The organism is Streptomyces varsoviensis, from assembly GCF_000718635.1.
GTDB lineage: Bacteria > Actinomycetota > Actinomycetes > Streptomycetales > Streptomycetaceae > Streptomyces > Streptomyces varsoviensis.
Genome location: NZ_JOBF01000025.1, coordinates 57,369 through 100,571, shown reverse-complemented (window position 1 = coordinate 100,571; position 43,203 = coordinate 57,369). Strand labels below are relative to the sequence as shown.

Below are 43,203 nucleotides of genomic sequence, written 5' to 3'. Positions count from 1 at the left end.
TGACCGCGTTCTTGAACCCGGCGTCAACCGCCCCTTCGTCACGGACGGGTGTCCGCGGCGACCTGGTCCACCAGCGCGATCCCGATGTGTCGTCGCGCGCTGAGTTCACATTCACCCCGGTGACAGCCAAGTGGTGGTGCGGCAACGCGCCCACACGCTCCGACCACCGTGCGGTGCAAGGCCCCATTGCCCCGCGGCGCTCTCCCGACGCCAGCCGAGTGGCGGCAGAGCCCCCGCACAATCCAACCCCCGTGCCGCGGTGCCTTCCCCGGCCGGCCCCGCCGTGCCAAAACCCTCTACCGCAGCCAAGCGCCCCGCACAACCCGACCGCTGTGGGGCGGCCCCCCTCTAACCCCGCCGCCACCAAAGTCCCCGGCGGCAGCCGAGGGGCCAAGTGGCCGCCGAGACCCACGGAGCCCGCCCCGTGCGGCGAGTGGCGCCCTCTCTGGCCCCACCACCCCGAAACCCCCGGCCGCAGTAGATCGGGCACACCCCAGGACAACCCGACCGCCGCACAGCGGAGCCCGCCCCCCTCTGGCCCCAGCCCCAAAGCCCCCGGCGGCAGCCGAGCGACATCCCCCTCACAGAGCCCGATCCGTCACGCGCCGGGGCGCACCCCCGGGCGGCCTCCGCGGCCGCCCCACCCCCCGGCGGCAGCCGTGCGGCGGCAGCCGAGTGGTGGGGACGTTCGGCCCGCCCCCCGCGCGGGCCGGTGCGTGGCCAGGGCCACCACTCGGGATGCCGCCAGCCCCCTTCCCCCCAATGCGCCCGAGGTGGCTGGGGTCTCGCTCTTCGGCTGACCGAGCCGCGTGGGCGGCGAAGGCCCCCCAGGGCGGAGCCCTTGGGGCGCCGGCCCCGCCGCGGCGGGCGGCCGTCGGCGGCGGGCGTGTCGTCGGAAGCGGGCGTGTCGTCGGAAGCCGGCGTGTCATCGGAGGCGGCTCCGTTCCGGGGCGAAGGGGATGCCGGTGGTGCGGGCGCGGCGGCCTACGACGAGGGCTTCGCCCAGGAAGCCGACGCCGATGGAGAGTTGGACCGGGCGGGCGTCGGCGTGCATGCCGGCCTTTTGGGCGAGGAGCCCGAATACGGCCATGACCAGCAGCGACCCGACGATGACGAGGAACGTGCGGCCGGTGTAGCGCTGCCAGAGCACGCCCTCCTTGGCGAAGACGCGGACGGTCGTACCGCGTACCGCGCCGAGCGCCGTGCCGAGGACTGCGCCGCCGACGACCCAGCCGATGTCGCCGGCGGCCAGGTCGTCCGTATCGCAGAGGATCCATATGCCGATGCCGCTGAAGATGGCGGCGGGCGCGAGCAGATCGCTCACGGCGAGCGGTTCACCGAGCAGCCGTCTGACCACCACGGCGATCAGCCCCGCGACGACAAGTCCCGCGACCAGCCAGCCGTTCATTCCCGTTCCCCCTTTTTAGCTCAACCTTGCCAAAAAGAATTTAGCCTGCTCGTGCTATAAAGGCAACATGCCGAAGATCGTCGATCCCGAAGCCCGCCGCCAAGAAGTGGCCGAGGCCGTCTTCCGCGTCGTCGGCAGGGACGGCCTGGAACACGCCTCGCTGCGCAACGTCGCCGACGAGGCCGGGCTCGCCATCGGGTCGGTACGCCACTACTTCGCCGACCACGCGGAGCTGATGATCTTCGCCATGGACGAGCTGAGCCGCCGCACCGACCGCCGCGTACGCGCGCACGCCGACGAAATCCTCGACCCGGCCTCCCCCATCGACCGCGCGGTCGGCACCGAGGAACTCCTCGCCGAACTGCTCCCGCTCGACGAGGCACGCCACGCGGAAGCCGTGCTCTGGCTCGCCTTCACCAGCGCCGCCCGCACCCGCCCCGAACTACAGCCACGCTCCCAGGAGATGCACGACTCCAAGCGGTCGCTGATGGCGCACGTACTGAGCGAAGCCGACCGCCTCGGCGGCCTGCCGCCCGGCACCGACATCGAGGTGGAGAGCCTGCGCCTGACCGCCCTCCTCGACGGCCTCGCCTTCCAGCTCGTCCTCCACCCCGGCCACACCACCCCGGACGCCGCCCGGCACGTACTCCGCCGCCACCTGCGCGGCCTCCAGCAGGGAAATTAGGCGCGGCACCGGCCACCAACCCTTGATACCGCCGGGATGCCCCACCCCGGAAGCAGCGCCCTGACTGCCCCCATACGTCCCAGAATCCGCGTCGCCGCCTACGTGATCCGCCTGCGCGCCGTCCCCGAACTCCTGGTCTTCGACCACATCGGCGCGCCCGACGCCGGCACCCAGGTCCCGGCCGGCGGCGTCGCCCCCGGCGAGACTCCCGAGGCAGCCGCCCTCCGCGAAGTCGCCGAGGAGACCGGGCTGCTGACCGCCACCGTGCTCCGACGCCTCGCGGTGGAGGACAAGCCCCACCCCGACACCGGGCAGCCCCGCCGCACCACCTTCCTCCACCTCCAGGCCGCACCGGACACCGCCCCACGAGACGCCTGGGTCCATCAGGTCAGCGGCGGCGGCGGCGACCACGGCCTCGCCTTCGCCTGCCGGTTCGTCCCGCTGCCGCTCGTAGCGCCCCTGGCCGACGGGCAGGACGCCTGGCTCGGACGGATCGATCCGCGCTGGGCCGTTACGGGCGAGGGCTGCGGACAGTAGCCCACGGCCGCCGCCCGTACGAGGCCCCCGGCGCGCGTACGAGGCCCCGCCGCCCGTACGAGGACCCGCCGCCCGTACGAGGCACCCCGCCCCCACACACCCCCGCCCCTACGAGCGGCACGAGCGCTACGAGCGCGGGTACCGCTCCAGCCACGCCGGCGTCGAGCCCGCCGGGCCGTGCAGCGCCGCGCCCTGCGTCATCTCCATGGCGAAGTCGTCGGCCAGTTCCAGCACCGTGGCCCGCCCCTCCAGCTCCGCGAGCCAGCCCGGCGGCAGCGCCGTCTCCCCGTGCATCGCGCCCAGCAGATTGCCGCAGATGGAGCCGGTGGAGTCCGAGTCTCCGCTGTGGTTCACGGCGAGCAGCAGCCCATGGCGTACGTCCTCGGCGACCAGCGCGCAGTAGAGGCCCATCGACAGCGCCTCCTCGGCCGTCCACCCCTCGCCCAGCGACTCGACGCGTTCCGCCGAGGGGAGCCCCTGCCGTACGGCCCCGAGCGCCTGCTTGAGCGCGTCCGCCGTCTCCTCGTGGCCGGGGCGCGCCGCGAGCAGCGCGAGCGCCCGCTGCACCGAACCGTCCAACGACTCGCCGCGCGCCAGACCGTGCATGATGACGGCGAAAGCGCCCGCCGCCAGGTAGCCGGTGGGGTGGCCGTGCGTCTGCGCGCCGCATTCCACGGCGAGCTGGAAGACCAGCTCCGGCTCCCACCCGACCAGCAGCCCGAACGGCGCGGATCGCATCACGGCCCCGCACCCCTTCGAGTCCGGGTTCTTCGGCCGTTCCACCGTCCCCATCGTCTCGTCGCCGAGCCCCGACAGACAGGCCCGGCCGGGCGCGCGCCGCGCGTACAGCCATTCCTCGCGGGCGAGCCAGCCGGCGTCCGGCTTACGCTCGTCCGGCCCCCAGTCCCGCTGGGTGGCCGCCCACCGCAGGTACGCGCGGTGCACGTCGGTCGGCGGGTGCCAGGCCCCGGTGTCGCGCCGCACCTGGGCGCGGATCAGGCCGTCCACCGTGAAGAGCGTCATCTGCGTGTCGTCCGTGACCGCGCCGCGCCGCCCGTACGCCGGTACGTAGTCGGTGACGCCCTCCGCGCCGTGCTTCGCGCGGATGTCCGCGAGGGAGTTGAACTCGATGCCCGCGCCGAGCGCGTCCCCGATCGCGCCGCCGAGCAGCGCGCCGCGCACCCGGCTGCGGAAGTCCTGCTGCTCGACGCGGTCCCATATGGCAGTCGCTGCGTTCGCGCTCACGCCTTCGCCTCCTTGCGTCGGCTGGTTCACTGTCCCGGCCCCGTGCCCAGCTCAGCCCTGGATCTGCGACCGTCCCCGTCGGCCATGGTCAGCCGTACGACGTACGCCCAGGACTTGTCAGGTACCGGACCGACTCAGCACTTTAATAGACCGCCATCGATCACTTCCGGCCGATCCGCGCTACGGGCGGTTGCGGATGGCTACGGGCGTCAGCGCGCCCCACGCGATCAGCGGGCCGCCTTGTGGGCATGCTCTTGCCATGTCCGACTCGTTCGAGAGTGACCGCATCACCATGGCCGTGATCGCCTGCGCCCTGGCGGACGACAGCGACGGCGCGGTGGAGCTCCTGAAGCCGCTGGACGCCCGGGATGTCTCCCGTATCGCCGTCCGGCTGGCCGCCATGGCCGCCGACGCCCTCATCTCGGCCGCCGAGGAGGGCGGCGGGAATCGCGACGAGGCCCTGGCGCACTGGCAGCAGTGCATCCTGCAACACGAAGCGGACCACGACGGGGGATAGCGGACGGCAGACACCGGAGACCGCGAAGCCGGTAGCGGGCAGCGGTCAGCGGGCAGCACGAAACCGGTAGCGGACGGCGGACAGCCCGAAGCTGGTGGCAGGCAGAGGGCAGCGGGCAGCGGAGACGCCGGGCTTACGGGCCGGCCGCCGCCCGCTACTGGGGCAGGGACCGGCGTTCGCGCATGGCCTCACGAATGCCGTCCGCCTGCCTGCGCACGTAGGCGGAGACCCGCGACATGGCCTCCTCGTTGAGGGCGTCAGGGTCTGTGGACGCCCGGTTCACAAGGAATTCGTCCGGCAGGGCGGCCACCAAGTGCGAGGCGATCTTGATCGTCGGGGCCTTGCCGGTGGCCGCTTTCCTCGTAGCCGCTCTACCCGTGGCCGCCCCACCCGCGATGGCCCCGCCCGCAGTCGCCGTACGCCCAGTCGCCCCACCCCCGGTCGCCCTGCCCGGACCGGCCTTACCACGCGGGACGGCCGCGCCGCCCGCCACCGCCCAGCCGCTCGGAGCCGCACGGCCGCCCTTCACCACGGGAACACCCGCGAAAGTGCCGACGGGATCGCTCGCGGCGGACCCGGCCCGTACCGGCGGAGCAGCGCCCTCCACTCCCCCGTAACAGCCGTCGCACACCCCGCCCTTCAGCGCTTTCGCGGGGCCGGGCGTCCGGCAGACGACACACTCAAGGAGCAGTGGCGTGCGCCGGGGCGCTTCCCGTACGGGTGGCATCTTCATCTCGATGCGCTTCTCCACGAACCGTTTGGGCGCGCCCACTTCAGGGGGCAGCCCCGAGACCATCTGCGTCGTGAAGTGCAGCCCGGACAGATCGCGTTTGAGCCACTCCTCTACGAGCGGCTGGAGCGCCCGGCATTCGGCGGCGGAGAGCGTCAGCCGGTGGTCGTGGTCGGCGAGCCGCCGCAGCAGCGCGTACGCCCGCTCCGCCCGTGGCACGGTCTCCACGACCGCCTCGGGGACCGGCACGCTCTCCGCCTCCGGTACGAACTCGGGCCGGGGCTGCGGCTCCTGCCAGCGGTCCATGTCCTGCCCGCGCTGGTACGCCGCCCACCACGCGTCGCTGCGCGGCGCCCGCGAGAAATACGTCCGGGTGACGTGCTTCCCGGCCTCCAGCCGCTCCGTGAACCGCCTCAGGTGCCCCTCCGTCGCCAGCCGCCGCAGCGCCGTGCCGAGGGCGCACTGCCCGTAGTCGAGCTGTTCCGCCAGTGCCTTGATGGAGATGCAGGTGCCGTCGGGCAGCCGGTCGATGTAGGAGGCGATGGACGCCTCCCGCCTGGGGAGATGCGCGAAATCGTCGGCCCGCCGGGGGCCTTGGCCGGAAATGGCGCGCTTGCCGAAACCGACCGACGCCATGCGGGGGCGGAGGTCCGCCTCGGAGTCGTGGGAGCTAAAATTGGCTGGAGCCATAGGGGATCATTGGCCGATCTCTAGTGGTTAGGCCCCCGCTAGGCGCGTCTACGCCTTCGGGGGTCGCTTCATGAGCGGCACCGTACACGCTCCCAGCCCACCGTGGCGACTCGATCACAAAAAGTCATATCCCCTGGTCCGCCGCCCACTTGGGTTGGGTAGGAGGGTTGTGTTTCCCTCACCGTTCCAATGGGATCGCTCGGATACCGGGCACCGAATCCTGCGCCTTGAGCTCCGGGCCCGAGCAGGGGATACGGCGGTGAATGTGCGCGTCACCCGTTCCGGGGCGGCCGTCCCGGAACGGGTGACGGCGGTCAGGGGGTCGTCGGGCGGACCGTGTTCATGATCTTGGTGATCTGGTCATTGGTGAGGGCATTGGGAACGCCCTGGTCCGCATAAATCACCCAGCCGTGCATGGTGCCGTCGGGCAGCTTCTGGGCGATGCTGTGGACGACGGCGGTGGCCGGTACGCACGTGCTGGCGCGGTTGGCGACGGTGACCTCGGCGGTGGCGGTGTAGCCGTCGATGCCGTTGTGCTTCCAGGGCTTCGCCGGGCCCACCTTCACCTTCGGCTTGTTGCCGGGGCCGCCGTACGCGGCGAAGCCCCAGTTGCCCGCCCAGTTACGGGCGTTCTCGGTGAGCGAGCCCTCCTTGCCGCCGCCCGTGGTGCCGACGGTGGCGAGCTGGCCCTTGCCCGCCTCGCCGAACGCCTTGGGGTTCGCGGACGAGGCGCAGCCGCCCTCGCGGTAGTTGGCGGTGCCGGTCATCACGACGATCGGCTTGCCCTGGTCGTCCGTGTAGGAGAGGGCCTGGGCCGGCGCGAACGTCTGCCACTTCTCGGCCTTGCCGGGCACGTCGTAGCGGAAGTGATGCTCCTCGTGGGCCTGCGTCTGCCAGCCCGCCACCAGCGGCTTGCCGCCGGACTCCCCGGCCTCCCCGGACTCCCCGGGCGCCCCCGCCCCGCCCGGCGCGTCCGACGCGCCCTTGCCGCCGCCGGCCGGAGCCTGCGAGGCGGAGGCGGACGACTTCGGCTTGTCCCCGGCCTCGGCCGCCTTCTTGTCGTCGCCGCCGCTGGTCAGCAGGAACACCCCGCCGCCGATCACCGCGAGCGCCACCACCGCGCCCACCGCCGCGATCAGCCCCTTCTTGCCCTTACGGCCGGGCGGCTGGGCCCCGGGCCCTGGCCCACCGGCACCCGGGCCGGGCGCGGCAAAGCCGGGGCCGCCCGGCCCGGGAACATGGCCCGGAGGACCGTACGCCGGGCCGCCGGGAACGTGACCACCAGGACCGCCAGGGCCACCGGGGCCGCCAGGGCCACCGGGGCCGCCAGGGCCCGGAACGCCGGAGCCCTGCGCGCCGTACGCCGCCGCACCACCGGGACCCGGAACGCCAGTCCCCGGAGGAGTCCCGGGAGCAGCGGCGCCCGGAGCGCCAGTCCCCGGCCCCCACGCCGGCGGCGGGCCGAAACCCTGCGGCGGTTTCGGAGCCTGCTGCGGCTGCTGCGGCTGCGGAGCCTGCTGCGGCTGCGGAGGCTGCTGCTGTGAAGACTGCGGCGGCTGCTGCGCCTGTGTCGGCTGATGCGAGAGGGGCACAGGTTGCGCGGGCTGCGCAGCTTGCGGAGGGCTCGGGGGTTGCGACGGTTGCTGTGGGGTCTGTTGGGGCTGCTGAGGCTGGTCGGGCTGTTGGGGGTTCTGCGAATTTTGCGGCCAAGACATCCGCACACCTTATGCACCCGTCGGTTTCCAGCCAGTTCGCGGTCCGCAACGGAACCGTAACCGCCGCCGGCCCCCGCCCGTACCGCGCCTGGCCAGCCCCCGCCAGTCCCCAGTCCCTTTCCCTAGTCCCCCACCACCGGCAGCAGCTCCGGCAGGTGCCCGTCCGAGGCGAGCGCCGCCGCCTGCCGCTCCTCCGGCACCTCGCCGTAGGTCGTCGTACGGACGCGGGACGGGCGGCCCGCGGCGTCGGCGATGGCGACGAGGTCCCGGATCGAGCGGTACGAGCCGTAGGAGGAACCGGCCATCCGGGAGATGGTCTCCTCCATCAGCGTGCCGCCGAGGTCGTTCGCGCCGGAGCGGAGCATCTCGGCGGCGCCCTCCGTGCCGAGCTTGACCCAGCTCGTCTGGATGTTGGTGATATGCGGGTGCAGCAGGATGCGGGCCATGGCCGTGACGGCGCGGTTGTCACGCGTGGTGGGGCCGGGGCGGGAGATACCCGCGAGGTAGACGGGGGCGTTGGTGTGGATGAAGGGCAGGGTGACGAACTCGGTGAAGCCGCCCGTCTCCCGCTGGATCTCCGCCAGCGTCCGGAAGTGCCCCAGCCAGTGGCGCGGCTGGTCCACGTGCCCGTACATCATCGTGGAGGACGAGCGGATGCCCAGCTCGTGCGCCGTCTTGACGACCTCGATCCAGGTGGCGGCGGGCAGCTTGCCCTTGGTCAGGACCCAGCGCACCTCGTCGTCGAGGATCTCGGCGGCGGTGCCGGGGATGGAGTCGAGCCCCGCCTCCTTGGCGGCGGTCAGCCACTCGCGGATCGACATGCCCGTACGGGACGCGCCGTTGACGATCTCCATCGGGGAGAAGGCGTGCACGTGCATGCCCGGCACGCGCTCCTTGACGGCGCGCGCGATGTCGAAGTAGGCGGTGCCCGGCAGGTCGGGGTGGATGCCGCCCTGCATGCACACCTCGGTCGCGCCGACCTCCCACGCCTGCTCGGCGCGGTCGGCGACCTGCGAGAGGGAGAGGGTGTACGCGTCGGCGTCCGTGCGGCGCTGGGCGAAGGCGCAGAACCGGCAGCCGGTGTAGCAGACGTTGGTGAAGTTGATGTTGCGGGTGACGATGTATGTGACCTCGTCGCCGACGGTCGCGCGGCGCAGGTCGTCGGCGACGCGGCAGAGCGCGTCGAGCGCCGGGCCGTCGGCGTGCAGCAGCGCCAGCGCCTCGTCGTCGGTGAGCCGGGTCGGGTCGTCGGCGGCGACGGAGAGCGCGGCGCGCACGTCGGCGTCGATGCGGGAGGGGACCATGCCGGGGGCCGCCGCCTCGCGCAGCGCCTCCCAGTCGCCGTACACGTCGTCGAAGTCGTCGCGCCGGTCGGTCGTGCGGCCCTCGGTGTCGATGGTGTGGTGGAGGTCCGTACGGCCGGAGGCGCCGAGCGAGAAGCCCTCGTCGGGCTCCTGCCAGGGGTGGCCCTCCACCACGGCGTCCGGGCGGGCGAGGCCGGTCTCGGGGTCGGCCAGCGCCCGTACGTGCGGGAGCAGCCGCGGGTCCAGCCAGGGCTCGCCGCGCTGGACGAACTCGGGGTAGACCGCGAGCCGTTCGCGCAGCTCGAAGCCGACGGCGGCGGAGCGCTCGGCCAGCTCGTCGATCTGGGGCCAGGGGCGCTCGGGGTTGACGTGGTCGGGGGTGAGCGGCGAGACGCCGCCCCAGTCGTCGATGCCGGCCTCGATGAGCTGCGCGTATTCGGCGTCCACCAGGTTCGGCGGGGCCTGGAGGCAGGCGGCGGGGCCCATGATGTGCCGGGCGACGGCGACGGTGGCGACCAGGTCCGCGAGCTCCGCGTCCGGCATGCCGCGCATCGCGGTGTCCGGCTTGGCGCGGAAGTTCTGGATGATCAGTTCCTGGATGCCGTGGTAGGCGCGGGCGGTCTTGCGCAGCGCGAAGAGGGATTCGGCGCGCTCCTCGTACGTCTCCCCGATGCCGATCAGGAGGCCGCTGGTGAACGGCACGTTGGAGCGGCCGGCGTCCTCCAGGACGCGCAGCCGGACGGCGGGCTCCTTGTCGGGCGAGCCGTAGTGCGGGCCACCGGGCTCGGACCACAGGCGGGTGGCGGTGGTCTCCAGCATCATGCCCATGGAGGGGGCGACGGGCTTGAGCCGCTGGAGGTCGGTCCAGGACATGACGCCGGGGTTGAGGTGCGGGAGGAGCCCCGTCTCCTCCAGGATGCGGATCGCCATGGCCCGTACGTACGCGATGGTGTCGTCGTAGCCCTCGGCCTCCAGCCATTCGCGCGCCTCGGGCCAGCGGTCCTCGGGCTTGTCGCCGAGGGTGATCAGGGCTTCCTTGCAGCCCAGTTCGGCGCCGCGGCGGGCGATGTCGAGGACTTCGTCGGGGGACATGAACATCCCGTGGCCCGCGCGGCGCAGCTTGCCGGGGACGGTGACGAAGGTGCAGTAGTGGCATTTGTCGCGGCAGAGCCGGGTGAGCGGGATGAAGACGCTGCGCGAGTACGTGATGACGCCGGGGCGGCCCGCGGCCTGGAGGCCGGCGTCGCGCACCCGGCCCGCGGAGGCGGTGAGGTCCTTCAGGTCGTCGCCGCGCGCCTGGAGCAGCACGGCGGCCTCGGCGACGTCCAGGGCCACCCCGTCACGGGCCCGTTTGAGCGCACGACGCATGGCGTTGGCGGTCGGTGCGGCCTGGTCGGGTGGCTGCGCGCTCGAAGTCATCCCTTGAGGATACGAGCGGGCACTGACACTGGGTCGGCGACGGGCGCGTCGTTTGTGTGGAGCTGATCACGTCAGGTGGAGGGGGCCTCCAGGTGTATCGGAGGGTACGGTTCCGCCCGCCTCCTCACCGGGGCGATGAAGGCCCCCGCAGTCCCCTCCTTCACGTAGGCCCCTCCCCTCACGTCCGTCCCGCGCCCGTCCCGCCCGCGTCACAGATATTGCGCGAACTCGTCCAGCGCCCGCACCACCTCCGCCTCGCCCGCCGAGGGCAGGTCCAGAATGACCTCGGACACCCCCAGATCCTGATAGTGCGCGAGCTTGCCCTGCGACGGCACCACCCCGCACGGCACGATCTCCGGGCCCTCCCCCTCGCGCCCCGCGTCCCGCCACGCCTGCCGCAGCGCCGGCAGCGACCGCGTCAGACCGCTGCCGCCGAGCGGCATCCAGCCGTCCGCGTACTCCGCGATATGCGCGAAGAGCTTCGGCCCGGCCGCGCCCCCGATCAGCGTGCGCGGCCCGGTCAGCGGCTCGGCCCCGGCGCGCCCGCGCGGCGCCGTCAACGGCTTGGGGTGCGCGTAGCTGGCCCGTACGGACTCGAACTCGCCCTCGTAGGACCGCGGTTCCTCGGCCCACAGCGCCCTCATCAGCGCCATCCGGTCCCGCACCAGGTTCCGGCGGGTGGCCCAGCGCACCCCGTGGTCGGCGGCCTCCTCCACGTTCCAGCCGTACCCGACGCCGAACGTGAAGCGCCCGCCGGAGAGGAAGTCGAGGGTGGCCACCTGCTTGGCCAGCACGATGGGGTCGTGCTCGGCCACCAGCGTGATCCCGGTGCCCAGGGCGAGGCGCTCGGTGACCGCGGCGGCCTGGCCGAGGGCGACGAACGGGTCGAGGGAGCGCCCGTATTCGCGCGAAAGCGGTTCCCCCATGGGGGCGGGGGTTTCGCGGCTGACGGGTATATGGGTGTGCTCGGGGAGATAGAGGCCGGAGAAACCGCGCTGCTCCAGCTCGCGCGCGAGCCGTACCGGGCTGATCGTCTCGTCGGTCAGGAAAATCGTGGTGGCGATTCGCACTGGAACACCTCCGTCATGGGGAAACGGCGACCAAGGGGCAGTAGCTGTGGAGCAGTGGCCGTAGGGCAGCGGCCATGGAGCGGCGACCACGGAGCGGAAGCCACGGCCGCCGCGTTCACGGTATGCCCGAGGAACGTACGGAAGACCTGTCCCGGACGCGCCGTCGCCACACCGGCGGACACACGGCCGCCACATCGGACGGCGGAGTCAGGTCACCACGGGCGGCGGCTTCGGGCTCTCGCCCGACCAGGCCCCCTCGCGGCCCCTGCTGCTTCCGCGGCCCCGATATCCCCTCCGCCCCGCCGCCCCCTGCATCCTCTGCGGCCCGTCCCACCCGCTCGGCCCACCCCGCCCCCTCCGAACGGCAACTCGCAGTCCCGGGCCCGTTCCCCCGCGCGCCACCCGGGCGTACAACGGTGTCCTCGCGGCACTTCCGGCTCGGCCCGACCCGGGCGGGCACGGTCAGGCCGGCACCGTCCGACACAGGGGGCCCGATATGCAACGGCGTGACGTTCTCAAAATGGCGGCTATCGCGGGCGCCACCGGCGCACTTACGCTCGACCCCGTGAAGTTCGCCCAAGCCGCCGACCGCGCCCCCGGCGCCGACGAGGTCCGCCGCGTGACCGGTCACCTGCCGACCGGCGCGCCCGACTTCGTCTATCTGCCCGTCGAGGTGCCCTCCGGCGTCCGCGAGATCGCGGTCTCCTATACGTACGACAAGCCCGCCGTGCCGCCCGGCACCCAGGGCAACGCCTGCGACATCGGGATCTTCGACGAGCGCGGCACGGGGCTCGGCGGGCGCGGCTTCCGCGGCTGGTCGGGCGGGGCGCGCACGGAGTTCGCGATCAGCGCGGCCGAGGCGACGCCGGGGTACCTCCCCGGCCCGGTCCGGGCGGGCACGTGGCACATCGCGCTCGGCCCGTACACCGTCGCGCCGCAGGGCATGGAGTACAGCGTGACGATCACGCTCCGGTACGGGCCGTCAGGAGACACCCCGGAACAGGTTTATCCGCCGCAGCGCGCTAAAGGACGCGGCCGAACGTGGTACCGGGGCGACAACCACCTCCACAGCGTCTACTCCGACGGCAAGCGCACCCCCGCCGAGATCGCCGCGGCGGCCCGCGCCGCGGGCCTCGACTGGATCACGACGACCGAGCACAACACGACCTCCGCGCACGGCGCGTGGCAGGGGCTGTGGGGCGACGACCTGCTGATCCTCACCGGCGAGGAGATCACCACGCGCAACGGGCACGTCGTGGCGCTGGGCACCGACCCGGGCGTCTTCGTCGACTGGCGCTACCGCGCCCGGGACAACGCGTTCGGCCGCTTCGCCCGCAAGATCCGGCAGGCGGGCGGCCTGGTGGTGCCCGCCCACCCGCACGCGACCTGCGTCGGCTGCGGCTGGAAGTTCGGGTTCAACGACGCGGACGCCGTGGAGGTCTGGAACGGCCCGTTCACCCCCGACGACGAGGTCTCCATCGCCGAGTGGGACAACACCCTCGTCGCCTCCGTCCGCCACCGCCGGCCGTGGCTGCCCGCCATGGGCAACAGCGACGCCCACCGCGAGCCCCAGCCCGTCGGCCTCCCGCAGACGGTCGTCCTCGCCGACGACCTCTCCCGTACGGCCATCCAGGAAGGCATCCGCGCGGGCCGGAGCTGGATCTGCGAGTCGTCGAAAATCAACCTGAAGTTCACCGCGACGGGCGGCCCCGGGGCGCACGCGGGCATCGGCGGACGCCTGGAGGTGGGCGCCGACGCCGCTATCACCGTGCGTCTGGAGGTGACGGGCGCGCCCGGCTGCACCGCGGCCTTCGTCACCGACCAGGGGCAGCTCTACGCGGCCCCGCTGCCCGACTCCGGTACGGGCACGGTGGAGTGGCGGACCACGGCCTCGTACGCGGCGTACGTACGGGCCGAGGTGCGCCACGCCCCGGCGGACGGCGGCGCGTCCGGGCTGCCGGGGGCCATGGCGGCGATGACGAACCCGATCTTCCTCGGTCGGGAGGAGTGAGCGCCGGGGAGAGGGCGCCGCTCGGGACGGGACAGCCGGCGGAGGAGGACGAGGGGCTGGGGATCGTAGTCCTCACGCCGGAGCCGGAGCCTGTGCCCAACGCGCCCGCAGCGCCCGCACGACCCGCCGGGCCGCTGCGCGGGCGCGGCCTGCTGCCCCCGGTGCTGGTCGGCCTGCTCGTCCTGGCGGCCTGCCTCTGGGGCATCGGGCGGCGGCCGCTGGACCACGACGAGTACGCGACGTGGTGGGCGGCGACGCTCCCGCACGCCGGCCTGGCGCGGCTGCTGCACCACACGGACGCCCTGCTGGCCCCGTACTACGTCTTCGAGCACGGCTGGATCGCCGTCGTGGGCGACTCCGCGACCGCCCTCCGGCTCCCCTCGGCCCTCGCGATGGGGGCGACGGGGGCACTGACCGTACTGCTGGGGCGGCGGCTGTTCGACCTCCGTACGGGGACGGTCGCGGGCGTCCTGCTGGCGCTGACGCCGACCGTCGCGCGGTACGGGCAGGAGGCGCGCCCGTACGCCTTCGCGGCGCTGTTCGCGGTGGCCGCGACGCTGGCGCTGCTCCGCGCCCTGGACCGGCCGGGGCTCGCCCGTTGGCTGCCGTACGCGGCGGCCGTGGCCCTCGCCGCGCTGTCGCACCCGGCAGCGGCGGCGGTGCTCCCGGCGCACTGGGCGCTGGCGCGGACGGGCCGCCGGGCGGGCGCGTGGGCGGTGTCGGCGTGCTGTGGGCTGCTGCCCGTACTGCCGTTGGTGGCGTTGGGCGTACACGGCGGCCAGACGGGCCAGGTCGGCTGGAACGCCGCCGGGCTGAGCGGCATCGTCCCGATGCCGTATGTGCTCTTCGGTGCGCCCGCCGTGGCGGCGGTGGGGCTGGCCTGCGCCCTGACGGCCCTGGTGGCCGCCCGTGACCGCGTCGGCCCGCTGGCCTGGTGGGTGCTGCTGCCCCTGCCCGTCACGGCCCTGACCACGGGCCCGTCGCACGTCCTCCAGGAGCGCTACCTACTGTTCACGCTCCCGGCCTGGGCGCTGCTGGCGGCGTGCGGGGCGGTGCGGGTGCTGGGCCCGTACGCGACCCGGCGCCGCGCGTACGCCACCGTGGCGGCGGCGCTGTCCCTGGCCCTGGCGGTCTCCTCGTTCCTCGCCCACACCCACCATGTGACCCGCCGCCAGCCCGGCGAACCGGACTTCCGCCGCGCCGCCGCCATGATCGAGGAGCGCGCCCGCCCCGGCGACGGCCTCGCCTACAGCGGCAACGGCGACGAACCGCGAGCCGTCGCCTACGAACTCCGCCACCTGCCCGCCCGTACCCGCCCCGCCGATGTCTTCACCGGCCGCTCCGCCCGCCGGCTCGGCCGCTACGCGCCCGAGGACTGCCAGGACCCAGGGGCCTGCGCCCAGGACTTCCGCCGCATCTGGGTCGTCTCCACCGACCGCAGCGGCGACGGCACCGACAGCATGCCCTCCCGCACCGAGGACTTCCTCTGGGACCGCTACCGCCCGGCCCGCGCGGAGTGGTTCGCGAACGTACGGGTGGTGCTGCTGGTACGGGCGTCGAAGCGGGCGTAGGGGCGAAGGGGCACCCCCGGGCCCACCCGTGGGGCCGCTGCCGCGGTCACCGCCCCGATCGCGTGTCCACCGTCTTCGTGTCCCGGCCGGACCGCAGGACGGTCCCCGGTACGGCGCCCGTCACCACGTCGTCGCGGATGGTCTCGACGCCGTTGACGCGGACGCTCACGATCCCCTCGGCCCGGGAGTCCAGCCGGGGGCTGTCGCCCGGGAGGTCGTGCACGAGGGTGGCCGGGCCGGCGTCTATGCGGTCGGGGTCGAAGAGGACGAGGTCGGCGTGGTAGCCCTCCTGGATACGGCCGCGGGAGCGCAGCCCGAAGAGGCGGGCCGGTTCGTCCGTCAGCATCTGGACGGCGCGCTCCAGGGAGACGAGTTTGCGGCCGCGCAGGCAGTCGCCGATGAAGCGGGTGGTGTAGGGCGCCCCGCACATGCGGTCGAGGTGGGCGCCGGCGTCCGAGCCGCCGAGCATGACGTCCTCGTGCTCCCAGGTCCGCCGCCGCAGCTCCCAACTGTCCGGGTCGTTGTCGGTGGGCATCGGCCACAGGACCGTGCGCAGGTCGTCGGCGGCGCAGATCTCCACCAGGCACTCGAAGGGCTCCTGGGAGCGCTCGGCGGCGATGTCGCGCACCACCCGGCCGCTCAGGCCCTCGTTGGCGGCCGAGTACGTGTCGCCGATGACGTACCGGCCGAAGTTCGCGAGCCGGCGGAAGACGCCGGCCTCCTTGCTGTCGGCGCGGCGCAGCATTTCGGCCCGTACGTCCGGGTCGCGGAGTTTCGCGATGCGTTCGGGCACCGGGAGGCCGAGGATGTCGCCCCAGCCGGGGATGAGGTTCAGGGCGCAGAACGTGCCGAGGGACATGTTCATCGGGGTCAGGATCGGCATCGTCAGCGCGACGATGCGGCCGCCCGCGCGGCGGGCCCGCTCGCTGGGCACGAGCTGGCGCGGCACTCGTTCGGGGACGGCGGCATCAATGGTCAGGACGTTCCAGTTGAGGGGCCGGCCCGCGGCGGCCGTCATGTCGACGAGGAGGTCGATCTCGTCGTCCGCGAACTGGTCGAGGCAGCCCGCGACGATCGCCTCCAGTTGCGTCCCCTCGTGTTGGCCCACCGCGCGGGCGAGGGCGAGCAGTTCCGCCGGGAGTGCGTGCCGGGAGGCGACCGGCTTCCCGTCGCCGTCGGAGTGGGTGGACGACTGCGTCGTCGACAGGCCCCACGCGCCCGCGTCCATCGCCTCGTGGAAGAGTTCGAGCATCAGGGCGAGCTGCTTCTCGTCCGGCTGCCCGCCCACGGCGTCGGGCCCCATGACGTACCGGCGCAGCGCGCAGTGGCCGACCATGAAGCCCGCGTTGACGGCGATCCGCCCCTCCAGGGCGTCCAGATACTCCCCGAAACCGGACCACGTCCACGGGGCGCCCTCCTCCAGGGCGGCCAGGGACATGCCCTCGACCTTGCTCATCATGCGCCGCGTGTAATCGGCGTCCCCGGGGCGGGCCGGATTGAGCGGGGCGAGGGTGAAGCCGCAGTTGCCGCCGGCCACGGTCGTCACGCCGTGGTTCAGGGACGGGGTGGCGTAGGGGTCCCAGAAGAGCTGGGCGTCGTAGTGGGTGTGCGGGTCGACGAACCCGGGCGCCAGGACCAGGCCCGCCGCGTCCTCGCTCGTACGGGCCTCCTCGGTGACGGCGCCCGGCTCGGCGACGACCGCGATCCGGCCGTCCCGGATGCCGAGGTCCGCCACGCGTGCCGGGGCGCCCGTGCCGTCCACGACGGTCGCTGAGCGGATGAGGTGGTCGAGCATGCGTCAGGTCCCTTTCTCGGCTTCTCGGCCCTTCTGGGGCTCTCCTGGGGCTCTTCTGGGCTCTTGGGGCTTCCGGGAGCGCGGCCCACGGCCTCTCTTCCGGGAGGGCGGGCGGAGCGCGGGCGTCGGCGGGATTGCCGGGACGGCGGTCCGGGAGACGCCGTCCCGGCGTCATGGGTGGTGGAGGGCTCACGCCCCGTGGGTGGTGGAGGGCTCACGCCCCCGACGACTGCCGGAACCGCGTCGTCCGGTGCACCGGGTCCGTGTCGATCTTCGGGATGACGTGTTCACCTATCAGGCGGATGGTGTTGAGCGTGTCCTCGGACGAGACCCCGATCGGCAGCCCGAAGGACAACTGGTCCGCCCCGGCCTGCTCCCACCGCTTGCACTGGCGGAAGACCTCGTCCGGGTCGCCGCAGATCATCAGCTCCTCGGCGATCAGCAGCTCGATGATCTCGGTGCTGTATTCCGGCAGCAGTTCCGGCCACTCGGGAATCCCCTCCGGGCGGGGGAAGGTGTCGTGGTAGCGGAAGAGGAGGGACTGGAGGTAATTGAGCCCGCCGCCGACGGCGATCTCGACGGCCTTCTCGTGGGTCTCGGCGCAGATCGCCGTGGAGGTGACCATCACGTTGTCGTTGACGAAGTCGCCGATGGGCTCGGCTTCCTTTATCGCCGACTTGTAGGAGTCGACGACCCATTCCATGTCGGCGACCTTCTGCACGCTGAACCCCAGGACGCCCAGCCCCTTCTTGGCCGCCATGGCGTACGAGGAGGGGGACCCGGCCGCGTACCACATGGCGGGGTGGGACTTCCCGTACGGCTTCGGCAGGACCTTGCGGGGCGGTAGCTGCCAGAACTTCCCCTGGAACCCCTGGTATTCGTCCTGGAGCCACATCTTGGGGAATTCGGCGATGGTCTCCTCCCAGATCTCCTTGGTGTAGTTCATATCGGTGACGCCCGGTATGAAGCCCAGGATCTCGTGGCTGCCGGCGCCCCGCCCGCTGCCGAACTCGAAACGGCCGCCCGAGAGGTGGTCGAGCATGGCCACCTTCTCGGCGACCTTCGCCGGGTGGTTGACCTGGGGCAGCGGATTGAAGATGCCCGAGCCCAGGTGGATGCGGTCCGTCGCGTGCGCGAGGTATCCCAGGTAGACGTCGTTGGCGGAGAGGTGGGAGTACTCCTCCAGGAAGTGGTGCTCGGAGGCCCAGGCGTATTTGAACCCGGACTTGTCCGCCTGGATGACGTACTCGGTCTCCTCCATCAGCGCGTGGTGCTCGGCCTCGGGATCGGCCTGCGCCCGTTGGGCCGGCACGTATCCCTGCACAAAGAGCCCGAATTCCAAGGTTCTCTCCTCCAGGGGCGCGGGGGTCGCCCCGCTACTCTTCTGACGCACCGTCAGGTTTTCGGATTACGGTCGACTGTGGCACCGGGCCGGGTGGGCGTCAATACCTGACGGCCCATCAGGTCCGCTCGCCGGGGCCGCCTCGTCGGGCGCGGCCCGGCCGACGAATACAGCGGCTCGGCGGACGAATACAGCCGCTCGGCCGGCGGATGCAGCGGCCCGGCAGACAGATACAGCGGCCCGCCGAACGAGTACAGCGGCCCGGCCCACGGATGCAGCGGCCCGGCCGACGGACACAGGGACCCGGCCGACGGCTCAGAACACCGAGACGCCCGCCAGCCACCCGCCGTCGATCACGAACGGCTGCCCCGTGATGTACGAGGAGTCCTCCGAGGTCAGGAACAGCGCCAGCCGGGCCACCTCCTCCGGCCGGCCGATCCGCCCCATCGGCACGACCTTGCGGTACAGCTCCGCCACGGCCGCCGCCGACGCCTCCGCGTCCGGCCCCGGGGCGAGCTGCGCCGGATTCGTCATCGGGGTGTCGACGGCCCCCGGGCAGACGGCGTTGACCCGGATGCCCTTGTCCGCCAGCTCCATCGCCGCGACGCGCGTCATCCCGACGATCGCGGCCTTCGTCGCCGCGTACGAGGTCAGCAGCGCCATGCCCGTCACCGCCGTGTACGAGGCCGTGTTGACGATCGTGCCGCCGCCCGCCGCCACCAGTTCGGGGGTCGCCGCCCGCATCCCCAGGAAAGCACCTATCTGGTTGACCTGCACCACGTGCAGGTACTCCTCCAGCGGGGTGTTCACCAGCTCGTTGAAGCGCAGGATTCCGGCGTTGTTGACGAGCCCGTCCAGCTTCCCGAACGTCTTTTTCGTCTCGGCGACGGCGGCCGCCCAGTCCGCCTCCTCGCGCACGTCCAAGTGCACGTACCGGGCCGTCCCCGCGCCGAGGTCCTTGGCCACAGCCTCGCCCGCCTCGTCCAGTACGTCCGCGAGCACCACCTTCGCGCCCTCGGCGGCGAACAGCCGCGCCTCCTGCTCCCCTTGCCCGCGCGCGGCACCCGTGATGAGCACCACGCGCCCGGCCAACTTGCCGATCTTGCTCAATTTGCCCATATCCGCCTCCATGGCGTCGCGGTGGCCCGGCCGTCCACCGCGGAGGCCGGGCGGAATCCAGATCCCCTGACGGAGGGGCTGGAGGGGCCCCTTAAACGGCGTCCAGGCCCGGCGCCACCTCCGCCGCGAACGCCTCCATCTGGCCGAGGAGTTCGGAGCGGTCGCGGGAGCGGAAGCGCACCTGTATCTGGTGCACGCCCATGGCCCCGTACGCGCGCAGCGACTCGGCGATGGCCTCCGGCTTGCCGCGCAGCGTCCGCCGGCCGACCTCCCAGGAGGGCTCGCCGACGTAGAGCACCTCGGTGATCGCGCCGATCGCCATGGGGTCGGCGACCCCGGCCGCCTCCCTCAGTCCCCGCAGCTTGGCGATCTTGGCGGGGAGCTGGTCGCGCCGGTCGCCCTGGGGGAGCCAGCCGTCGCCCCGTACGGCCGCGCGCCGCACCGCGGCGGGCGAGGAGCCGCCCACCCAGATGGGCGGCCGGGGCGTCCGGGCGGGCCGCGGCGACTGCGCCAGCCCGCTGAACGCGAACCGCTCGCCGCCGAACTCCGCGTACTGCGACGGCCCGAGCGCGGCCTTCAGCGCGTCGACCGTCTCGTCGAGCACGGCACCGCGCGCGCCGAACTCCACGCCCAGCGCCTCGAACTCCTCCTGTACGTGCCCGGCGCCCACCCCGAGCACCAGCCGCCCGCCGGAGAGCCGGTCCAGGGTCGCGTACTGCTTGGCGGTGATCAGCGGGTGGCGCAGCCCGGCCACGGCGACATGGCTCAGCAGCAGGACGCGCTCGGTGGCCGCCGCGAGGTAGGAGAGGGTGGCCACCGGGTCGTACCAGACGGTGCCCATGGCGTCGGCGAGCCGCCGCGGGATCGCGACGTGGTCGCACGAGGCGATGTACGCGAACCCGAGCCGGTCCGCCGCGCGCGCGACCGCCAGCAGGTCCTCGGGGCCGGCCCCGGCCTCCCAGGACTCCGCGAAGATCGGGCTCTGCGACTGGACGGGGAGCTGCATCCCGTAGGCGAGCCGCCCTTCCGGAAGAACCCACAGCCCGTTACCCACTCCGCCTCCTCAGCACACTTCTCTCCCTCTCTCTTCGACTGCGTGCTCCATACCCGGGCCGACTACCGCCGGGCCTCCGCCCACCGGCCGTCCGGCGTCAGCCCGAGCAGGTCGATGGCGTTTCCGCGGACGATCCGCTCCACGACGTCCGGCGCGAGGTGGCCCATCTGCTCCTCGCCGACCTCCCGGGAGCGGGGCCAGGTCGAGTCGGAGTGCGGGTAGTCGGTCTCGTACAGGACATTCCCGACGCCGATCGCGTCGAGGTTCTTCAGGCCGAAGGCGTCGTCGAAGAAGCAGCCGTAGACGTGGTCGGCGAAGAGTTCCGACGGCGGCCGGAGCACCTTGTCGGCGACGCCGCCCCAGCCGCGGTTCTCCTCCCAGACCACGTCGGCGCGCTCCAGGATGTACGGGATCCAGCCGATCTGGCCCTCCGCGTACATGATCTTGAGGTTCGGGAAGCGGTCGAACTTCCCCGACATCAGCCAGTCGACCATCGAGAAACAGCAGTTGGCGAAGGTGATGGTGGAGCCCACCGCCGGCGGCGCGTCCGCGGAGGTCGACGGCATCCGGCTGGAGGAGCCGATGTGCATCGCGACGACCGTGCCGGTCTCGTCACAGGCCCGCAGGAAGGGGTCCCACTCGTCCGTGTGAATGGAGGGAAGCCCCAGATGTGGCGGGATTTCGCTGAAGCACACGGCGCGCACGCCGCGCGCGGCGTTGCGCCGCACCTCCGCCGCCGCCAGCTCGGCGTCCCACAGCGGTACGAGCGTCAGCGGGATCAGGCGGCCGTCGGCGGCCGGCCCGCACCACTCCTCGACCATCCAGTCGTTGTACGCCCGCACGCCCAGCAGCCCGAGTTCGCGGTCCTTCGCCTCGGTGAAGGTCTGTCCGCAGAAGCGCGGGAAGGTGGGGAAGCAGAGCGCCGACTGGACGTGGTTGACATCCATGTCGGCGAGCCGGTCGGGCACGGAGTACGAACCGGGACGCATCTGTTCGTAGGTGATGCCTTCGAGCTTGATGTCGTCCCTGTCATATCCGACGGCGGTATCCAGCCGAGTCAGCGGACGGTGCAGATCCTCGTATACCCACCAGTCGGCGATCGGCCCGTCGTCTCCGGGGGCGCCCATCTTCGGAGCGAACTTGCCGCCGACGAAGGTCATTTCCTTGAGCGGGGCCCGGATGATACGGGGCCCTATGTCGTGGTATTTCGTCGGGAGTCGGTCCCGCCAGACGCTGGGGGGCTCAACCGTATGGTCATCCACCGAGATTATCTTCGGGAAGCTCTCCATGACTGTCACGGTAGCGCCGATCTGACGATCCGTCAGCTATTGAGAACGGCCGACTCTGGCGGGCATTGTGCAGACGCCCGGTCCCCCCCTGCCGCGATGGGCACGGACAAGGCAAACTGACCGGTGCGACCAAGCAGCACAGGCAGGGGGTCACCATGGCCGGCGACACAGGGCACCGGCAGCCGCTGCGCTTCACCGTGCTCGGGCCCGTCCGGGCCTGGCGCGGCGCGGAGCAGCTCAACACCGGATCACCGCAGCAGCGCGCGCTGCTCGCCGCCCTACTGCTGCGTGGCGGACGCACCGCCACCGCGGCCGAACTCGTCGACGCCCTCTGGGGCGACGAACCCCCGCACGCGGCGCTCGCCGCCCTGCGCACGTACGCGTCCCGGCTCCGCAAAGGCTTCGGCCCCGACGCCGACGCGCTCATCAGCGAATCCGGTGGCTACGCCCTGCGCGTGAGCGTGAGCGGCCTCGACATCGACCGCGCCGAAGAGCTGGCCGCCGACGCGGAAAAGGCACGCCAGGCCGGCGAACGCACCAAGGCCCGTACGCTCATCAACGAAGCCCTCGACGTCTGGAGCGGCGAACCGCTCGCCAACGTCCCCGGCCCGTACGCGGAGACCCAGCGCGCCCGGCTGGAGGAATGGCGGCTCTCCCTCATCGAGACCCGCCTCGACCTCGACCTCGAAGCCGGCCGGCACGCCGACGCCGTCTCCGAACTCACCGCGCTGACCGCCGCCCACCCGCTGCGCGAGCGGCTGCGCGAACTGCTGATGCTGGCCCTCTACCGCAGCGGCCGCCAGGCCGAGGCGCTCGCCGTCTACGCGGACACCCGGCGGCTGCTCGCCGACGAGCTCGGCGTCGACCCCTGCGCCGACCTCGCCGACCTCCAGCAGCGCATCCTCCAGGCCGACGCCGACCTCGCCGCGCCCGTCATCCGCGGCGAGGACCGGCCCGCCGTCAGCGGCCCCGCCTTCGTCCGGCCCGCGCAACTCCCGGCGACCGTCTCCGACTTCACCGGCCGCGCCACGTTCGTGGGCGAGCTGAGCGACCAACTCGCCACGGCCGAAGGCCGGATCATGGCCGTGTCGGCCGTCGCCGGCATCGGCGGCGTCGGCAAGACGACACTGGCCGTGCACGTCGCCCACGCCGCCCGCCACCACTTCCCCGACGGCCAGCTCTACATCGACCTCCAGGGCGCCGGCCCCAGCGCCGCCGACCCGGAAGCCGTCCTCGGCTCCTTCCTGCGCGCCCTCGGCACCCCCGACACCGCCATCCCCGACGGCGTCGAGGAACGCTCCGCCCTCTACCGCTCCACGCTCGACGGCCGCCGCGTCCTCGCCCTGCTCGACAACGCGCGCGACGCCGCCCAGGTCCGCCCGCTGCTGCCGGGCACCGAGGGGTGCGCCGCCCTCGTCACCAGCCGTGCCCGGATGGTGGACCTCGCCGGCGCCCACCTCGTGGACCTCGACGTCATGAGCCCCGAGGAAGCGCTCGTCCTCTTCACCCGGATCGTCGGCGAGGAGCGGGTCGGCGCGGAGCGCGACGCGGCCATGGACGTCGTCGCCGCGTGCGGCTTCCTCCCGCTCGCCATCCGCATCGCCGCCTCCCGGCTCGCCGCGCGCCGCACCTGGACCGTCTCCGTACTGGCCCGCAAGCTCGCCGACGAACGCCGCCGCCTCGACGAGCTGCGCGCCGGCGACCTCGCCGTCAAGGCCACCTTCGAGCTGGGCTACGGACAGCTCGAACGCGCCCAGGCACGCGCCTTCCGCCTCCTCGGCCTCGCCGACGGACCGGACATCTCGCTCCCCGCCGCCGCGGCCGTGCTCGACCTCGACACCGAGGCCGCCGAGGAGCTGCTGGAATCCCTCGTCGACACCTCGCTCCTGGAATCCGCCGCACCGGGCCGCTACCGCTTCCACGACCTCGTACGGCTCTACGCGCGTGCATGCGCCGAACGGGACGAGCAGCCGCCCTCCGAGCGGGTGGCCGCCATGTCGCGGCTCCTGGACTTCTACCTCTCCACCGCCGCCGGGGTGTACGCGATCGAGCGCCCCGGCGACCGGCTCGTCGACCACCTCGCGCCCGCCGAGCGCCAGGGCCTGACCTTCCCCGACCGCGACGCCGCCCTGGACTGGCTCTTCGCCGAGGCCAACTGCGTCCTGGCGTGCGCGCAGCAGTCCGCCGCGGGCGGCATGCTGCGGCGCGGCGCCGACCTGCTGATGGCCGCCGTCGACCTCGCCGAGTCCGGCGCCAACTCGCGCCAGTACGAGATGGCCGCCGCGGCGATCAGCGAGGCCGCGCACGCGGCCGAGGACGCGCGCGCCGAGGGCCGGGCCCGTACGTTCCTGGCCCACGTCCTCAGCCTCGTCGGCAAGTTCGCCGAATCCGACGCGGAGGCCCAGCGCGCCATGCTGCTCGGGCTCGCCGCCGAGGACCCGGTGCCCACCTGCCGGGTACCCAACCAGCGCGGGATCATCGCCCTCTACCAGCAGCGGTACGACGACGCGGAGGCCTACCTCCAGCAGGCGATCGAGGCGTTCCGCGCCGACGACAACCGGCCCGGCGAGGCCAGCGCACTGTGCAACCTCTCGCGCGTACGGCTCGCGATGAACCGCACCGCCAGCGCCGTCGAACTGGCCCAGCGCGGCATCGACATCTACCACAGCCTCGGCCTCACCCTCCGGCTCGCCAACGCCAAGTACGCGCTGGGGCTGGCCCTGACCCGCGCCGGCCACTTCGCCGACGCCTTCAGCCAGCTCACCGCCGCCCTCGCCATCTTCCACGAGAGCCGCCAGCCGCTCTGGGAGGGCATGGCGCACTACCGGCTGGCGGAGGCGCACCTCGCCGCGCGCCGCCCGGCGCAGGCCGCGGGCCACGCGGAACAGGCGCTCGGGCTGCGCGGCATCGGCGGCGACTGGCGCCGCGCCATCGTGCTGACCGTGCTGGGCCGGGCCCTGGCGGGCATCGGGCAGACCGACCGGGCCCGCGCCTGCTGGCAGGAGGCGCTCTCCATCCACGAGCACCTGGGCACGGTCGAGGCCGACGAGGTGCGGGAACTGCTGTCGCCCGTAGCGGCCGCCTGACCCGCCCGGCGGATCGTTCATCATTCGTTTATCGCCGACCGGCACTCTCTCTTATGTCGATCCGTCGCGTCGGGGGGCAGGCGGGTCGAGATCAGGACCTCACCGGTCAGGTGAGCGCTCCTGAGGCCCGCCCGGCGGCCCACGGGGGAGATCGCCGGGCGGGTTCTGTCAACCCCACCGCCCAAGTTCAAGGGAGTTGAGTCACATGAGCGACGGCCAGAAGCCACCCACCGGCCCAGTCACCCCGCAGGACGAGCACGCGGGCAGCACCCGCCCGGTCATCGCGGTCAAGGACGAGCACGCGGGGGCACCTCGCCCGATCATCACGCCGCCGGACGAGCACGCGGGCAGCACGCGCCCGTTCGCCGCCAGTGCCGGCACCGGCGCCGCCGTCAACCGGGACGAGCACGCGGGGGCACCTCGTCCGATCATCGCGCCGCAGGACGAGCACGCGGGGTCGGCGGACCCGAAGTAAGCGGGGTCCGTGGACCCGAAGTAACCGAGGCCACCGCGGCTTCGAACGAAGCCACCGCGGGTTCGGGGGAATGACGTAGAGACCGGCCTCGACGGCACGGAGGGGGAGCCGTCGGGGCTGGTCTCTACGCATATCGGGGGCACATAGGTTCGATCGCGCCAAAGTTCCAGAAGATTCGGGCCATTTGGCCTGAGTCGGCTGGTTGTTGTCAATAGATTCATTCGGCGAATGGCACTCCCGCCACTTGGAGGAGTTGGAATGACCCGCACGAAGAAGGCCCTCGCATCTGTTCTCCTCGCCGCCACGGCCGCGCTCAGCCTGGCGACCGCCCTGGACGAGCATGCGACCAGTAACGGCCCCCAGGACACACGGGCCGCCCTCGCGATACCGGCGGACGAGCACGCCACCGACACCGAGATGTAGCGGGTCGCGTCTCGCGCGGTACAACGCCCCGGGCGGGGGGACGCCCGGGGCGGCTGGCGGTGGCCGGCGACGGGCGGGGTGGGCGGTGGCACCCGGGGCGGCCGGGGGCCGTGACACCCGGGGGGCCGTGGCGCCAGGGGTGGCCTGGGGCCGGGGCGGCCGGCGGGCTCCTTCGGGCCGGTGCGACTGGTCAGCGGCAGGGGGCCGCTACCGCGCGCCCGAGCGGAGCAGGGTCTTGAGGATCTTGCCGCTGGCGTTGCGCGGCAGCTCCGGGACGAACTCCACCTCACGCGGCACCTTGTAGTTCGCCATTTCCCGGCGCGACCACGCGATCAGGTCGTCGGCGGTCAGCGTCGCGCCCGCGCGCCGCACCGCGAACGCCTTGCCCGCCTCGCCGAGCCGTGCGTCCGGAATGCCGACGACCGCGGCATCGGTGACGTCCGGGTGGCGGGTCAGGACCTGTTCGATCTCGGCCGGGTAGGCGTTGAAGCCGCCGACGATGAACATGTCCTTGATGCGGTCCGTGATGCGCAGATTGCCGTCGGCGTCCAGCACGCCCACGTCGCCGGTGTGCAGCCAGCCGTCGGCGTCGACCGCCTCGGCGGACGCCACCGGGTCCTCGAAGTAGCCGGACATCACCTGATAGCCGCGGACGAGGATCTCGCCGGGCTCGCCCGCCGGCAGGACCTCGCCCGAGGGGCCGACGACCACGACCTCGGTATCGGGGATGGCACGGCCCGAGGTGCCCGATATGACCTCCGCCGGATCGCCGCGCCGGCACATCGTGACCATTCCCGTCGCCTCGCTCATGCCGTACGCGGTCAGCACCGTCCCTATCTTCAGCTCGCCGCGCAGCCGCTCCACGAGCCGCAGCGGGACGACGGCGGCGCCCGTGACGACCAGCCGCAGCGGCGACAGGTCGTGCTGCCCGCGGGACGGGTGGTCGAGCAGCGACTGGTGGAGCGTGGGCGGCCCGGGCAGCACCGTGACCCGCTCGGCCGCGATGTTGGCCAGCACGGTGTCCACGTTGAACACCGGCTGCGGGATCATCGTCGCGCCCCGCATCAGGCAGGCGATGATGCCCGCCTTGTAGCCGAACGTGTGGAAGAAGGGGTTCACGATCAGATAGCGGTCCCCCTCCTCCAGCCCGGCCAGCTCGCCCCACACGCCGAAGGCGCGCAGCGTCTGGGCGTGGGTGATGACCGCGCCCTTGGGCGCTCCGGTGGTGCCCGAGGTGAAGATGATGTCGGAGGGATCGGACGGCCGGATTCCGGCCACCCGTGCCCGTACGGTCCCGGGGTCCACCGTGTCGCCGGCCGCCAGGAACTCCTTCCAGGTGCGGAAGTCCGAGGGCGCGTCGTCGGCCAGGACGACGACCTCGCGCAGATGCGGAAGCCCGGGCAGCGGCCGCCGCGTGGCCTCCCGCTCGGCCCGCTGCCCGGCCTCCCACCCGGCTTCCCGCACGGCCGCGCGTTCCGGCTGCCCGTCGGCGTCCCGACCGGCATCCCGACCGGCGCCCCGCTCCGCCTGCCGCTCGGTGTCCCGGTCGACGGCACGCCCCGCCCGCCGCTCGGCGTCCCCGCCCGCCGCTCTCCGCAGTGAGGCCACGTACGAGGTGCCGAGGAAGGTGCCGGTGACGAAGAGCAGCCGGGCGCGGGTGCGGCGCAGGACGTCGGCTGCCTCCGCGCCCTTGAAGCGGGTGTTGACGGGCACCAGCACCGCGCCCGCCGAGACCGCGCCGAGGGCGGAGACGATCCAGTCGAGGGTGTTGGGGGCCCAGACCGCGACCCGGTCGCCGGGCTCGACGCCGGACGCGACGCAGGCCGCGGCGGCGCGCTCGACTCTGCGGCCGAGCTGCGCGTACGTGACGCGGGTACGCCCGTCGGCGACCGCCTCGCGGGTGGCGAACCGCTCGGCGGCCACCCGGACCAGGTTGGGAATCGAGCCGAACTCCACGTCACCGCGCATCGTATGACCTCCCGCACCACTAGCTGACTACCCGTCAGATTAGCGGTAGCCTTCCCCCCTGTCAGCAGCGACGCGGGCATGACCATGCCCACGCGCACGCCCATGCATACCCGCGCACCCATGCCCCGTACACGCGTAGCGCGCACGTACCCGATCAAGACCACGGACAGCGCGGACACGACCGCGGACCGGCCGCGGAAGGACCCGACCACGGAGGTGGCGATGGCGGCAACGCTCAAGGACGCTACAGCGATAGTCGGAATAGGCCAGACCCCCTTCGCCAAACAACTACCGGAATCCGAACGGACCTTGGCGTGCCGCGCGATCGTCGCCGCCCTCGACGACGCGGGCATCCCCCCGTCCCAGGTCGACGCCTTCGCCTCGTACACCATGGAGGAGACCGACGAGGTCGAGGTCGCCAAGGCCGTCGGCGCGGGCGACGTGACCTTCTTCTCCAAGGTCGGCTACGGCGGCGGCGGTTCCTGCGCCACCGTCGCCCACCTCGCCGCGGCCATCGCCACCGGGCAGGCGTCCGTCGGCGTCGCCTGGCGCTCCCGCAAGCGCGGCTCCGGCCCCCGCCCCTGGTCCAACACCACCGTCCAGCTCCCCACCCCGGGGCAGTGGACCCGCCCGTACGGCCTCCTGCGCCCGGCGGACGAGATCGGGATGCTGGCCCGCCGCTATATGCACGAGTACGGAGCCACCCGCGACCACCTCTTCAACGTCGCCCTCGCCTGCCGCAACCGGGCGAACCAGAACCCGGCCGCGATGATGTACGAACGCCCCCTGACCCGCGATATGTATATGACCTCGCGCTGGATCAGCGACCCCCTCTGCCTCTTCGACAACTGCCTGGAGACGGACGGCGCGCTGGCCTGCGTCCTCGTCTCCGCCGAGCGGGCCCGCGACTGCCGCACCAAGCCCGTGTACGTCCACTCCGCGGCCCAGGGCCTCCCCGCCCAGCACCACGGCATGGTCAACTACTGGAACGACGACCCCCTCACCGGCCCCGCATGGACCGCCGCCCGACACCTGTGGAAGTCCGCCGACTTCGGGCCCCAGGACGTGCACGTCGCCCAGATCTACGACGCCTTCACCCCCCTCATCCCCCTGTCCCTGGAGGGCTACGGCTTCTGCGGCCGCGGCGAAGGAGCGGCCTTCACCGAGGGCGGCGCCCTCGAAAGCGGCGGCCGGCTGCCCATCAACACCGGCGGCGGCGGCCTCAGCGAGGCGTATGTCCACGGCTTCAACCTGATCACCGAAGGCGTCAAACAGCTCCGCGGCACGTCCACCGCGCAGGTGCCCGACGCGGCGACCTGCCTGGTCACCGCGGGCGAGGGAGTCCCCACTTCGGCGCTGCTGCTGAGGAGTTGAGATCTCATGTCCCCCATCATGAAGGCCACCACTGACAACGGCCTGCTGCTGCCCGTCGTCGACGAGGACGGCGCCCCCTTCTGGGAGTACGCGGCCCGCGGCGAGCTGCGCGTCCAGACCTGCGCGGACTGCGACGAGCCGCGCTTCCCGCCCCGCCCCTGCTGCCCGCACTGCCAGTCCTTCGACAGCGCCTGGGTCCAGGCCACCGGCCGCGGCCGGATCTGGTCGTACGTGTTCCCGCACCCGCCGCTGCTGCCCGCCTACGCCGAACAGGCCCCGTACAACGCGATCATCGTCGAGCTGGCGGACTTCCCGCGCATCCGCCTCGTGGGAAACCTGGTCGCCTCCCCCGACGCCGCGCTCAACTCCGTGGACCCCGCCAGGCTCCGCGTCGGCGCCCCCGTCAAGGTGGTCTTCACCGAACTCGCCGAGGGCGTCACCGTCCCGCGCTGGATGCTGGAGCGGCCGTGAGCGCCGAAGCCGAAGCCGATGTCGACGCCGGGGCCGATGCCGTACGCGGGGACGAGAAACCGACCGTACGCACCGAGAAACGCCCGGACGGCGTCGCGCTCGTCACCCTCGACCGCCCCGAACGCCTCAACGCGATCGACCTGGCGACGGCCGCCCAACTCGCCGCCGTCTGGCGCGACCTGCGCTTCGACGAATCCGTGCGGGCCGTCGTCCTCACCGGGGCCGGCGACCGCGCCTTCTGCACCGGCATCGACCGGGCCGTCGACGTACCGCAGCCCGCCTCCCCCTTCTCCATGGACGACCCGCTCATCGCCATCGGCCCCAAAGCCGCCGACCTGTGGAAACCGGTCGTCGCGGCCGTCGGCGGCATGGCCTGCGGCGGGGCGTTCTACCTGCTGGGCGAGGCCGAGTTCGTCATCGCCGACGAGAACGCCACCTTCTTCGACCCGCACACCACCTACGGCATGGTCAGCGCGTACGAGTCCGTCTACATGGCGCAGCGCATGCCCGCCGGAGAGGTCGCGCGGATGGCCCTGATGGGCACCGCCGAACGCCTCTCGGCACGGCGCGCGTACGAGACGGGGCTGGTCTCCGAGCTGGTGGCGCCCGGCGAAGCCGTCACCGCCGCCCTGCGCGCCGCGGCCGTCATCGCCTCGTACCCGACGGAGGCCGTCCAGGGCACCGTACGAGCCCTCTGGGCGACCAGGGAGGCGGCACGGGCTCAGGCCCTCGCGCTGGCGCCGCCGCTGATCGCGCTCGGCAACCTGCCGCCGGAGCGGCAGGCGGCGCTGTTCGAGGGCCGCGCCCGTACGGACGGCTATCGGGTGCGGTAGGTGGTGACCCGGGGGCGGCGGCTCGGGCAGGGGCCGGTGGCCGGGGTCAGCGCACCGACCGCAGCCGGCAGGAGGCCACGTCGCTCCCTGACGCCTTCGCCGTCGGGAACACCCGCACCGTCCCCGACTTGCCGCCGGCCAGGGCGATGCCGGCGCTGCCGAGCGAGACGGAACGCCCTTGGCGGTCGCGGAAGTCGACGGTGACGTCGTAGGAGGCCCGTACGGTGCCGCGGTTCGTCACCCGGACGGTCGCGGCCTCGTGCTTCGGGTCGTCCGGGACGCACTGGACGATCTCCGCCTCCGGGCCCGTGGCACGGCCGGACGACGCGCTGGGCGTAGGGCTGTACGTATGCCTACTGCCCCTGCCGCTCCCGGGGCCCCGGCTTCCGGTTCCGGCGGACGACGAGCCGTACGAGTCGTCGCCCGAGCCTCCCGAGGCCCCCTGGGACCCCGTAGAGCCCGTAGAGCCCGTAGAGCCCGTAGAGCCCGTAGAGCCCGTAGAGCCCGTAGAGCCTGCGGCATCGTCGTCGGAGCTGTGGCGCGCATGGGAGCTGCTGCACCCGCCGCCTCCGTCGTGGTGCCGGCTGGAGCTGCCGCGGCTGCCATGACTGCCGTGACCGCCTCCGTGCCCCCGGCTGAAGCCGGTGAGCGAGACCAGGACGAGCGCGACGACGGCCGTGAGCCGCAGATGGCGGCGTGCCATGTTTCTTCCTCCCCCAGTGGATACCCGTACTCGATACCGGTGCCCCCCGGTTGACGGGCTCGCGTCACGTTAGCAGCGGCGGAGGGCGGCCGGGCCGCGCATGGCGGGTGCTCGGGCCACGCATGGCGAGCCGCCGAAACCGGGCGTAGCGTCGAAAACAGGGCGACTGGAAACGAGAGAGTGAGGCGAATTCCCGTGGTGCGCAACGCGCTCGGTTCCGTCGTAGCCCTCATTGGAGCGGCGGCCGCCGTATGGAGCCCCTTCCGTGCCTGGTACGACGGCCGTCACGGGCGTGACTACCGCGTTCAGGACCTCTTCGACGGCATCAGCGGAACGCATGCCGAGCTGATGGGCTCGGTCTTTCTGCCGATGCTGTTCGTGGGTCTTGTGACGCTGGTGGGGCTGCTGTTGCGGTCCCGGCTGCTCATCACGCTCGCCGGCCTGGTGACGCTGGCATTCACAGTGCTGTGGATGGTCCGGCAGGGCCAGGCCGCGGGCGACCTCACGGTCAACACCGACGGCAACGGGCTGAACATGGGCGTCGCGATCGCCCTCGGCGGCGGCGTGCTGCTGCTCCTCGCCGCCGTCCTCATGAGCGGCCGCCGCGGCGTTCACCGCCGGCGCCGCCGCGCACCCGAGCCGGAACCGGTCCGCCGGGAGCCGGAGCCGTACGGGCAGCAGCCCGGTCCCTACGAGGGCGCGTACGAGCGTCCGCCCGAGGGGTCGTACACGGACCCGTACGAGCGCCCGCGCGCCGAGGCGCGACTCGGCGAGGGACAGCGCGGGGAGCCGCCGTACGGCGAGGGCCGCCACGAGGAGGCCCCGTACGGCGACAGGCAGCGCGAGGAGGCCCCGTACGGCCCGTACGGCGAGCGGCCGAACAGCGACCCTCCGACGCGCGCCCACGGAGCCTCACGCGACCGTGCAGCGGACGAGACCCAGGAACTCGACCACCTCGACCAACGCGACCAACTCGGCCAGGGCGGCCGTCCGCCCGCCGCCGAGGACACCTGGCCCGCACCGCCGCCGCGCGACGGCCGCTGACCGACCACACACCCAGCGTCGCCCGCCCCGCGTCCCGTGAGCTACCGGCCGCCGCCGCGGGCCAGCCCCGTCCCCTTGCCCGCGTCGAGCGCGTACACGCACCGGTCCTTGCTACAGGCGTAGACCACGCCGCCGGCGACCACCGGCGACCCAGTGATCTCACCGCCGGTCGCCAGCTTCCAGCGGAGTTGCCCGCCTCCGGCGTCGACCGTGTAGAGGCAGTGGTCGGCGGAGCCGAAGTGCACCCGGCCGTCCGCGACGACCGGCGCGCCCACGACCTCGCCGCCGGCCGCGAACCGCCACTTCGGCGTCCCCGTGACCGCGTCGAGGGTGTAGAGCGCGCTGCCGCTGCCCAGGTGGACCGAGCCGGCGGCCACCAGCACCGGTTCGATGGACTGCCGCGCCTCCGTGGCGATGCGCCAGCGGTCGCGGCCGGTAGCGGCATCGATGGCGTACACGGTGCCGAGGTAGTCGGCGATGTAGACGCCGCCGCCCGTGACCGCGGGGCCGGGCGCGAAGGCCGGGGCGCTCAGGAAGAGCGCCGGGGCCTCGAACCGCCATCGCACATCGCCCCGGGCCACGTCGATCGCGAGGACGCGGGTGCCGGCGGCCACGTACACGGCCCCGTCGGGCGCCGGGAGCAGCCGCACCGGCACTCCGCCGCAGGAGCCCGTGTCACCGATCGGGTACGACCAGCGCTCCGCGCCCGTACGGGCCTCCAGGGCGCGCAGCCGGGCGTCCGCCCAGACGTACACGACGCCGTCGTGCACGAGGGGCCCGTATTCGGACGTCTCGAAGTCGGTCTGGGCGCCGCTGATCTCCCAGAGCAGTTCGCCGTTGGCCGCCTCCCATGCCTGTACGCCGCCGCCGCGCGTCGCCGTGACGACGGTGCCGCGGTCGACCGCCAGGGAGTAGATCCAGCCGTCGGTCGCCAGCCGCCAGCGCTCCGAGCCGTCCGCGGCGTCGAGCGCGTACAGCGTCGGGCCGTCCGAGGCGTGGATGCGGCCGCTCGCGACGGCCATGGCCCAGGCCACGTCCCGCGTCTTGAACTGCCGCCGTCCGCTCGCCACTTCGAGCGCGTGCACCTCGAAGGAGGTGACGTAGAGGAGGTCTCCGGAGACTGCCGGGGTCCCCCAGACGTCGTTCGACATCCGGAACCGCCAGGGCCGCCAGCGGCCGCGCGCGCCCTGCTCGTGCTCGCCGCCCTCGGCCGCGGGCGGCCCGGTCGGCGGTGCGGGCGCGTCGCCCGCCGGGGAGGGCGCGGGCACGGCGAGCGAGACGCCGTTCGGCGGCCGCACCCAGCCCGTCGCGGAGCCCGCGCCCGCGGGCGGCGGCGCGTGCGACTCGCGCGCGTCCGCGCGCGGGCCGGGCCCGATCGGCACCTGGGACCCGGAAAGCCGTACGGGCCCGTCCGCCGTGTCCCGTACGGGCGCGGGCGCCGCCTGGGCGGCGGCGTGCCGGCCCGGGGCGCCGCGCGGGTCGTCCAGGCCGGTCGAGCCCTGCCTGCCGCCGTGCGCGGGCCGGTGCCGGTCGGGCCCGCCGTGTTCGTCGCCCCCCTGATAGTCACCGCCCTGATAGTCGCCACCCTGATAGGTGCTTTCCCACTCGCCCACGCCGACGGCGCCGCCGCCCGCCATCGGCCCGCCGTGGACATCCGCGCCGCGCCCGGCGGCGTGGGCCGGGCCCGGGGCGTGGGAAGGGGCGGGCCCGGGAGCGTGGGAGGGAGCCGGGCCGGGCGCATGAGCGGGAGCCGGGCCCGCGGCCTGGCCGCCGGGCGTCCCGCCGGGAAGCGGCCCGGAGAGGGGGCTCTGCCCCGGCTCGGGCGGCGGCCCTCCGGCCGCCGACGGCTGATAGGCGGCCGGAGGCTCGTACGGGGACAGCGGCGACTGTGCGGACCGGGGGGACTGAGCGGACTGAGCGGGCTGCCCGAACGACGCCGCGGGCGGCTGCGCCGGACGCGGCGGTGTGGCCGGCCGACCGGCCGCGCGGGCGCCGCGCGCGCCGGAGCCCGCGGCGGACCGGCCGCCCTTCCGCTCCTCGATCATCGTGACCGCGCTGTCCGGCAGCCAGGCCGACGCCGTGCCGCTGTCGTCCGCCTCGGACGCGAAGAGGTGCGGGGCGAGCTGCGACTGGAGGTCGGCCGGGCTGGGCCGCTGGTCGGCCGCCATCTGCATGCAGGAGTCGAGCAGCGGACGCAGTTCGTCCGGCAGTCCGCTCAGGTCGGGGCCCTCCCGGAGCAGCATGAAAACGGTCTCGACCGGGTTCGCGCCGTGGAAGGGCGCGTGGCCGGTGGCCGCGAAGACCAGCGTCGAGCCGAGCGAGAAGATGTCGCTGGCGCCCGTCACGCTGCGCGAGTCGCGCGCCTGCTCGGGCGACATGTAGGCCGGGGTGCCGACGGCGACGTTCGTCATGGTCAGGCGGGTGTTGGAGACGCCGCTCGCGATGCCGAAGTCGATGACGCGCGGGCCGTCCTCGACGACGAGCACGTTCGACGGCTTGAGGTCCCGGTGCACCAGCCCGGCGCCGTGGATGGACTGCAGCGCCTCCGCGATACCGGCCGCCAGCCAGCGCACCGCCTGGGCCGGGAGGGGGCCGCACTCATTGACTATTTCCTCAAGGGACGGCGCGGGCACATACGCGGTGGCGAGCCACGGCACGGCGGCCCGCGGGTCGGCATCGACCACGGCCGCGGTGTAGAAGCCGCTGACGGCGCGGGCGGCCTCCACCTCGCGCGTGAAGCGGACGCGGAACAGTTGGTCCTCGGCCAGCTCGGTCCGCACCGTCTTGATCGCGACCCGCCGGCCCGAGGCCGAGCGGGCGAGATAGACCAGCCCCATGCCACCGGCGCCGAGTCGGCCGAGCACCTCGAACGGACCGATCCGCCTCGGGTCGTGCTGCGTAAGCTGCTCCACCACTGGCCTGCCACCTCCCCGTGGGGGCTCGAAGGGTTCCAGCCCCGTGCAGCGTCTCACCGCGAATTATCCCGGGGTACGCGTCCCGATTGTTCCTGGCCGAGGCCCCGGTTGCGAACCCGGGTGCGCTTCGCCGTGTCTCCACCGCATCCGGCACGCCTCACCCCGTACGGGGCGATTGAGCACCTATGGGCGGAAGGCCGGTTTCGCACAATCCGGTTTCATACGGTCCGCGCAACGCGAACCGCCGGACCGACCGCCCCGGGGGCCGCCTCGCGCTCGTACGGGAACAGCCACCACGCCTCCCGCGACCGTACAGGCCGCCGCGGCCCAACCAGACCGACCACGACCGCGGGAACCGGGCACGGGCTCCACACGGCGGAGGCCCTAAGGACGGGCCGAGCCTGGCGGCCCGGCCCTCCCTTAGAGGCAGCTATAGACAGCTATAGGCAGATCGGCCCACCCGGGGCTCGCCGTGCGCGGCCCCGGTGGCCGAACCGCGCTCGTATGGGCCGGGAACCCGTACGAGCCGCGCCCGCCGGGCACGCCGCCCGCGCCCGTACGGCTGGGCAGCCGGGGCCCGTCCGCGTCGGCCGCTCCCCGCTCGTCGGCCCCCGCTGTCGGCCCGGCTCCCCGGTGGGCGCGAGAAGCGCCCGCCGGACGGCGCCGTCCGCTGTCCGGCGGGCACGCGCACCCGCTCTCCCAGGCCGCCTCACGCGGCCGGCGACTCGGCCGCACCGCCCGGCACGCGGCCGCGATGCGTACGACCGCTACGCGGCCGTGGAGGAGTCGATGACGGCGAAGCTCGCCCCCTGGTCGTCGACGAGGACCGCGAACCGCCCGTACGGCGAGTCCTGGGGGTCGCGGACGACGCGTCCGCCGAGCCGCGTCGTGGTCCGCACCGCCGCGTCGCAGTCCTCGACCATGAAGTAGATGAGGAAATGCGCCGGCAACTCGGCCGGGAACGTGTCATCGATGACGGCCCGCCCCAGCGCCGCGTGCTCCGCGTCGGCCGGCTGCCCGGCGGGCGTCCAGACGACGAAGTCCAGGCCCGCGTCGTTGTCGCTGAAGTCCACGCTGCCGTAGCCGAAGACGGCCTCGTAGAAGGGGTCGACGGCCTTGGCGTCGCGGGTCCAGCACTCCACCCAGCCGAACGAGCCGGGCTCGTGCCGCAGCCCGAAGCCCTTGTGGGCGGCGCCCTGCCAGGTGCCGAAGAACGCGCCGCCCGGGTCGACCGCGAGCCCCATCGTGCCGAGGTCGCCGACGACGACGGCCTCCTCGATGACCTGGCCGCCCGCCTCCCGGATCCGCGCCGCGGTGCCCGCGGTGTCGGACGTGGCGAAGAAGACGCCCCATGCGGTGGGCATCCGGCCGTCCGGCTTCGGCATGAGCCCGGCCACCGCCTTGTCGTCCCGCAAGGCCTGTGTGTAGTGGTGGAATTCGGGGCTGGACACACCGAAGGTCCAGCCGAACAGCTCGCCGTAGAATCGCTTGCCCGCTTCGAGATCGGGGAGAGCCACATCGGCCCAGCAGGGCTCTCCATCCGCAAACGCGGCCATGGGTCCGGTCCTCTCGTGCGAAGAGTGTCCTGCGCCACACGCTATCGGGGGATCACGGTTCGCGCCCGCCCTTGAAATCGAACATTTGGTCAATTTCTCAGACGGTCACGGAGCGTTGCCCGCGAAAGTTATCCCCAGCCTGTTGATAAGACGATTCACCGGTACGGACCAACGCGCCTCAGCCCCGCGCGCACCTGCTGAAACACCCCTGAACTGCCCGTACGCGGGGGCCCGCCCCCCGGCCCCCATTTGCAGGCAGCCGAATCGCGATCCGATCACCCCTCGGTAAGCTGACGGCATGACAGGACAAGTACGCACCGTCGACGGCCGAGTGGCCGGGCGACGCGGCCAGGCGACGCGGCAGAAGCTGCTCGACTGCCTCAGCGAAATGCTCAGCACCGAGCCGTACCGCGACGTCAAGGTCATCGACGTCGCCCGCAAGGCGGGCACCTCGCCCGCCACCTTCTACCAGTACTTCCCCGATGTGGAGGGCGCCGTCCTCGAACTCGCCGAGGAGATGGCGACGGAGGGCGCGAGCCTGACCGACCTCGTCGCCGGGCGCTCATGGGCCGGCAAGTCCGGCTGGCAGACCGCCGAGGAGCTCGTGGACGGCTTCCTCGGCTTCTGGCGCAAGCACGACGCGATCCTGCGCGTCGTCGACCTGGGGGCAGCCGAGGGCGACAAGCGGTTCTACAAGATCCGCATGAAGATCCTCAACGCCGTCACCAACTCCCTCACGGACGCGGTCAAGGAACTCCAGTCCAAGGGCAAGGTGGACAAGGACGTCAGCCCCGCGGCCATGGCGGGCTCGCTCGTCGCGATGCTCGCCGCGGTCGCCGCGCACCAGAAGGGCTTCCAGAGCTGGGGCGTCAAGCAGGCCGAGCTCAAGCCCAGCCTGGCGCTGCTCGTGCATCTGGGCATCACCGGCAAGAAGCCGACGAAGTAAGCGCCCGCGCGCTGACTTCGGAGCACCGCGCCCGGCCGCGTGGCCGCTCCGCCAACGTCCTGTCACCGCAGCGGCGGATCTCTCGGGTGCCGAGAGATCCGCCGCTGCGGCATCCGGACGACATATAGGCAGCCGAAAACAATCGCGCACCTCAGTCGCTCCCGACGATCCAAACCTCGATCGCGGTCCTTTTCGCGGCCGACCATGGTGCACCGCACCCGCGGACGGTTCCGCCGCCGTCGTCGCTTTTCCTCCGGTCTCCTCCGGTCTCCCCCGGCGGAACGCTCAGCGCCGTTCCAGTCGGAACAGCGCCGTCCGAGTCGGATCAGCGCCGTTCGAGTCGGATCAGCGCCGTTCGAGTCGGATCAACGCCGTCCGAGTCGGATCAACGCCGTTCGAGTCGGAACAGTCTGATCTCGCGGTCCACGCGCTCCTGGTACTTCGCGTACGGGGGCCAGAACTCCAGCACCGCCGCCCACGCCGCCGCCCGCTCCGCCCCGTCGAGCAGCCGGGCCCGTACGGCGATGTCCTGCCCCTGCCAGCTCACCCGCGCCTCCGGGTGCGCCAGCAGATTCGCGGTCCAGGCGGGGTGGCCGGGCCGGCCGAAGTTGGAGCCGACGAGCAGCCAGGTGCCGTCGTCCCGCGGCATACAGGCCAGCGGCGTACTCCGTGACTGCCCGCTCCTGGCGCCGGTCGCCGTGAGTATCACTCCGGGCAGCATCTGGGCGCTGAGCAGCACTCTGCCCCGTGTGAGCCGGTGCACGGCGCGGTCCATGGCGGGGATGACGAACGGGGCGACCTTCGCGAAGGTCTTGGTGGCGGACACCTTCTGCACGAGTCGTACCCCGGGCGCCGCCATCAGACGGCCACGGCGGGGGCGTCGGCGGCCGCGTCCGGGCCCGCCGGGCCGGATGCGGGCGATGGGCGGCCTGCGGCTGATGGGCTGCCCCCGGGCTGCGGACCGGCCGGATCTCCTGCGGCGCCCCCGACCCCGGCCCCCGCCCCGGCGTCCGGCGTGAACAGCCCGGCCAGCTCCGCGGCGCGCGCCCGCAGCCGGTGCACGGGCCCGAAGAGCGACTCGTCACCGGCGGCGCGTTTGAAGTAGAGGTGCGCGTCGTGCTCCCAGGTGAAGCCGATGCCGCCGTGCAACTGCACCGTCTCCCCCGCGACCGTCCGCAGCGCCTGGAGCGCCTGCGCGAGCGCGAGCCCGCCGGCGCCGGGTTCGGCGTCCGCCCGGCCCACGGCCCACGCCGCGTAGTAGGCCGCCGAGCGGGCCGCCTGGACCTCTACGTACAGGTCCGCCAGGCGGTGTTTGACCGCCTGGAAGGAGCCGATCGGCCGGCCGAACTGCTCCCGCTCCCGTACGTATTCGAGGGTGCGCGCCAGCGCCCGGTCGGCCGCTCCGACGGCCTCCGCGGCGAGCACGGCGCCGAGGCCGCCGCCCAGCCGGGCGAGCGCCGCCGGTACGTCCGCCTCGTCGCCGGCGCCGAGCAGTTCGGCGGGGGTGTCGCGGAGTTCGATACGGGCCTGGGGCCGCGTCTCGTCCAGCGCTGTCAGGCGCGTACGGGCCAGCCCTGGCAGGTTCGCGGTGGGCGTGGGGCCGGTCCTGGCTCGCGCCCCGGGCGCGCCCCCGGCCCGTATGGCGCGATCCGGCGCGGTCCCTCGGCGAGGCCGCGCGGCCGATGCCCCTGTGGCCCCGTCCTCGGCCCGTACCAGGAACAGGAGCGTGCGGCTGCGGGCGTATCCGCCGGCGTGCGCGGCCACGATCAGCAGGCCGGCGCTGTGCCCGTCGAGCACCTGCTCGGCCTGCCCGTACAGCCGCCAGCCGTCCTCGTACGGGCGCGCCTGCACGCCGCCCGCGCGGCCGCCGCCGGCCCAGTCGCCGTCGTTGGGGCCGGTGAGCCCGAGGGCGGCGGTCAGGGCGCCGTCCGGCACGGCGAGCGTGGCGGTCAGGCCGCCGTCGGCGAGGCGCGGCAGCAACTCGGCGCGCTGGGCGTCCGTACCGAGTTCGGCGAGGAGGGGCGCGGCGAGGGCGGCGGTGGCCAGCAGGGGCGAGGGCAGCAGCGCCCGGCCGGTCTCCTCGCAGGCCAGCGCCAGTTCGGTAGGGCCGCAGCCGACGCCGCCGTACTCCTGGGGGATCGCCAGCCCCGGCAGTCCGAGCTGTTCGGCGAGCTGCCGCCACAGCCTCTCGTCGTATCCGGCCTCCGTGCGGACCGCGGCCTTGACCTCGTCCGGCCCGCACCGTTTGGCCAGCAGTTCGCGCAGTGTGCGGCGGATCTCGTCCTGCTCCTCGGTGAACGCGGCATCCATCGGCGGACTCCTCCCGTTTCTGACGGGCCGTCATGGTAGGGACGGGGAGCGGACTTTCCTAGGGTCGAGAGGGTGATTCAGTGGGTGACGCGGGGTGCCACCGCGGCCCATACCTGATGTACCGTCAGATTTATGACACCAGGCACTTCAGGGGCCTCAGCAGTCACAACAGGCCGCCGCAAGGTCGCCGTCGTCGGCGTCGCACTCGCCGACTGCGGGCGCGTCGACGAAGCCACCCCCTACGCCCTGCACGCCCAGGCCGCCCGCCGCGCCCTCGCGGACTCCGGGCTCGACCGCTCGGTCATCGACGGCCTGGCCTCGGCGGGGCTGGGCACGCTCGCCCCCGTAGAGGTCGCCGAATACCTGGGGCTGCGGCCCACCTGGACGGACTCCACCTCGGTCGGCGGCTCCACCTGGGAAGTCATGGCCGCACACGCCGCCGACGCCATCGCGGCGGGCCACGCCAACGCCGTACTCCTCGTGTACGGGTCCACGGCCCGGGCCGACATCAAGGCCGGGCGGCGCACCTCGAACCTCTCCTTCGGCGCCCGCGGGCCCCTCCAGTTCGAGGTCCCCTACGGGCACACGCTCATCGCCAAGTACGCGATGGCCGCCCGCCGCCACATGCACGAATACGGCACGACCCTGGAGCAGTTGGCCGACATCGCCGTGCAGGCGCGCGCCAACGCCGCGCACAACCCCGACGCGATGTACCGCGCCCCCATCACCGTCGACGACGTCCTCGGCGGCCCCATGATCGCCGACCCCTTCACCAAGCTGCACTGCTGCATACGGTCCGACGGCGGCTGCGCGGTCCTGCTCGCGGCCGAGGAGTACGTCCCCGACACCGCGAAGGCCCCCGTATGGGTCCTGGGCTCGGGGACCGCCGTCTCGCACACCTCGATGTCCCAGTGGGACGACTTCACCGTCTCCCCGGCCGCCGTCTCGGGCCGCGCGGCCTTCGAACGGGCGGGCGTCGGGCCGGGCGACGTCGACGTGGCCGAGCTGTACGACGCCTTCACCTACATGACGCTCGTCACCCTGGAAGACCTCGGGTTCTGCGGCAAGGGCGAGGGCGGCGCCTTCGCCGAGAAGGGCCGGCTCACCCTCGGCGGCGAACTGCCCGTCAACACCGACGGCGGCGGACTCTCCGCCTGCCACCCCGGCATGCGGGGGCTGTTCCTCCTGGTCGAGGCGGTACGGCAACTGCGGGGCGAGGCGGGCGAGGGCCGCCAGGTCCGCAAGGCCGGAGGCCGGCTCCCGGAGGTCGCGGTGGCCTCCGGTACGGGCGGCTGGTTCTGCTCCTCGGGGACGGTGGTCCTGGGCCGGGGGTGAACCCGCGGTTCGCGCCCTCTATCAGTTGCTCCCACCGATCCAAACCTTTTTCCCTGCCGCTATCTATCTCCATTCCCTGCCGTTATCTCCGCCGGCCTTCACGCCCGCCTCGGTCGTCTCCGCCGCCACCGTTGCTTAGATGGTGCGCATGACCACCGGAAACCCCGAACCGAATCAACGACAGACGGAACAGCGGCCGCTGCCACAGCCGGACCAGCACCCAGAGCAGCAGTCGGAGCAGCACTCTGAGCAAAGGGCGGAAGAGCGGGCAGAAGGGCGGGCGGAGCGGAACGCGGGCGGGCAGGAGGAGTTCCGCGCCCTCTTGCGCTCCCTGCGCGTGTGGGAGGGCGAACTGCCGCCCTTCGACCCCGCCACGGCCCCCGACGCGCCCCTCCCCCTCTTCCAGCGCTGGCTGCGCGAGGCCGCCGAGGCAGGGCAGCCCGAGCCGCACACGATGACACTGGCGACCGCGGACGCGTCGGGCTCACCGTCCGTACGGATCGTGATGCTGCACGACGCCGACGAGCGCGGCTGGCACTTCGGCTCCCACCGCACGAGCCGCAAGGGCCGCGACCTGGCCGCGCGGCCCGAAGCCGCGCTCGGGTTCTACTGGGCGGCTCTCGGCCGCCAGGTGCGCGTCCGGGGAACGGTGACCGCCGCCGGCCCCGAGGAGAGCGCGGCCGACCTGCGCCGCCGTTCCACGGGCTCCCTGGCGTCGGCCCTCGTCGGCCGGCAGAGCGACGTCCTCGGCTCGTACCGCGAGCTGGCGGAGGCATCCGCCGCGGCCTGGGAACGCGCGCAGCGCGAACCGAATGCCCAAGTGGACAGTTGGACGCTCTACGTGCTGTCCCCGACCGAGGTCGAGTTCTTCCAGGGCGACGCCCACCGCCGCCACGTACGCCTCAACTACCGCCGTACGGACACCGGCTGGACCACCGAACTCCTCTGGCCCTGACGCCCACTCGCCCCCGCGTCCCCTCCGTCTCAGGCACCGGACCCGCGCGCCTCCCCCTCAGGCACCCGTCCCCACGCGCTCCGTCTCAGGCCCCCGCCCCCGCGCCCGTCGCGGCGGCCGGCTCCGAGAAGGCGTCCGGAAGCGGGTCGGTGGCGAGCCGCGCGTGGAGGTGGACGTCCCGGAAGGCGTCCTTCTGGCCCGCCTCGAACATGGCACCGCGCAGGGTGCCCTCGTACGCGTACCCGCAGCGGGCCGCGACCCGGCAGGACGGGGTGTTGCCCAGCGCGTGCCCCAGTTCGAGCCGGTGGAGGCCGACCTCGCTGAAGGCCCACCGGCTGCACAGCTCCAGCGCACGGGCGGCGACGCCCCGGCCCCGCGCCTCGGCGAGCACCCAGTAGCCGACGCGCGCGTTGGAGAAGGTGCGGTTGATGAGGTTGAGGGCCACCTGCCCCACGATCTGGTCGTCCTCGGTGACGGCGTAGGTCGCGGTGTCGCCTCGCTCCCAGCCCTCGAAGCGGGCGCGTATGAAGTCGCGGGCGCCGGCCTCGTCCCGGACCGGGACGAGCGGCGTGTTCCAGCGCAGGAACTCGGGGTCGGTGAAGCCCCGCAGCGCTATGGGTGCGTCCGCGTACTCCCATGTGCGCAGTCGCAGGCCGTAGCCTCGCAGGTCAGCCGGGTGCAGCGGGTCCGCCGCCGTCGTGTTCGCCATCTTCGTGCACTCCCACCCCGTCGCGCCCCGACGCCCGTCGCTCGGTCCTCGACGCTCCCGGACTCCACCATCTGTACCGCATTCAACAGGGGCGGAAGACGGGCACTGCCACCGGGGGTTCGCCGGGCTCCGTACGGAACCGGGCCCGCAGTTCCATCCCGACCCGCAGCTCCCCCTCCGGGCAGTCGACGACCTCGGTCATCATCCGGGGGCCTTCGGCCAGGTCGACGACGGCCGCGGTGTAGGGCACGCGCTCGCCGAAGGGCGGCAGGTCGTTCAGGTGGACCACGGACCAGGTGTAGAGGACGGCCCGGCCGCTCGCCTCCCCCCAGTGGACGTCCTCGCTCCAGCAGCGGGGACAGAACTCGCGCGGGTAGTGGTGCGCCGCCGAGCAGGCGGCACAACGGCGGATCAGCAGCCGGCCCTCGGCCGCCGCGTCCCAGTAGGGGCGGGTGAAGGCGTCGGTCTCGGGCAGGTCGAAGCGCGCGGCGCTCATAGGAACAACCCCATCACGTCGTCGAGGGACCAGGTCTGCCAGCTCATGGCGAGGAGCGCGACGAGCGATATGAGCGCCATCATCGCGTTCTGGCCCTGCTCGG

Annotated in this window: 36 protein-coding genes (1 of these 36 cut by a window edge); 15 read left to right on the top strand and 21 right to left on the bottom strand. The window is 73.1% G+C overall.

The genetic code is table 11. The features are described from left to right. Window positions 1-925: 925 nt before the first annotated feature. A complete protein-coding gene (locus IF55_RS29425; RefSeq protein ID WP_030887696.1) occupies window positions 926-1,408 on the bottom strand; it encodes a hypothetical protein in 483 nt (160 codons plus the stop codon). A 67-nt stretch (window positions 1,409-1,475) separates the two neighbouring features. Between IF55_RS29425 and IF55_RS29420 the strand changes: the two genes are divergently transcribed. Next, window positions 1,476-2,093 carry a TetR/AcrR family transcriptional regulator gene (locus tag IF55_RS29420; RefSeq protein WP_030887693.1) on the top strand — a complete coding sequence of 206 codons (618 nt, stop codon included), beginning with the start codon at window positions 1,476-1,478 and terminating at the stop codon, window positions 2,091-2,093. 36 nt (window positions 2,094-2,129) lie between these two features. Then, window positions 2,130-2,630, top strand: a complete 501-nt coding sequence (locus IF55_RS29415) for an NUDIX hydrolase (protein ID WP_245661491.1) — start codon at window positions 2,130-2,132, stop codon at window positions 2,628-2,630. A gap of 126 nt (window positions 2,631-2,756) precedes the next feature. Here IF55_RS29415 and IF55_RS29410 read toward each other — a convergent pair whose 3' ends face one another. Then, on the bottom strand, window positions 2,757-3,875 hold the full coding sequence (locus IF55_RS29410; protein ID WP_030887688.1) for an ADP-ribosylglycohydrolase family protein: 1,119 nt from the start codon (window positions 3,873-3,875) through the stop codon (window positions 2,757-2,759). A gap of 259 nt (window positions 3,876-4,134) precedes the next feature. Here IF55_RS29410 and IF55_RS29405 point away from each other — a divergent pair, with 259 nt between their 5' ends. Next, window positions 4,135-4,392, top strand: a complete 258-nt coding sequence (locus tag IF55_RS29405; protein ID WP_030887685.1) for a hypothetical protein — start codon at window positions 4,135-4,137, stop codon at window positions 4,390-4,392. A 154-nt stretch (window positions 4,393-4,546) separates the two neighbouring features. On the opposite strand, the gene IF55_RS29400 is transcribed toward IF55_RS29405, so the two are convergent. From IF55_RS29400 to IF55_RS29385, 4 genes are all read right to left on the bottom strand, one after another. Then, entirely contained in the window at window positions 4,547-5,812 is a 1,266-nt protein-coding gene (locus IF55_RS29400) for a hypothetical protein (RefSeq protein ID WP_048832689.1), read from the bottom strand. Window positions 5,813-6,126: 314 nt separating this feature from the next. Further along, window positions 6,127-6,939 (bottom strand): DUF8017 domain-containing protein, encoded by an 813-nt coding sequence (locus tag IF55_RS29395; RefSeq protein ID WP_245661489.1) that lies wholly within the window; start codon window positions 6,937-6,939, stop codon window positions 6,127-6,129. A 710-nt stretch (window positions 6,940-7,649) separates the two neighbouring features. After that, entirely contained in the window at window positions 7,650-10,250 is a 2,601-nt protein-coding gene (locus IF55_RS29390; protein WP_030887665.1) for a bifunctional FO biosynthesis protein CofGH, read from the bottom strand. A gap of 209 nt (window positions 10,251-10,459) precedes the next feature. Beyond that, on the bottom strand, window positions 10,460-11,320 hold the full coding sequence (locus tag IF55_RS29385; RefSeq protein WP_030887661.1) for a TIGR03619 family F420-dependent LLM class oxidoreductase: 861 nt from the start codon (window positions 11,318-11,320) through the stop codon (window positions 10,460-10,462). Window positions 11,321-11,816: 496 nt separating this feature from the next. Here IF55_RS29385 and IF55_RS29380 point away from each other — a divergent pair, with 496 nt between their 5' ends. Both IF55_RS29380 and IF55_RS29375 read left to right on the top strand, forming a co-directional pair. Further along, on the top strand, window positions 11,817-13,331 hold the full coding sequence (locus IF55_RS29380; protein ID WP_030887659.1) for a CehA/McbA family metallohydrolase: 1,515 nt from the start codon (window positions 11,817-11,819) through the stop codon (window positions 13,329-13,331). A gap of 92 nt (window positions 13,332-13,423) precedes the next feature. Beyond that, window positions 13,424-14,902, top strand: a complete 1,479-nt coding sequence (locus IF55_RS29375) for a glycosyltransferase family 39 protein (protein WP_157854488.1) — start codon at window positions 13,424-13,426, stop codon at window positions 14,900-14,902. A gap of 46 nt (window positions 14,903-14,948) precedes the next feature. Here the strand turns inward: IF55_RS29375 and IF55_RS29370 are convergent, their stop codons facing one another. From IF55_RS29370 to IF55_RS29350, 5 genes are all read right to left on the bottom strand, one after another. After that, window positions 14,949-16,697: an N-acyl-D-amino-acid deacylase family protein gene (locus IF55_RS29370; protein ID WP_030887651.1), complete on the bottom strand. Its 1,749-nt coding sequence runs from the start codon at window positions 16,695-16,697 to the stop codon at window positions 14,949-14,951. Between the two features lie 214 nt (window positions 16,698-16,911). Continuing rightward, entirely contained in the window at window positions 16,912-18,039 is a 1,128-nt protein-coding gene (locus IF55_RS29365; protein ID WP_030887647.1) for an LLM class flavin-dependent oxidoreductase, read from the bottom strand. A gap of 315 nt (window positions 18,040-18,354) precedes the next feature. After that, entirely contained in the window at window positions 18,355-19,140 is a 786-nt protein-coding gene (locus IF55_RS29360; RefSeq protein WP_030887644.1) for an SDR family NAD(P)-dependent oxidoreductase, read from the bottom strand. 109 nt (window positions 19,141-19,249) lie between these two features. After that, on the bottom strand, window positions 19,250-20,164 hold the full coding sequence (locus IF55_RS29355; protein WP_037966314.1) for a TIGR03619 family F420-dependent LLM class oxidoreductase: 915 nt from the start codon (window positions 20,162-20,164) through the stop codon (window positions 19,250-19,252). A 110-nt stretch (window positions 20,165-20,274) separates the two neighbouring features. Further along, on the bottom strand, window positions 20,275-21,501 hold the full coding sequence (locus IF55_RS29350) for an amidohydrolase family protein (RefSeq protein ID WP_030887637.1): 1,227 nt from the start codon (window positions 21,499-21,501) through the stop codon (window positions 20,275-20,277). A gap of 116 nt (window positions 21,502-21,617) precedes the next feature. Here IF55_RS29350 and afsR point away from each other — a divergent pair, with 116 nt between their 5' ends. From afsR to IF55_RS39565, 3 genes are all read left to right on the top strand, one after another. After that, the gene (afsR, locus tag IF55_RS29345; protein ID WP_482700587.1) at window positions 21,618-24,587 is read left to right on the top strand and encodes an SARP-family global regulator AfsR; all 2,970 of its coding nucleotides are present in this window, start codon (window positions 21,618-21,620) and stop codon (window positions 24,585-24,587) included. A gap of 205 nt (window positions 24,588-24,792) precedes the next feature. Then, window positions 24,793-25,062, top strand: a complete 270-nt coding sequence (locus IF55_RS29340) for a hypothetical protein (RefSeq protein WP_030887630.1) — start codon at window positions 24,793-24,795, stop codon at window positions 25,060-25,062. Between the two features lie 258 nt (window positions 25,063-25,320). Further along, window positions 25,321-25,485, top strand: coding sequence for a hypothetical protein (locus IF55_RS39565; RefSeq protein WP_157854486.1), 165 nt, complete (start codon window positions 25,321-25,323; stop codon window positions 25,483-25,485). A 207-nt stretch (window positions 25,486-25,692) separates the two neighbouring features. On the opposite strand, the gene IF55_RS29335 is transcribed toward IF55_RS39565, so the two are convergent. Further along, window positions 25,693-27,453 (bottom strand): fatty acid--CoA ligase family protein, encoded by a 1,761-nt coding sequence (locus IF55_RS29335; protein ID WP_030887627.1) that lies wholly within the window; start codon window positions 27,451-27,453, stop codon window positions 25,693-25,695. A gap of 222 nt (window positions 27,454-27,675) precedes the next feature. Here IF55_RS29335 and IF55_RS29330 point away from each other — a divergent pair, with 222 nt between their 5' ends. From IF55_RS29330 to IF55_RS29320, 3 genes are read left to right on the top strand one after another with little or no spacing between them, the layout of a single operon-like run. Next, the gene (locus IF55_RS29330; protein WP_030887623.1) at window positions 27,676-28,827 is read left to right on the top strand and encodes a lipid-transfer protein; all 1,152 of its coding nucleotides are present in this window, start codon (window positions 27,676-27,678) and stop codon (window positions 28,825-28,827) included. 6 nt (window positions 28,828-28,833) lie between these two features. Continuing rightward, a complete protein-coding gene (locus tag IF55_RS29325) occupies window positions 28,834-29,298 on the top strand; it encodes a Zn-ribbon domain-containing OB-fold protein (protein WP_048832684.1) in 465 nt (154 codons plus the stop codon). Then, complete coding sequence (locus IF55_RS29320; RefSeq protein WP_078645446.1) at window positions 29,295-30,131, top strand: enoyl-CoA hydratase/isomerase family protein; 837 nt, start codon at window positions 29,295-29,297, stop codon at window positions 30,129-30,131. The genes IF55_RS29325 and IF55_RS29320 overlap by 4 nt, the downstream gene beginning before the upstream one ends. Window positions 30,132-30,177: 46 nt before the next feature. On the opposite strand, the gene IF55_RS29315 is transcribed toward IF55_RS29320, so the two are convergent. Together IF55_RS29315 and IF55_RS39560 are read right to left on the bottom strand one after the other, a co-directional pair. After that, a complete protein-coding gene (locus IF55_RS29315; protein ID WP_030887617.1) occupies window positions 30,178-30,372 on the bottom strand; it encodes a hypothetical protein in 195 nt (64 codons plus the stop codon). Window positions 30,373-30,484: 112 nt separating this feature from the next. Further along, entirely contained in the window at window positions 30,485-30,691 is a 207-nt protein-coding gene (locus IF55_RS39560; protein WP_157854484.1) for a hypothetical protein, read from the bottom strand. Window positions 30,692-31,014: 323 nt separating this feature from the next. Here IF55_RS39560 and IF55_RS40175 point away from each other — a divergent pair, with 323 nt between their 5' ends. Beyond that, complete coding sequence (locus IF55_RS40175; protein ID WP_211270050.1) at window positions 31,015-31,878, top strand: hypothetical protein; 864 nt, start codon at window positions 31,015-31,017, stop codon at window positions 31,876-31,878. Between the two features lie 41 nt (window positions 31,879-31,919). Here IF55_RS40175 and IF55_RS29305 read toward each other — a convergent pair whose 3' ends face one another. After that, the gene (locus tag IF55_RS29305; RefSeq protein ID WP_030887614.1) at window positions 31,920-34,793 is read right to left on the bottom strand and encodes a serine/threonine-protein kinase; all 2,874 of its coding nucleotides are present in this window, start codon (window positions 34,791-34,793) and stop codon (window positions 31,920-31,922) included. Window positions 34,794-35,560: 767 nt separating this feature from the next. Next, the gene (gene kbpA / locus IF55_RS29300) at window positions 35,561-36,349 is read right to left on the bottom strand and encodes an AfsK-binding protein KbpA (RefSeq protein WP_030887612.1); all 789 of its coding nucleotides are present in this window, start codon (window positions 36,347-36,349) and stop codon (window positions 35,561-35,563) included. A gap of 298 nt (window positions 36,350-36,647) precedes the next feature. Here kbpA and IF55_RS29295 point away from each other — a divergent pair, with 298 nt between their 5' ends. Further along, window positions 36,648-37,295: a TetR/AcrR family transcriptional regulator gene (locus IF55_RS29295; RefSeq protein WP_030887609.1), complete on the top strand. Its 648-nt coding sequence runs from the start codon at window positions 36,648-36,650 to the stop codon at window positions 37,293-37,295. Between the two features lie 385 nt (window positions 37,296-37,680). On the opposite strand, the gene IF55_RS29290 is transcribed toward IF55_RS29295, so the two are convergent. Together IF55_RS29290 and IF55_RS37760 are read right to left on the bottom strand one after the other, a co-directional pair. Continuing rightward, window positions 37,681-38,154: a nitroreductase family deazaflavin-dependent oxidoreductase gene (locus IF55_RS29290; RefSeq protein ID WP_030887607.1), complete on the bottom strand. Its 474-nt coding sequence runs from the start codon at window positions 38,152-38,154 to the stop codon at window positions 37,681-37,683. Further along, on the bottom strand, window positions 38,154-39,605 hold the full coding sequence (locus IF55_RS37760) for an acyl-CoA dehydrogenase family protein (protein WP_078645441.1): 1,452 nt from the start codon (window positions 39,603-39,605) through the stop codon (window positions 38,154-38,156). Before IF55_RS37760 ends, IF55_RS29290 begins: the two co-directional genes overlap by 1 nt. A 132-nt stretch (window positions 39,606-39,737) precedes the next feature. On the opposite strand from IF55_RS37760, the gene IF55_RS29280 reads away from it, so the two are divergent. Next, window positions 39,738-40,940: a thiolase C-terminal domain-containing protein gene (locus IF55_RS29280; RefSeq protein ID WP_030887603.1), complete on the top strand. Its 1,203-nt coding sequence runs from the start codon at window positions 39,738-39,740 to the stop codon at window positions 40,938-40,940. Window positions 40,941-41,088: 148 nt separating this feature from the next. Then, window positions 41,089-41,895, top strand: coding sequence for a pyridoxine/pyridoxamine 5'-phosphate oxidase (locus IF55_RS29275; protein ID WP_078645448.1), 807 nt, complete (start codon window positions 41,089-41,091; stop codon window positions 41,893-41,895). A gap of 85 nt (window positions 41,896-41,980) precedes the next feature. Here IF55_RS29275 and IF55_RS29270 read toward each other — a convergent pair whose 3' ends face one another. The 3 genes from IF55_RS29270 to IF55_RS29260 form a co-directional block, all read right to left on the bottom strand. Then, on the bottom strand, window positions 41,981-42,604 hold the full coding sequence (locus IF55_RS29270) for a GNAT family N-acetyltransferase (RefSeq protein WP_037966311.1): 624 nt from the start codon (window positions 42,602-42,604) through the stop codon (window positions 41,981-41,983). A gap of 82 nt (window positions 42,605-42,686) precedes the next feature. Continuing rightward, complete coding sequence (locus IF55_RS29265) at window positions 42,687-43,100, bottom strand: Zn-ribbon domain-containing OB-fold protein (RefSeq protein WP_030887595.1); 414 nt, start codon at window positions 43,098-43,100, stop codon at window positions 42,687-42,689. Continuing rightward, window positions 43,097-43,203: the 3' end of a DoxX family membrane protein gene (locus tag IF55_RS29260; RefSeq protein WP_030887592.1), read on the bottom strand. 346 nt of this gene lie beyond the right edge of the window; 107 of the gene's 453 nt are visible here — the last part of the coding sequence; the start codon falls outside the window, past its right edge — the gene reads right to left on this strand; the stop codon is at window positions 43,097-43,099. The genes IF55_RS29265 and IF55_RS29260 overlap by 4 nt, the downstream gene beginning before the upstream one ends.

Bases quoted from the DNA above. Each gene is read 5' to 3' on its own strand.
- IF55_RS29340 (WP_030887630.1), top strand. From the start codon at position 24,793: ATGAGCGACGGCCAGAAGCCACCCACCGGCCCAGTCACCCCGCAGGAC.
- IF55_RS29295 (WP_030887609.1), top strand. From the start codon at position 36,648: ATGACAGGACAAGTACGCACCGTCGACGGCCGAGTGGCCGGGCGACGC.
- IF55_RS29420 (WP_030887693.1), top strand. From the start codon at position 1,476: ATGCCGAAGATCGTCGATCCCGAAGCCCGCCGCCAAGAAGTGGCCGAG.
- IF55_RS29335 (WP_030887627.1), bottom strand. From the start codon at position 27,453: ATGCGCGGTGACGTGGAGTTCGGCTCGATTCCCAACCTGGTCCGGGTG.
- IF55_RS29270 (WP_037966311.1), bottom strand. From the start codon at position 42,604: ATGGCGAACACGACGGCGGCGGACCCGCTGCACCCGGCTGACCTGCGA.
- IF55_RS29290 (WP_030887607.1), bottom strand. From the start codon at position 38,154: ATGGCGGCGCCCGGGGTACGACTCGTGCAGAAGGTGTCCGCCACCAAG.
- IF55_RS29405 (WP_030887685.1), top strand. From the start codon at position 4,135: ATGTCCGACTCGTTCGAGAGTGACCGCATCACCATGGCCGTGATCGCC.
- IF55_RS29275 (WP_078645448.1), top strand. From the start codon at position 41,089: ATGACCACCGGAAACCCCGAACCGAATCAACGACAGACGGAACAGCGG.
- IF55_RS29265 (WP_030887595.1), bottom strand. From the start codon at position 43,100: ATGAGCGCCGCGCGCTTCGACCTGCCCGAGACCGACGCCTTCACCCGC.
- IF55_RS29350 (WP_030887637.1), bottom strand. From the start codon at position 21,501: ATGGAGAGCTTCCCGAAGATAATCTCGGTGGATGACCATACGGTTGAG.
- IF55_RS29400 (WP_048832689.1), bottom strand. From the start codon at position 5,812: ATGGCTCCAGCCAATTTTAGCTCCCACGACTCCGAGGCGGACCTCCGC.
- IF55_RS29325 (WP_048832684.1), top strand. From the start codon at position 28,834: ATGTCCCCCATCATGAAGGCCACCACTGACAACGGCCTGCTGCTGCCC.
- IF55_RS39565 (WP_157854486.1), top strand. From the start codon at position 25,321: ATGACCCGCACGAAGAAGGCCCTCGCATCTGTTCTCCTCGCCGCCACG.
- IF55_RS29330 (WP_030887623.1), top strand. From the start codon at position 27,676: ATGGCGGCAACGCTCAAGGACGCTACAGCGATAGTCGGAATAGGCCAG.
- IF55_RS37760 (WP_078645441.1), bottom strand. From the start codon at position 39,605: ATGGATGCCGCGTTCACCGAGGAGCAGGACGAGATCCGCCGCACACTG.
- kbpA (WP_030887612.1), bottom strand. From the start codon at position 36,349: ATGGCCGCGTTTGCGGATGGAGAGCCCTGCTGGGCCGATGTGGCTCTC.
- IF55_RS29370 (WP_030887651.1), bottom strand. From the start codon at position 16,697: ATGCTCGACCACCTCATCCGCTCAGCGACCGTCGTGGACGGCACGGGC.
- IF55_RS29415 (WP_245661491.1), top strand. From the start codon at position 2,130: ATGCCCCACCCCGGAAGCAGCGCCCTGACTGCCCCCATACGTCCCAGA.
- IF55_RS29425 (WP_030887696.1), bottom strand. From the start codon at position 1,408: ATGAACGGCTGGCTGGTCGCGGGACTTGTCGTCGCGGGGCTGATCGCC.
- IF55_RS29355 (WP_037966314.1), bottom strand. From the start codon at position 20,164: ATGCAGCTCCCCGTCCAGTCGCAGAGCCCGATCTTCGCGGAGTCCTGG.
- IF55_RS29280 (WP_030887603.1), top strand. From the start codon at position 39,738: ATGACACCAGGCACTTCAGGGGCCTCAGCAGTCACAACAGGCCGCCGC.
- IF55_RS29390 (WP_030887665.1), bottom strand. From the start codon at position 10,250: ATGACTTCGAGCGCGCAGCCACCCGACCAGGCCGCACCGACCGCCAAC.
- IF55_RS29380 (WP_030887659.1), top strand. From the start codon at position 11,817: ATGCAACGGCGTGACGTTCTCAAAATGGCGGCTATCGCGGGCGCCACC.